Origin of the sequence: Nonomuraea phyllanthi (assembly GCF_006334985.2) — a bacterium.
Classification (GTDB): Bacteria; Actinomycetota; Actinomycetes; order Streptosporangiales; family Streptosporangiaceae; genus Nonomuraea; species Nonomuraea phyllanthi.
In genome coordinates, this window is sequence record NZ_VDLX02000039.1 from 1 (window position 1) to 46,218 (window position 46,218).

Consider the following 46,218-nt stretch of genomic DNA (forward strand, 5'->3'; position numbering starts at 1 on the left):
CACCACTACGCTGGCCACGAGGTCTCCGGTATTTCGTTCTTCTTGGTCGTTGAACCATCTACCGGAGACCTCTTCGTTCAACGATCACCGACACGCCTCACACGTGATCTTTCGAAACACGGCCTAGCCGACATCGCCGCCCAGGCCGGGGTGAGTGAGGCCACGGTCAGCAGGGTGCTCAACGGCAAGCCCGGCGTCTCGGCCGCCACCCGGCAGGCGGTGATGACCGCGCTCGACCTCATGGGCTACGAGCGCCCGCCCCGGCTGCGGCAGCGCAGCAACGGGCTGGTCGGCCTGGTGACGCCGGAGCTGGACAACCCGATCTTCCCCGCGTTCGCGCAGGCCATCGAGAAGGCGCTGACGCAGCACGGCTACACGCCGGTGCTCTGCACCCAGCTGCCCGGCGGCGCGCCCGAGGACGAGTTCACCGAGCTGCTGGTCGATCGCGGCGTGAGCGGCATCGTGTTCGTCTCGGGGCTGCACGCCGACACGACCGCCCGGATGGACCGCTACACCCGGCTGACCGATCGCGGGCTGCCGATCGTGCTGGTCGACGGCTACAGCGAGCACATCGACGCGCCGTTCATCTCGCCCGACGACCGGCTGGCCGCCCGGCTGGCCGTGCAGCACCTGGTCGACCTCGGCCACGAGCGGATCGGCATCGCGCTGGGGCCGCGCAGGTTCGTCCCGGTGATCAGGAAGATCGAGGGCTACAAGCAGGCCATGGCGCAACTGCTCGGCGCGACCGATGTCGACGAGCTGATCGCCCACTCGCTGTTCTCCGTGGAGGGCGGGCAGGCCGCCGCCGCGCAGCTGCTGGCCCGCGGCTGCACCGGCATCGTGTGCGCGAGCGACCTGATGGCGCTGGGCGCGATCCGCGCGTGCCGGGAGAAGGGCAGGTCGGTGCCGGGCGAGGTGTCGGTGGTCGGGTTCGACGACTCGCCGCTGATCGCGTTCACCGACCCGCCGCTGACCACCGTGCGCAAGCCGATCGGGGCGATGGCCTCGGCGGCCGTGCAGACGCTGCTCGAAGAGGTGAACGGCGCCCCGGCCAAGCACGTCGAGCTGATCTTCCAGCCGGAGCTGGTCGTCCGCGGCTCCACCGGCTCCGGTCCCCTGGTCAACCGGTGACCGCCCACGTTCTCGCGCTCGGGCCGCTGAGGTGAACCTGACGGTGGCGGACTTCTCCGTGCTCGGGCCGCTGAGGTGAACATGACGGTGACGGACTTCTCCGTGCTCGGGCCGCTGAGGTGAACATGACGGTGACGGACTTCTCCGTGCTCGGGGCGCTGAGGTGAACACGACGGTGGCCGACGTCCTCGTGCTCGGGGGCGCCGGGGTGGACACGACGGTGTACGTGCCGGAGCTGCCGCTGCCGTACCGCGACACCTATCACGTGCCGCCGGTCGCCGACCGGATCGGCAACACCGGCGCGGGCGTGGCGCTCGGCTGCCACGCGCTCGGGCTGCGCGTCGCCTTCGCCGACCTGATCGGCGACGACCCTCAGGGCGCGCTCGTCCGCCGGGCGCTGCGCGGCATCGCCTGCTCCTTCGGCCGGGCGGCGGCGGGCACCCGCCGCAGCGTGCTGCTCGTGGGGCCAGACGGCCGGCGCACGTCGCTGCACGACCCGAGGGCCACGCCCGGCGAGCGCCTGCCGCGCGAGCTCTACGCGGACGTGCGCGCCCGGCACGTCCACGTGTCGATCATGGACTTCTGCCGCCACGCCTACCCCGGCCTCGGCGGCGTGCCCGTCTCGACCGACCTGCACGACTGGAACGGCGCCGACGACTATCACAAGGACTTCGCCTACCGCTCCGACCTGGTGTTCCTGTCGGCCGCGGCCCTCCAGGACCCGGAGGCGACGATGCGCGACGTCCTCGACCGCGGGCGCGCCCACACGGTCGTGTGCACGCGCGGCGCCGGCGGCTGCCTGGTGCTGACGCGCGGCTCCGGCGTGCGGGCCTTCCCGGCCGCGCCGCTGCCCGGCCCGGTGGCCGACAGCAACGGCGCTGGCGACGCGTTCGTCTCAGGCTTCCTGTACGGATCGGTGCGGGGCAGGCCGCTGGAGGAGTGCGTACGCCTGGCGTCGGCGGCGGGGGCGCACGCCTGCACGGTCGCCGGCACCCACGAGTCCCCGATCACCGAGGCCGACCTGCTGGCCAGGTGCTGACCGCGCGGTCTCAGAAGCCCGCCAGGCCGTTGATGATCAGGTGGACGGCCGTGTCGTAGTTGCGTTCGATCTCCTCGGGGTCGTCCGGCATGTGCCCGTTGATCTCGGCCAGGATGAAGCCCGACACGAACGCGTGCAGGATGTCGCCGGTGCGCCGCACCTCCGGCTCCGGCACCCCCGCCAGGCGCAGGATGCGATACAGCGCGCTCCAGAGCGGCAGCCCCCGGTGGGAGATCACCTCGGGATGGGTGTGGAGATATCCCCACAGGGCCGGGTGCTCCTTCGCGTTCCGGTGGTAGGCCAGCGCCAGCTCCCTGAGCTGCTCCTGCCACGGGGAGCCGTCGTCGGGCGGCACGCGCATGCGCTCGGCCGCGGTGGCACAGATCAGCTTGAGCAGCGCCTCCTTGTTCTCCACGTGGTGGTAGAGCGACATCGGGTTGACGTCCAGCTCGGACGCCAGCTTCCGCATGGACAGCCCCTCCACCCCGGCCTCGTCCATCAGGCGGACCGCCGTCGTCGCGATCTCTTCGAGAGTCAGGGGGGCGCCCCTGCGCGCGCGCTCAGCCATACACCGTATGGTAGCGTCAGCCATACGGTGTATGGCTACTCGAAGGGAGCACCCATGCCGCAGATCCCCGCACCGCAGGGCCTGCCCATCGTGGGCAACACGCTGCAGATCCCCTCTCACGCGCCGATCGAGCACTTCGTCAAGGTCGCCTCCCGCTACGAGGAGGGCATCTTCCGGCTGGAGATCGCCGGCCGCACGCTCGTGCTGGTGTACGACCCCGACCTGGTGGCGGAGGTGTGCGACGAGAGCCGCTTCGTCAAGCGCATCCGCCCGCCGCTGTCGATCGTGCGCGACTTCGCCGGCGACGGCCTGTTCACGGCCGGGCCCGACGAGCCGGTGTGGGGCCACGCGCACCGCATCCTGATGCCGGCCTTCAGCCAGCGCTCGATGAAGGCGTACTACCCGCAGATGCTGGAGGTCGCCGAGCAGCTCGTCGAGTCGTGGGCAGGTCGCCAGGGGGAGGACCTGCCCGTCTCCGACGACATGACCAGGCTGACCCTGGACACGATCTCGCTCACCGGGTTCGGCTACCGCTTCCACTCGTTCGACTCGCCGGAGCTGCACCCGTTCCTGAAGGCCATGGGCGGCGCGCTGACCGAGGCCATGCTCCGCAACCAGCAGCTGCCGTTCGTCACCAGGCTCAAGCGCGGCCACGAGGAGACGTACCGGCGCGACATCGCCACCATGCAGGCGCTCGTCGACGACGTGATCAGGCGGCGCCGCGCCGAGGGCGCCACGGGCTCCAAGGACCTGCTGGGCCTCATGCTGGAGGCGTCCGACCCGCAGAGCGGCGCCCGCCTGTCCGACGAGAACATCCGCAACCAGGTCCTCACCTTCCTCATCGCCGGACACGAGACGACCAGCGGGCTGCTCTCCTTCGCGCTGTACAACCTGCTGCGCGAGCCGCACACCCTGGCCCGCGCCTACGACGAGGTGGACCGGCTGCTGCCGGGCGACGAGCCGCCCTCCTACGAGACGATCATGAAGCTGGACGTCATCCCCCGCATCCTGGAGGAGACGTTGCGCCACTGGTCGCCCATCCCGGCGTTCGCCGTGACCGCGGTCGAGGACACCACGATCGGCGGCTACCCCGTCCCCGCGGACCAGGGCGTCGCCGTGCTGCTGCCGGTGCTGCACCGCAACCCGAAGGCGTGGGAGCGGCCGGACGAGTTCGACATCGACCGCTGGCTGCCCGAGCATAAGCAGGCGCATCACCCCGGCGCCTACAAGCCGTTCGGCAACGGCGAGCGGGCCTGCATCGGGCGGCAGTTCGCGCTCACCGAGGCCAGGCTGGCGCTGGCGATGATCCTGCGGCGGTTCGCGATCTCCGACCCGAACGTCTACCGCATGAAGATCAAGCAGACGCTCACCCTCAAGCCGGAGGGCTTCACGCTGCGGGTGCGCGAGCGGCGGGCGCACGAGCGGGCCGCCGTCGCGGCCGAGACCGCCGAGGAGAGCCGGCCGCAGGAGATCACCGTCACCGGCGTGCCCCTCACCGTCGCGTACGGCTCCAACCTCGGTACCAGCTCCGACATCGCCGAGCGCCTGGCCGAGCGGGCCGGCCGCGCGGGCTTCGCCACCACGCTGACCGCGCTCGACGACATGACGCCCCCGGTCGAGGGCCTGCTGGTCGTGGTCGCCTCCTCCTACAACGGCAGGGCGCCCGACAACGCCCAGCGCTTCGACGCGCTGGAGGCGCTGCCCGACCTTTCCGGGGTCCGGCTGGCCGTGCTGGGCTGCGGGAACACGCAGTGGCCCACGTACCAGGAGTTCCCGAGGCGGGCGTACGAGAAGCTGACGGCCGCGGGGGCGGTGCCGCTGATCGAGCGGGGCGAGGCCGACACCGACGGCGACTTCGACGGCGACGTGTCCGCCTGGACGGCGAAGCTGTGGGCGGCGCTGGCCGCCGAGTACAGCGCCGCCGCCGGCAGCGCCGGGCCGCGCTACGAGATGGAGGTGCTGAGCGAGGCCGAGGTCCGCCCGGCCGTCGTCTCCTCGCGGGCCGTCCCGCTGACCGTCGTCTCCAACGAGGAGCTGACCGGCGACCCCACCGGGCTGTGGGACTTCTCCGTCGAGGCGCCGCGTCCCGGCGTGCGCTCCATCGTGGCCAGGCTGCCCGAGGGCGTCACGTACGCGGCGGGCGACCACGTGGCCGTCTTCGCCAAGAACGACCCGGAGCTGGTGGAGTGGGCGCTGCGCTGCCTGCGCGTCCCCCGCGAGCAGGTCGTACGGCTGCGCGCCGCCGGCTCCACGCACCTGCCCGTGGACACGCCCGTCACGGCGGGACTGCTGCTGACCGAGTTCGCCGAGCTGCAGGAGGTGGCCACCCGGGCCGACCTGGAGGCGCTGGCCGCCCACACCGAGTGCCCGTGGACGCGCGGGCAGCTCGACGGGCTGACCGCGGCCTACGCCGACGAGATCCTCGCCAAGCGCGTCTCCCCGCTGGCGCTGCTCGAACGCTTCCCGGCGATCTCGCTGCCGCTGCCGGTGTTCCTGGAGATGGCCGGGCCGATCAAGCCGCGCTACTACTCGGTCTCGTCCTCGCCGCTGGCCGACCCGTCGCTCGTGCGCCTCACCGTCGGGCTCGTCGAGGGTCCCGCGTGGTCGGGCGCCGGGACGTACCAGGGCATGTGCTCGGCCTACCTCGCCGGGCTGAAAGAGGGCGAGGTGTTCTACGGCTACGTCCGCGTGCCCGCGCCGCCGTTCCGGCTGCCGGACGACCCGGCCACGCCGGTCGTCATGGTCGGGCCCGGCACCGGGTTCGCGCCGCTGCGCGGCTTCCTGGAGGAGCGGCTGCTGGCCGGGGCCTCCGGGCCCGCCGCGGTCTTCACCGGCTGCCGCCACCCTCAGCACGACCAGCTGTACGCCGACGACCTGGAGCGCTGGGGCGTCCAGGTGCGTGCCGCGTACTCCGCCGTGCCGGGGCACCCGTACCGGTTCGTGCAGGACGCCATCGCGGCGCACGCCGGCGAGGTGTGGGAGCTGCTCTCCCAGGGCGCCCACGTGTACGTCTGCGGCGACGGGCTGCGGATGGCCCCGGCGGTGCGCGAGGCGCTGCTGTCCATCCATCGCGAGCGGACGGGGCGCGACGGGGCCGAGTGGCTCGCGGGGCTGGAGGCGGCGGGGCGCTACCAGCAGGACGTGTTCGCCTGACACCCGCGCGGCCGGCGGGGTGAGGGGCCGGCGGGAGGCGTACCATGACCTGCGGAAACCTGCGCCGGCCCTTTATCGACAATCCGGACTTAACGCTGCATGCTGGGAAATAACCGCAGCATGTGCGACATATCCGTGGAATATTCTTGAAACTTTTCCACGGCACTGTGAGGGCCTCTGGAAAGGGGGCGGCAATGCTGCTGCGACTGAGGGTGTCTCTGCCGGACCGGCCGGGTGGGCTGGGCCAGGTCGCCAAGGCCCTGGGCGCGCTCGGCGCGGACATCCTGCAGGTCACCGTGCTCGAACGCGAGGCCGGACGCGCCGTGGACGACTTCACCGTCTCCTGGCCGGGGCCGGTGACCCCGTCCGAGGCCCGCGAGCGGCTGTCCGCCATGCCGGGCGTGCGGGTCGAGGGTGTCTGGGCGACCAAGGAGGTGCCGGGCTCGGCGCTCGACTACGACCTGCTCATGCACGTCGTGTCCCAGCCCGCCCGGGGCTTCGCCGCTCTGGTGGACGCCCTGCCGGGGCTGTGCGGGGCGGAGTGGTCGGTGGCGCTGGCCGACGGGGCCATCCAGCACGCCTCGCTGGCCGCCCCGGAGAAGTTCGAGCTGGACCTGGCGGAGCCGCCGCCGCGGGCCGCCACGCTGGACGCCGACGAGCTGCGCCTCATGCTGCTGCCCGTGGTGGCCCAGGGGCTGCACCTGGTGGTCGCCAGGGCCGACGGGCCCGTGTTCCACCGCGCCGAGCTGGAACGCGCCACCCGGATCGTGGACGTGGTCGCCAAGCTGGCCACCCGGGTCTGACCTCGCCGGCGGCGTCAATCGTGGCGCGGCAGGCCCGACACCTGGTGGTCGGCGTGGAAGAGCGCCTCGGCGATGATGGCCCGTACGTGGGAGTCGCGTGCCCGGTAGAGCACGCGGCGCCCGTCCCTGCGGGTGTCCACCAGCCCCGCCAGCCTGAGCTTGGCCAGGTGCTGCGACACCGACGGGCGGGCGGCGCCGACGGCCTCGGCAAGGGAGTTCACATCACGCTCCCCCGATGACAGCAGCCACATCAGTCGCAGGCGGGTGCCGTCGCTGAGCATGCGGAAGGCGTCCACGGCGGCGGCCACCTGGGCGGGAGTGGGTTGCTCCTGCGAATGGTCGGCACCTGAGACGTTGTCGCGTGCGCACATGACTACATATCCTGGCAGAACATACGCATTGCGCAAGCGAGGGGACGCCATGGCTGACGAGCGACACCTTCCACCGCACGAGCAGCACGGACATGAGCACGGACATGAGCACCGCCAACGTCACGATCACGGGCACGATCATGGGCACGGGCACGGGCATCGATCGGTGCGGGGCAGGTTCGCCCACGGCCTGTTCAGGACGCACACGCACGACAGCGCCGACAAGACGGACGCCGCGCTGGAGTCCAGCAGCCGGGGCATGCGGGTGGTGGCCGTCTCGTTCGCCGTCCTGATGGTCACGGCGGCCCTGCAAGCGGTGGTCGTCGTCGCCTCCGGCTCGGTGGCGCTGCTCGGCGACACCCTCCACAACGTGGCCGACGCGCTCACCGCCGTGCCGCTGGCGATCGCGTTCTCCCTGGGCCGCCGCGCCGCCACCCGCCGCTTCACCTACGGGTACGGCCGGGCCGAGGACCTGGCGGGCGTCGTCATCGTCCTGCTGATCGCCGCCTCGGCCGCCCTGGCCGGGTACGAGGCCGTCGTGCGGCTCCTGGACCCGCAGGAGGTGCGGGCGGTCGGCTGGGTGGCGGGCGCGGCGCTGATCGGGTTCGCGGGGAACGAGTGGGTGGCCCGCTACCGGATCAGGGCCGGCCGGCAGATCGGCTCGGCCGCGCTGGTGGCCGACGGCCTGCACGCCAGGGCAGACGGCTTCACCTCGCTGGCCGTCCTGCTCGGCGCGGGCGGCGCCGCGCTCGGCTTCCCGCTCGCCGACCCCGTGGTGGGCCTGCTGATCACCTTCGGCATCTGCTTCGTGCTGCGGGACGCGGCCCGCGAGATCTACCACCGGCTCATGGACGCCGTGGACCCCGCGCTCGTGGACGCCGCGGAACGCGTCCTGGGCGCGGTGGACGGGGTGCGGCGGGTCGGGGCCGTACGGCTGCGCTGGATCGGGCACGCGCTGCACGGCGAGGTGGAGATCCTCGTGGACCACGGCATGTCGGTGGCGCGCGCCCACGCGGTGGCGGTGGAGGCCGAGCACCACCTCATCCACGGTGTGCCGCGCCTGCGGTCCGCCACCGTCCACACCGACCCGCACGGCCCGGCGGGCGCCGACCACCACGCCACCCTGTCCCACCACCACGTCCCCGCCCACCGTCCCCACTGACCCACCCGCTAGGGGACGGTGCCGGGTTGAGGACGGCTGCCCGGTGACGCCCCGGCGAGCGTGCCGGGGCCGAACGGTGGCTCGGCGGCCGCCGGACGGGGTCAGCGGGCCTGGGCGAGGTGGGTGAGCAGGGTGGTGACGCGGTCGGCGGCGGCGCGGGGGCCGCCCGAGGTGAGCGCCGAGCCCATGCCGCACGCCACGGCCCCCGCCGCGATCCACTCCGGCGCGTTGTCCAGCGTCACGCCCCCGGTCGGGATCGCGGGCACCTGCGGCAGCGCGGCACGGAGGTCGCGCAGCCAGGAGGGCGACACGGTGGAGGCGGGGAAGATCTTGACGGCGTCCGCGCCCTCCTCCAGCGCCCGGACGATCTCGGTGGGGGTCGACACGCCGGGGAAGACGGGCACGCCGTACCGGTGGCCGGTGCGGATGACGTCGGGGTGCAGGCTCGGCGAGACGAGGAAGCGCGCGCCGGACTCGACAGCGGCGCGGGCGGCGGCGCCGTCCAGCACGGTGCCCGCGCCGATCAGCGCGTCCGGCCGCCGCTCGGTGAGCCGGGCGACGGCGGCGAGCGCCCGGGGCGTGGTGAGCGCGACCTCCACGGCCCGCAGCCCGGCGTCCAGCACCGCGTCGGCGGCGGCCACCGCCTCCTCGGGCCCCGTGGTCCTGACGATCCCGAACACCCGCTGCTCGGTGACCGCCTGGACGATCTCCCACCGGTACATCGCTTCTCTCCTCAACCCGGCTCTCCCGGCCGAGCCACTGCCCCGGCCGAGCCGCCTCTCAGGCGCCGGCGTCCCAGACGCCTTGGAACGCCTCCTGCGTGATCTCCGTCAGCTCCCACACCTCCAGCGGCTGGTCGGTCAGGAAGCCGTGCTCGTCCTGCAGGTGGCGCCAGTCGTAGCGCTGTGCGGCCCGGTCGGCGCCGACGGTCACCTGCCTGATCGCCCACTGCTCCCGGCCGTCGCCCTCGACGCTCTCGAAGAGCCAGGCGCGCCCGTCCTCGTCGGCCAGGTGCCAGTAGCGGCGCGGCACGTCGGACTCGGCGAGCTGCCTCACCAGCGGCCCGCGAAGATCTGGTAGCACCCGTCCACTCTAGAGGGAGGGGGTCGGGCTCAGTGCTGGTAGGCCCCCGCGTCAGGCGTGCGCGTCAGGGGCTTGCCGGTGATGTCCTTGCCGAGCGCCTTGCCGCCGTACCAGGACGGGCTGAGGGTCACGCCGCGCCCGAGCGCCGGGGAGCCGGGGCGCAGCCGCAGGTCGGTGCGGGAGACGAACCTGGGGTCGGCCATGACGGACTTCGGCCCCAGCTTGAAGCGCACCGAGCGCGCCTTGTACACGCTGCCGGCCTCGTCGGCCCCCTTGCCGTCCTCGAAGCCGGCCTGGCCGCCCACCACGATCACGTTGTTGCGCAGCTTCAGGATGGACGGGGAGCAGCCGTCGTGGCAGGACCAGCCGATCGTGTTCCGCGCCGGCAGGTAGACGGAGTTGTGCACGGCGATGGTGCCCTTGACGGGGCCGACGACGTGGTGGGGGCCGCGGGTGATGAGGAACGAGCCGCGGCTGCGGGTGGAGGTGACGACGTTGAAGGCGAACACGTTGCCGGTGGCGGTCTTGCCCTTCTGGGCGCCGAGCTCGGTGAACGTCTCGTTGTTCTTGGCGGTGTTGTGGGTGATCCGGTTGCGGTCGCCGTTGAAGACCTCCACGGCGGACCCGTCGGCGCCGTAGTCCTTGCTCTTGGCGAAGCCGCCGGTGATGGTGTTGCCGGTCACGAGGTTGTCGTCGCCCTGGAGCAGCACGCCGAAGGCGCCGGAGTCGTTGTCGCCGCCCTCGTCGTTGACGCTCATCCGGTTGTTGTCGGTCAGGACGCTGTCGCGCAGGGTGTTGTGCGAGCCGGTCGGCGTGATGTAGACGCCGGCGATGTTGTGGTCGGCCTGCACCTTGACCAGCTCGTTGTGGTCGCCGTCGATCTGGAAGCCGGCCCAGCGGCAGCCGGCGGCGCGCAGGCCGCTGATGTGCCAGTAGCTGCCCTTGACCAGCACGCAGTCGTCGTCGGCGCCGCTGATCTTGGGGAGGGCGCCGCTGCCGTACGCCTGGATGGTGATGGGGCTCGCCGCGGTGCCGCCGGCCTCCAGCGTGAGCGGGCCGGAGAAGGAGCTGCCGCGCTTGATCCGCACGGTGTCACCCGGCTTGAGGCCGGCGGCGTTGACCATGTCGAGGGACTTCCAGGGCGCGCCGGCGCTGGTGCCCGCCGCGCTGTCGTCCCCCGCCCGTGAGTCCACGTAGTACGTGGTGCCGGCCAGGCGCAGGCTCCCCTGGGCGGCGGCGGGCACGGCGGACAGAACGGGCAGGAGCGCGGCCGTCACGGCCACGGGAGTCAACCTCATGGGAGCACACCATCATCGAGTCGGCAGTCGGTGGGGGAGAGAGCCAACCGTAGCGTGATCAACGTGTGAGGCGCCACATCCTCAGCGAAGGTCCGTCTCCCGGCAGCACGTCGCCGTCCTCGGCGCCGTGCAGGCCACTGGCTCGCGCGCCGAGCCGCAGCGGCGCGCCGGGGGCCCGCCGCACGCACACCACGATCGTCTCCTCGTACGTCTCCCGCGCGAAGACCAGGCAGTCGGCGTCGGCGTGCAGCCAGCGCAGGCCGCCGTGGCGCAGCGCGGGCTCGGCCCTGCGCAGCCCGAGCAGCTCCCGGTAGGCGGCGAGGGTGGCGAGGTCCTGGTCGGCGGGCCGGTTCCAGGGCATCGGGGTACGCGAGTGCTCGCCGTTCACGCCGGTCAGGCCGTACTCGCTGCCCGCGAACACCATCGGCGTGCCGGGCAGCGTGGCCTGCAGCCCGAGCGCGAGCAGGTGGCGCTCGCGCGAGCCGGTGACGGTGCGGATGCGGGGCGAGTCGTGCGAGTCGAGCAGCTGCCAGGAGTGCACGAGCGTGCGCCACGACATGCGGGAGGCGAACGTCCTGAACGTGGCCAGCGTGGCGGTCCCGTCGCGCTCGGGCACGCCGCCCGGCACGCCCATGAAGCGCTCCAGGTCCAGCTCGGGGCCGCGCAGCCAGGCCCAGACCGGGCGGGTGAAGCCGCCGTAGTTCATGGTGCCGTGCCAGGTGTCGCGGTCGAGGTCGGGCGAGGCGTCGTGGTTGTGCTCGGCGATGAACGCGTCCTCGGGGCCGAGCGCGGCGCGCAGCAGGGCGGCCGCCTCGTGGTTGTGGTCGTCGGCGGCGAGCCGGCCGGTCATGTTGGCCACGTCGACCCGCCAGCCGTCGAGCGGCCCCAGCCACCTCTTCAGCACCGCGGGCACTCTGGTGCGGACCAGCTCGCTGCCCCAGTTGAGCTTGGGCAGCGACTTGAAGCCCCACCAGGACTCGTAGTCGCCGGTGTCGGGGTCGAAGTAGAACATCTCGCGTTCGGGCGCGTTCACGTCGGAGACGGCCGCGGTGAACCATTCGTGCGTGTCGCCGCAGTGGTTGGGGGTGATGTCGCCGATGAGCCGCATGCCGCGCTCGTGCAGCGCGCCGGACAGCCGGTGCAGCGCCTCGTCGCCGCCGAGCAGCGGGTCGACGTGCTCGAACGTGGAGGCGTTGTAGCGGTGGTTGGAGCGGCCCGGGAAGATCGGCGTCAGGTAGACGGTGTCGGCGCCCAGGCTCCGGACGTGGTCGAGCCGCCGGACGATGCCGTCGAGGTCGCCGCCGTAGAACTGGCGGGAGGTGCCGGGACCGCTCGGGATGACCGGGTCGCGGTCCCAGTCGCGCGGCAGCGCCCAGCCGGGCAGCTCGGACGCGCGCTCTTCAAGGGGACGTGAGCGCTCGAAGCGGTCGGGGAAGATCTGGTAGACGATGGCGTCCCGCATCCACGAGGGCGGCGGGCGGTGGCAGACGAGCCGGAAGTCGCCCGCGTCGGTCACGTCGTGGGCCGCGATCCCTTCGGCGGTCAGCCAGCTCTGCCCGCCCGGGGTGAGGAGCAGGAAGCGGTACGGCGTGACGGGGTTGACCGCGGTGATCTCGGCCCGCCACCAGACGTCGGTGCCGCCGTAGCCGCCCGCGCCCCGCCGCGAGGGGTCCGGCGACGCCTCGGCGTAGCGCGGCTCGCCGTCGTGCACCGCGCGCACGTGGACACCGGTGATCCCGGCGGCCAGCGGCGCGCGCAGCCACAGCGTGACCCGCGAGCCGACGCCGGGCCGCTGGTCGGAGACGTACAGAGCCGAGCCGTCGTGATGCGGCCGCCCGATGAAGCGCACTGGCACCTACCCTTTGACGGCCCCGCTGGTGAGGCCGGAGACGATGTACTTCTGCAGCCAGAGGAACACGCTCACCGTCGGGATCGCGGTGAGCAGGGTGGCCGCGGCGAACATGCCGAAGTTCGCGTTGCGGTGGTCACCGGCGATCATCCCGTACATGCCGACGGCGAGGGTCTTGCTCTCGGGGTCGCGCAGGAACACGTTGGCCATGAGGAACTCGCTCATCGTGCCGATGAACGCCAGCAGCGCCGTGACCGCGAGGATCGGCGTGACCAGCGGCATGATGACGCGCCAGAAGATCTGGGCGTGCGTGGCGCCGTCGACGGTGGCGGCCTCGTCCAGCTCCTTCGGCACGGTGTCGAGGAAGCCCTTCATCAGCCAGGTGTTCACGCCGAGCGCGCCGCCGAGGTAGAGCAGCAGCAGGCCCCACACGGTGTTGAAGCCGAAGGCCGGATACAGCTCGGTCACCCTGGTGAAGATCATGAAGATCGTCACGATGGCGAGGAACTGCGGGAACATCTGGATGAGCAGCAGCGCCAGCAGCCCGACCCGGCGCCCGGCGAAGCGCATGCGGCTGAAGGCGTAGGCGGCGAACATCGACAGCAGCAGGCTCGCGAACGACGAGACCAGCGCGATGAACACCGAGTTGAAGAACCACCGGCCGAACGGGTAGCTGTCGGAGGTCAGCAGGTGCGCGAAGTTGGCCAGGCTCGCCCCGCTCGGCAGCAGGTCGGTGGAGGCCAGCGTGCCCAGGGGGTTGATCGCCGCCGAGACCACGAAGAGGATCGGGAAGACCGCGAACGCGCACACGGCCAGCACGAGCACGTGCCTGAGGGCGAGTTTCACGCGTAGATCTCCTCCTGCCTGCGGGTACGCCGGAACGCCACGGCCGAGATGACCGCCACGATCGTGAAGATGAACACCGAGATCGCCGCCGCGAAGCCGAACTGCGCGCCGCCCGCGCCGAACGCCAGCCGGAACGTGTAGGTGATCAGCAGGTCGGTGCCGCCCACCTGCGGGCTGTCGGCCGGGAACGGGCCGCCGTCGGTGGTGAGCGCGATCGCGTTGAAGTTGTTGAAGTTGTAGGCGAACGACGAGATCAGCAGCGGCGTGAGCGCGACCAGCAGCAGCGGCAGCGTGACCCGGCGGAACGCCTTCCACGGCGTGGCCCCGTCGATGGCGGCGGCCTCGGTCAGCTCGCGCGGGATGGCCTGCAGCGCGCCGGTGGTGACCAGGAACATGTACGGGAAGCCCAGCCACAGGTTGACCAGGATCACGCCGAGCCGGGCGGTGCCCACCTGGCCGAGCCAGTCGATGTCGGCCCCGAGAAGCTGGTTGATCAGGCCGAAGTCGCGGTTGAACATGTCGCGCCAGACCAGCAGCATGGCGAAGGCGGGCATCGCGTACGGCAGGATCAGCACGATCCGGTAGACGCGGGTGCCGCGCATGCGCGGGTGGTGCAGTGCCAGCGCCACCGCCATGCCGAGCGCGAAGGTGCCGAGCACGGAGGCCAGCGCGAAGACCAGGTTCCAGCCCAGCACCCCGGCGAAGTACCCCGAAATTGTCGGATTTGTCAGGACTCGTGCGAAGTTGTCCAGGCCGACGTTGACCTGCCAGCCCTGCGCCAGGTGCTCTCCCCCGGCGTTGACGAAGTAGCCCTGGCTCTCGTCGGCCGTCCAGGGGCCGCCGTCGCCGCGCACGCAGTCGCAGCCGGCGTCGTACAGGAGCGCCGCCTTGCCCTCGACGGCCCGGCTGAGCCCGTTCGCCTTGATCACGCCGTCGCCGGTCGGCACGGCCAGCGCGGTGATCTCCTGGCCCCGGGCGGCGGCCTCCGGAGCCTTGAGCACCCTCAGCCCGGGCGCGCTCAGCACCTTGCCGGTGATCCCGACCCGGGCGCCCGCCAGCGGCGCCAGCCCGCTCGAATCCCCCACCCGCACCTGCTTGGTCGCCGGGTCGACCAGCAGGAACACCAGCCGGTCGCCGCGCAGCGCGGCGGTCAGGGCGTACTCGGGCGAGCCGGGGGTCTGCCGCACGGAGCCCGTCTCGATGGCCGTGATGGCGGCGGCCTTGTCGCCGCGGTGCCCGTCGCCGAAGTTCGTGAACGCGGTGGTGACCGTGTAGAGGACGGGGAACACCTGGAAGGCGATGAGAAAGACGGTGCCCGGGACGAGATACTTCGCCGGGACGAAGCGCCGGGTCAGGTAGAGGTAGGCGATGGCCGCGCTCGCCGCGCCGAGCAGCCCGAGCGAGACCCACGACCCGGCGGCGACCAGCGGCGGCACGGCGTAGAGCAGGATCGCGGCGGCCACCGCGAGCACCGCGATCCTGCTCACCACGAAGGCCGTGGTGATCTGCCGGCGGGGCCGCGGTGACCTGGCGGTCTCCGCGGCTTCGCGACGCACGTCGAGCGCCATGTCAGTGCTTGAGCGAGCCGTCGATGGCCTTCTGCGCCGCGGCGGCGGCCTTGGCCGCGTCGCCGCCCTTGACGACGGCGTTCTCGGCGATGCCGAACGGCTCCCAGATCGCCGCCATCTCGGGGATGGCCGGCATCGGCATGCCGTCCTTGCCCGCCTCCATGAACTTGACGGCGTCCGGGTCGCTCGCCTGCACCTCCTGGAGCGCGGCGGTCAGCGCCGGGGGCCGCGGGTCGGCCTCGTACAGAGCCTTGGCGACGTCCTTGTTGGTCACGTAGTTGGCGACGAACTCCTGGGCCAGGGCCTTGTTCTTGCCCTTGGAGGCCACGAAGAAGCTCTGCACGCCGACGAACGGGGTGGCGGGCTTGCCACCCTCGAACGGCGGGACGGCGGTGATGTCGTACGCGATGCCGCCCTTCTTGACCTCGCTCATCGCCCACGGCCCGGAGATCAGGTACGCGCACTTGCCGCCGGCGAAGTTGACGATGTAGTTCTCGTTCGTGATCGACGTGCGCAGCGCGCCGTCGCCCTTCTCGCCGAGCTCCCGCAGCTTGCCGAACGCCTTGACCGAGCCTGGCGAGCCGACCAGCACCTGCTTGGGGTCGGGGTCGCCGCCGGCGGTGGCGCCGAACAGCGCGCCGCCGGCGGAGGCGAAGATCGGGTAGACGTGGAAGGCGTCGCCCTTCTGCCCGACGGGGATGCAGAGCACCTCCTTGACCTTGCCGTCCGCCTTGAGCTGCTTGCCCTTGGCGACCATGTCCTCGATGGTGGCGGGCGCGTCGGGGGCGAGCTCGGTGTTGCGGATCAGCGCGATGTTCTCCACTGCGTAGGGGGCGCCGTAGATCTGCCCGTTGAACGTCACGGCCTGGATCGCCTTGGGCGAGAAAGCGGCCTTCTGGGCGTCGGTCAGCGTGACGGGGTCGATGGCGCCGTTCTGCACGAGGTTGCCGATCCAGTCGTGCGCGCCGATCATGATGTCGGGGCCGCTGCCCTGCTGGGAGGCGGTCAGGAAGGTCTGCTGGTTGTCCTTGCTGATCTCCTTCACCTCGACGGTCACGCCGTTCTCGGCGCCGAACTGGTCGGCGAACGGCTTGAGCGGCTTGACCCGGCTGGGGTCGGCCCAGATCACGAGCGTGCCGCCCCCGGCCGCCGGGGCGGAGGCGGACGCGCCGGTCTCCGCCGGCGCGGCAGAAGGGGAAGCCTGCTGGGAATCGCCGCACGCCGTGGCGGCGAACGCGAGTGTCGCGAGGGCGGCCACACCCAGAGCCCGCATGCGCATGGGACCTCCTGAGGTCACGGAGGAACGGCCGCGCCGCGCGAGCGCCGCCGCCAGTAGAAGCCAAACTTTTCCGGGACGTTAGCCGCTCTTTGCAAGAATTGGAAGAACTTGCGCAAGGGCGTTACGCGATCCTCACCGCCCGATTCCCGTCAGGGCAGGTCAGCCGAATACGGAAGACCGAAAGGGGGCATCCGCCTTCAGAGGCACGGCTCCAGAGGTGCGAGATCGTGATCTTTGCAACTTTCCGCAACTTGCACTTGACCGTGGACGAGCGAACGCGACATCCTGCACCAGACCATCACTAACATCTCAGGCAAAGGGACAGCCATGCTCGGCAACGACGACTGGTGGCGTGACGCCGTCGTTTACCAGGTCTACCCGCGCAGCTTCGCCGACGCCGACGGCGACGGCATGGGCGATCTGGCAGGCGTACGGGACCGCCTCGGCTACCTCGCCGACCTGGGCGTGGACGCCATCTGGCTGAGCCCCTTCTACACCTCCCCCATGGCCGACGGCGGCTACGACGTGGCCGACTACCGGGACGTGGACCCCATGTTCGGCACGCTCTCCGACTTCGACGCGCTGGTCGCCGACGCGCACGGCAAGGGCATCAGGGTCATCGTCGACCTCGTGCCCAACCACTCCTCCGACCAGCACCCCTGGTTCAAGCAGGGGCTGCGCGAGCGCTACATCTTCCGCGACCGGCCCAACGACTGGGAGTCGATCTTCGGCGGCCCGGCCTGGACGCAGGTCGAGGACGGCCAGTGGTACCTCCACCTGTTCGCCCCCGAGCAGCCGGACCTCAACTGGAACAACCCGGACGTGCGCGCCGAGTTCCGCGACATCCTGCGCTTCTGGCTCGACCGGGGCGTGGACGGCTTCAGGATCGACGTGGCGCACGGCATGATCAAGGCCGAGGGGCTGCCCGACGTGGGGCCCAAGGAGGGCCGCCAGGCCGAGATGCTGGGCGACGAGCAGGTGCCCTACTTCGACCAGGACGGCGTGCACGACATCTACCGCGAGTGGCGGCCCATCCTCGACTCCTACCCCGGCGGCCGGATGGCGGTGGCCGAGGCCTGGGTGTCCTCCCCCGAGCGGCTGGCCCGCTACGTCGGCCCGGACGAGTTGCACCAGGCCTTCAACTTCGAGTTCATGATGGCCGACTTCCACGCCAAGTCGTTCCGTACGGTCATCGAGAAGTCGCTGAAGGAGGCCGAACTGGTCGGCGCGCCCACCACCTGGGTGCTGTCCAACCACGACAAGCCCCGCCACGTCACCCGGCACGGCGGCCTGGCCCGCGCCCGGGCGGCCACGCTGCTCATGCTGGCGCTGCCCGGCTCGGCCTACCTCTACAACGGCGAGGAACTGGGCCTGCCCGAGGTGCTCGACCTGCCGGACGAGCTGCGCCAGGACCCGGCCTTCCTGCGGCGCGGCGACAGCCGCGACGGCTGCCGGGTGCCGATCCCGTGGACGGCCTCCGGCGACTTCGGCTGGCGGAACCCCTGGCTGCCGATCCCGGCCTCCTGGGGGCCGCTGTCGGCCGAGGCCCAGCGGGACGACCCCGGCTCCACCCTGAACCTGTACCGGGCCGCGCTGAGGCTGCGCAGGCAGCACCCGGCGCTCGGCGGCGGCACGCTGACCTGGCTCGACTCCCCCAAGGACGTGCTGGCCATCGAGCGCGACCCGGGCCTGGTCGTGGTGCTCAACACCGGCGAGGAGCCGGTGCGGCCCGGCGTGGACGGCGAGGTGCTGCTGTCCAGCGGCCCGTTGCCAGACGACGGGACGCTTCCGCCGGACACCACGATCTGGCTCCAGCGCTGACGGTTGGCGCAAACTTTCCCTTTACGCGCCCTATTACGGGTAATCACGCTCGGTAACCTGCCAGGGTGGCACCCTGGTGGGCCCGTTCCCTGCGCGGACGCGTCACCCTCATCGCGACGGCCGTAGCCGCCCTCGTGCTGATCCCCGTGGCCATAGCAGGGGTGATCGCGACCAGGTCGCTGATGTCGGCCAGCGTCTTCCGCGACACCAGGGACACGGCCGAGCGCATCGCGTACGAGATGCGCGGCGGCGCGCTGCCCATGGGCGCCGCCATCCCGGTGCCCAACCCGTCGGTGGACCTCATCCAGGTCGTAAGTCCCAACGGCCAGATCCTCGCCAGCAGCGACGCGGCCAGGAACCTGCCGCCGCTCAGCGACATCCAGCCGACGGCCGAGAACCGCGTCATCAACATGACGAACTGCCTGCCGACCGAGTGCGTGCACCTCACGGCCGTCCGGGTCAGCATGTTCGCCGACTCCCCCATCGTCTACGCGGGGCGCAGCACGCCCGACCTGCTCGCCAGCCGCACCCTGGAGGTGGTGGTGTTCGCCCAGGTCGGGGTGCTGATCGCGCTGGCGTCCTGGGCCACGTGGCTGGTCACGGGGCGAGCGCTGCGGCCCGTGGCGACGCTGCGGGCCGAGCTGGACGCCGTACAGGTGGGCGACCTGAGCCGCCGGGTCTCGCAGCCGCCGGGCCAGGACGAGGTGGCCCAGCTCGCCAGGTCCGTCAACGGCACGCTGGCCCGCCTGGAACGCTCCGCCCAGCAGCAGCGCCAGTTCGCCTCCGACGCCTCCCACGAGCTGCGCACCCCGATCGCCGGGCTGCGCGCCCAGCTGGAGAGCGCCCAGCTCTACCCCGACGACACCGACGTCGAGGCGCTGGTGGAGAGCGCGCTGCGCGACACCGACCGCCTGGAGGCCATCATCACCGACCTGCTGCTGCTGGCCAGGATCGGTTCCCGGGTCGACGTGGTCAGGGAGCGGGTCGACCTCGCCGAGCTGGTGCGCCAGGAGCTGGCCGTGCGCTGCGACAAGGTGCCCGTGCAGGGGGAGCTGGAGGGCGGCGTGGTGGTCGAGGGCGTGCGCCTGCAGCTGGCCAGGGTGCTGACGAACCTGCTGGACAACGCCCAGCGGCACGCCGAGCACCGGGTCTGCGTCCAGGTCTACGAGGAGGGGCGGGACACGGCGGTGCTGGCGGTCGAGAACGACGGCGTGGAGATCGCCCCGGAGGACCGCGAGCGCATCTTCGAGCGCTTCACCCGCCTGGACGCCGCCCGCAGCCGCGACGCCGGCGGCACCGGGCTGGGCCTGGCCATCGCGCGGGACGTCGCCGTGGCGCACCGGGGCCGGATCACCGTCGAGGACTGCGCGGGCGGCGCGCGGTTCGTGCTGCGACTTCCGGCCGTCTGACCGTTCCCGTGGATTTCCGGTGCCCCTGTCAGGGATCATGGTGTCATGACCGAGCAGGTGCCGCAGGGCGTCGATCCGCACATCCCTAACGCGGCGCGCATGTACGACTACTTTCTGGGCGGCAAGAACAACTTCCAGGCCGACCGTGACCTGGCCGACCAGGTGCTGCGTTTCCTGCCCGAGACCCGCGAGGGCACCAGGGAGAACCGCGCGCTCGTGGGCCGGTTCGTGCGTTACCTGTGCGAGCAGGGCATCACGCAGTTCCTCGACCTCGGCTCCGGCCTGCCGGCCCAGGAGAACGTGCACGAGATCGCCCACCGGCACGCCCCCGAGGCCCGCGTGGTCTACGTCGACAACGACCCCGTGGTGGCCGCGCACGGCAGGGCGCTGCTCGCCGACCCCCACAGGGTGGCCATGGTGCTGGGCGACGTGCGCCGCCCCCATGACGTCCTGGCCGACCCGGAGGTGCGGGCGCTGCTCGACTTCCGGCGCCCGGTCGCGGTGCTGATGATGTTCGTGCTGCACCTGATCCCCGACGAGGACGACCCGCACGGCTTCGTGGCCGCCTACCGCGAGGCGCTGGCGCCGGGCAGCTATCTGGCGATCTCCCACGTGGGCAGCGACTCCCACTCCGCGCTGACCGACGGGGTGATCCGGTTCTACCGGCAGGCCAACCTGCCGTTCACGCCGCGGCCCGGCGCGGACATCGCCGCCTTCTTCGGCGACTTCGCGTTCATCCCGCCGGGCCGGCTGGCCAACGGGGTGGGGCCGGAGCTGGGGTGGCCGTACCTCGACCCCGACACCCCGATCTTCCTGGACGGCGACCTCGCCCGCATGGGGTACGCGGGCATCGCCCGCAAACCCTAGCAGCGTCGGGCCGCTCAGACCTTCGACAGCGCCTCCGGCCCCGGCCGAGCCGCTCAGGCCTTCGGCGGCGCCTCCGGCCCCGGTCGAGCCGTTCAGACCTTCGACAGCTTTCGATCGGCCGGCCCGTCGGGCGACTCGCCGTCCTCGCCGCCCTCGCCGTCCTGGTCGTCCAGCAGCGTCGACTCGTCGAACGGCACCTGCCCCGACAGCACCTGGACCGCGCGCTCCCGGTCGAAATCGCCCGTCCACGTGCCGACGAGCACGGTGGCCACGGCGTTGCCGGCGAAGTTGGTCAGCGCCCTGGCCTCGGACATGAACCGGTCGATGCCCACGATGAGGCCGACGCCGTCGACCAGCGCGGGACGGTGCGCCTGCAGTCCGCCCGCCAGCGTGGCCAGCCCGGCCCCGGTCACCCCCGCCGCGCCCTTGGAGGCGATCATCATGAACAGCAGCAGCCCGACCTGCTCGCCGAACTGCAGCGGCGCCCCGGTGGCCTCCGCGATGAACAGCGTGGCCATCGTCAGGTAGATCGCGGTGCCGTCGAGGTTGAAGGAGTAGCCGGTCGGCACCGTGATGCCCGCCACCGTACGGCTGACGCCCATGTGCTCCATCTTGGCGATGAGCCTGGGCAGGGCCGTCTCGGAGGACGAGGTCGACAGGATGAGCAGGAACTCGCGGCCCAGGTACTTCAGCAGCGACCACAGGTTGATCCGGGCGACCAGCCACAGGATGGTGCCGAGCACGACGCCGACGAACAGCACGCAGGTCGCGTAGAAGCCGATCATGATGATGGCCAGGCTCTTGAGCGCCTCGACCCCGGTCTCGCCGACCACGGCCGCCATCGCGCCGAACGCGCCGACGGGCGCGGCCCACATGATCATGACGAGGATGCGGAACACGAGCCGCTGCAGGTGCTCGACGGCGCGCAGGATCGGCCGGCCCTTGGCGCCCATGGCCTGGATCGCGAAGCCGGCCAGCAGCGCCACCAGCAGCGCCTGCAGCACCGAGCCGCTGGTGAGCGCGGACAGCAGCGTGTCGGGGATGATGCCGAGCAGGAAGTCCACCGTGCTCGACTCGCCGCCCTTGGCCGCCTGCGCCTCTGCTGCCTGCCTGGCCGCGTCGTCGAGGTGCAGCCCCGAGCCCGGGTCGAGGACGTTGCCGACCAGCAGGCCGATGAGCAGGGCCACGGTCGACATGACGAGGAAGTAGCCGAGCGCGAGACCGCCGACCTTGCCGACCCTGGCCGCCTGGCGTACCGAGCCGACGCCCAGCACGATCGTGCAGAAGATGATCGGCCCGATCACCATCTTGATGAGCGCCACGAACCCGGTGCCGAGCGGTTTGAGCCCGATGCCCACATCCGGCCAGGCGAAGCCGACGAGGATCCCGAGGAGGACCGCACCGATGACGGCCAGGTAGAGATAGTGAGTGCGATCGCGCATGGGGGGCTCCCGCCAGGGTGGAAAATTGCTGGTCGATGGCCGAGTATGCGGCTCACAGTGACGTAGGTCACCATTGAGTAAGTTTCGTTCACGGGAGAGAGGTCGTATGCGGCGCTGGAGCCTGGCGGGGCAGATGCTGGTCCTGCAGCTGCTCGTCGTCGCCGTCACGGTGGCGGGCCTGGCGGTGCTCGCCCTCTGGCAGGCCGGCGAGATGCTCACCGACGAGGCGAGCGGCACGGCCGAGGCCGTCGCGCTGAGCGTGGCGGCCTCGCCCGACCTGCTGGCCGCCCTGGACGAGCCGCACCCGTCGGAGCGGCTGCAGCCGTTCGCCGAGCGGGTGCGCGCGCGCACGCACGTCGACTTCATCACGATCATGAAGCAGGACGGCACCCGCTACACCCACCCCAACCCGGCCCAGATCGGCAAGCGGTTCATCGGCCACACCGAGCCGGCGCTGGCGGGCCGCACGTTCACCGAGACCTACACCGGCACGCTCGGCGCCTCGCGGCGGGCGGTCACCCCGGTCATCTCGGGCGGCAAGGTCCGCGCCCTGGTCAGCGCGGGCATCACGATCGACAGGATCAGCGCCAGGAAGCTCGACGCGCTGCTGTGGGGCGGGCTGGTCGTCGCGCTCGCGCTCTCCCTCGGCGCCGCGGGCACCTGGCTGGTCACCGTACGGCTGCGCCGCCAGACCCACGGACTCGGCCCGGTCGAGCTGGGCCGCATCCACGACCACCACTACGCCGTCCTGCACGCCGTCAGGGAGGGCCTGCTGCTGGTCGGCGCGGACGGCACGCTGACGCTGTGCAACGACGCCGCCCGCCAGCTGCTCGGCCTGCCCGGCGACGCCGAGGGGCGGCACGTGGGCGAGCTCGGGCTGCCGGACGTGCCGGCCGGCGAGGAGCGGATCCATTTGACCGGCGACCGGGTGCTGGCGGTCAACGCCGCCGCCAGCCGGTTCGGCACCGTGGTGACCGTACGCGACCACACCGAGCTGCAGGCGCTGACCGGCCAGCTCGACGCCGAGCGCGGCTTCGCCGAGTCGCTGCGCTCGGCCGCGCACGAGGCCGCCAACCGGCTGCACACGGTGATCACGCTGGTGGAGCTGGGCCGTACCGAGCAGGCGGTGGCGCTCGGCACCGCCGAGCTGCGGGCCGCGCAGGAGCTGACCGACCGGGTGGTCGGCGCGGTGCGCGAGCCGGTGCTCGCCGCGCTGCTGCTCGGCAAGAGCGCCGAGGCGGCCGAGCGCGGCGGCGAGCTGGTGATCAGCCAGGACAGCGAGCTGGACGACCTCGGCCTCGACCCGCGCGACCTGGTCACCATCGTGGGCAACCTGATCGACAACGCCATCGACGCCGCCACCCGGGTGGAGGTGCGGCTGGGCGCGGACGAGCGCGGTGTCGTGATCACGGTGGCCGACGACGGGCCGGGCCTGGCCGACCCGCACGCCTTCGAGAAGGGCTGGACGACCAAGGGCGACGGGCACGGGCTCGGGCTCGCGCTCGTGGGGCAGGCGGTGCGGCGGCTGGGCGGCACCATCGAGGTGGCCGGCTCGCTGTTCACCGTCCGGCTGCCCGTGCCGGAGCGGGCCCGATGACGCTGTCCGTGCTCGTCGTGGAGGACGAGGAGATCACCGCGGAGGCCAACCGCATCTACGTCGAGCGGATGCCCGGCTTCGAGGTGGCCGGGGTGGCGAGGACGGGCGGCGAGGCGCTGCGGTTCCTGCGCGGCCGGCCGGTGGACCTCGTCCTGCTCGACCTGTACCTGCCCGACATGCACGGGCTGGAGGTGTGCCGGGCGATCCGCGCGGGCGGGCTCATGTGCGACGTGATCGCCGTCACCTCCGCCCGCGACCTGGCCATGGTGCGATCGGCGGTGTCGCTCGGCATCTCCCAGTACCTGCTCAAGCCGTTCACCTACGCGACACTCGTCGAGAAGCTCACCCGTTACGCCCGGTTCAAGGAGGAGGCGGGACTGGCCGTCGGGCAGGGCGACGTGGACCGCGTCCTCGGCACCCTCAGGGGCAGCTCCGAACTGCCGAAAGGCCTGGCGCGCGACACGCTCGACACGGTCGCGGCGCAGCTGCGCGACCACCCCGGCGGGATGGCGGCCCAGGCCGTGGCCGACGCGATCGGGGTGTCCAGGGTGACGGCCCGCCGCTACCTGGAACACCTGGTGGACCTGGGCGTGGCCGCCCGCGTCCCCAGGTACGGCGGGGTGGGCCGGCCAGAGCTGCTCTACCGGATCCCCACGGAACGTTAAGGACGGTGACGCCGCCCGTTCAATCCGGGCCTCTAGCTTCTGGGTGCAGTCCGACGCACTGCAGTCCGACGCACTGAGGAGACATGTTGCGAGTCCTGGCCGTAGTTCCCGCCCGCGGAGGTTCGGCGGGCGTACCCCTGAAGAACCTCGCCCTGGTCGGGGGCGTCCCGCTGGTCACCCGCGCGGTGCGCGCCTGCCGGCGGGCCGAGCTGGTCGACCAGGTCGTGGTCAGCACCGACCACGCGGGGATCGCCGAGACCGCCCGGCAGGCGGGCGCGGTCGTCGTGGACCGGCCCGAGGAGCTGAGCGGCGCCACCGCCTCCAGCGAGTCGGCGGTGCTGCACGCGCTCGACGCCCTCGGCGCCGACCCCGAGGTGGTGGTGCTGGTGCAGTGCACGAGCGCGTTCATCGACCCGGAGGACCTGTCGGCGGCGGTGCGCAGGGTGCTCGACGGCGAGGCCGACTCGGTGGTGTCCGGGCTGCCCACGCACGAGTTCCTGTGGACGGCGACCGGGACCGGGATCAACCACGACCCGGCCGTCAGGCCGCGCCGGCAGGACCGCGAGCCCCAGTTCCGCGAGAACGGCGCCTTCTACGTCATGCGCGCCTCCGGCCTGCGCGAGCACGGCCACCGCTTCTTCGGCGAGATCGCCGTCCAGCCGGTGCCGTCGCGGCACGCCATCGAGATCGACGACCCCGACGACCTGGAGCTGGTGCGCGCGCTCGCGCCGTTCATCGACGAGCCCGAGCCGATCGACGTGGACGCCGTCATCACCGACTTCGACGGCGTCCACACCGACGACCGCGCCTACGTCGACTCCGACGGCCGCGAGATGGTGCTGGTCAGCCGCTCCGACGGGATGGGCGTGTCGCTGCTGCGCCGCTCCGGCGTGAAGGTCCTCGTCATGTCCACCGAGCACAACCCGGTGGTGGCCGCCCGCGCCCGCAAGCTCGGTGTGCCCGTGCTGCAGGGCCTGGCCGACAAGCGGACCGTGCTGCGCGACTGGCTGGCCATCGAGGGGCTCGACCCGGCCCGCGTCGCCTACGTCGGCAACGACGTCAACGACCTGGGCCCGATGGCCGAGGTCGGCTGGCCCGTCGCCACCCCCGACGCCCACCCGCGCGTGCGCGCCGCCGCCAGGACCGTCCTCACCCGGCCCGGCGGGTCCGGAGCCGTGCGCGAGCTGTGCGACCGCGTCGTGGCCGCCCGGCCCGAGCCGCCCGCGGCCGCGGCCCGCACCCGGCCCAGGTTCGGCCCCGTCGCCATCGGGGACGCGCTGGTCGGCGACGGCGAGCCGGTGTACGTGATCGGCGAGATCGGCATCAACCACAACGGCGACCTCGACCTGGCTCGCCGGCTCATCGACGTGGCGGCCGACGCCGGGTGCCAGGCCGTCAAGTTCCAGAAGCGCACCCCCGCGATCTGCGTGCCCGAGGACCAGAAGGGCCGGATCAGGCAGACGCCGTGGGGCGAGATGACGTACCTGGAGTACAAGGAGCGCACCGAGTTCGGCGCCGACGAGTACCGGCAGATCGCGAAATACTGCGACGAGCGTGGCCTGCACTGGTTCGCCTCGCCGTGGGACGTCCCGTCCGTGGAGTTCCTGGAGGAGATGGACGTCCTGGTGCACAAGGTGGCCTCGGCCGGCGTCGCCGACCACGAGCTGCTGCGCGCCCTGGCCGCCACCGGCAAGCCGATCATCATGTCGACCGGCATGTCGACGCTGCCCGAGATCGACGCGGCCGTCGAGATCCTCGGCACCGACCGGCTGATCATGATGCACGCCACGTCCACGTACCCGCTGCCGCCCGAAGAGGCGAACCTGCGCACGATCACCACGCTCAAGGAGCGCTACGGCGTGCCCGTCGGCTACTCCGGCCACGAGCGCGGCCTGCAGATCTCGCTGGCCGCCGTCACGCTCGGCGCGGTCTGCGTGGAGCGGCACATCACGCTCGACCGCACCATGTGGGGCTCCGACCACGCCGCCTCGCTGGAGCCGGCCGGCCTGGAGCACCTCGTACGCGACATCCGCATCATCGAGCAGGCCATGGGCGACGGCGTCAAGCGGGTCTTCCCCGGCGAGGAGGCCCCCAAGGCCCGCCTGCGCCGGGTGACCGTCTGACCCTCCCGGAGAGACCCCCCTTGATCACACTCTCGGTCGTCGTGCCGGTGCGCGACGGCGAGCGCTTCATCGCCGACGCGCTCACCTCGCTGTGCCGCAACGCCCGGCACGACTTCGAGTTCATCGTCGTGGACGACGGGTCCGTGGACGCCACCGGCGCCATCGCCGAGGACTTCGCCCCCGACCTGCCCGGACTCGCCGTCCTGCGCAACCCGGCGCCCCTGGGGCTGGCCGACGCCCGCAACGCCGGCCTGTCGGCCGCCTCGGGGCGGTACGTGACGTTCATGGACGGCGACGACTGGCTCGCCCCCGGCTACCTGGCACGGCTCGTCGAGGCCATCGACGGGCTCGGCTGCGACTTCGTCCGCGCCGACCACGTGCAGGCCGAGGGCCGCAAGCGGGTCGTGCACCGTGCCCCGTCGGCGCGGCGCGGCACGGTGCACGATCCACGCGAGGCGATCCTGCCCGCCGGTGTGCGGACCATGGTCGACTACCCGTACGCGTGGGCCGGGATCTACCGGCGCTCCCTGGGCGACCTGCTGCGCTTCCCCGGCTCCCTGCACACCGCCGAGGACCGGCCGTGGATCTGGCGCCTGCACAGGGAGGCGGCCACGTTCGCGGTGGTGTCGCTGGCCGGCGTCTTCTACCGGCGCCTGGTGGCCGGCTCGCTGACGCAGGTGGGCGACGAGCGCCAGTTGCACTTCTTCGACGCGTTCGGCCTGGTCTTCAAGGATCTGGAGCCGGAGTTCCTGCCCAAGGCGGTGCGCAACTTCTGCGCGCTGCTCGGCCACCACCTGGAGATCGCCGGCCGGTTCACGCCGGAGCTGCGGGCCCGCTTCGCCGGGCGCGGCGCGGCGATGGTGCGCGACCTGCCCGTCGAGCTGGTGCGCGAGGCCGCGGCCCAGATGTCCGCCGAGCGCGCGGCCGCCCTGCGAGCCCTGGTTCCCGACCTCCTGCCGGAGCCGCCGCCCGGACGGGACTTCGTGCCGGAACCGCCGGCGGGCCGGGCGCCCGGCCCGCACGTCCGCTTACGCCGCGCCCAGGAGGAGTCGCCGTGAAGGTCTTCTACGCCTCGACGCTGTTCGGCGCGATGTCGCTGGCCGCCGCCATCGACGACGGCCGGTTCGGCGATGGCCCGCGCCTGCTCGTCGTGTCCAGCAACGCCGCCGTCCCCGAGGTCGCCACCCCGCTCGACGAGACGCCCGGCTTCGCCGCCCTGCGCTCCCGCTTCGACCAGGTGCGCTCCTGGAACGAGCTCATCGCCCCGCTCCACCCCTCCGACTGGCGGGCCCGCGTCATCGAGGTGCCCATGATGGAGCGCCTCATCCGCTCCCACTGGGGGCTGGACGAGGTGGAGGAGCTGGTGCTGGAGTCGATCGCGGTCGCGCCCGCCAGGACGATCGCCGGGCTCGTCCGCGACTGCCCGATCACCGTCTACTCCGACGGCCTCATGAGCTACGGCCCCACCCGCGACCCGCTCCCCGCCGAGATCTTCCGCCGCGTCCAACGCCTGCTCCACCTGGACCTGGTGCCGGGATTGACGCCGCTGCTGCTCAGCGAGTACGGCGTCGAGGCGGCGGTCCTGCCGGACGAGCGCTTCCTGCGGATCGTCGACGAGGTCGCCGCCACCGCGCCCGCCCTGCCGTCCGGCCAGGCGATGATCCTCGGCCAGTACCTGTCGGCGCTCGACATCGTCACGCCCGAGGAGGAGGCGGCGCTGCACGAGACGATGCTCGCCGCGCTCGCCGCCCGCGGCCACACCGATGTCGTCTTCAAGCCGCACCCGGCCGCCGGGCGGCGGCACGCCCGGCTCCTGCGCTCGGCCGCCGCACCCCTGGGCGTGCGGCTGTCGGTGGCGCCCGACGACGTGCCGGCCGAGGTGTGCTTCGCGGCGCTGCGGCCCGAGCTGGTCGTGGGCTGCTTCTCGACGGGGCTGGTCACGGCGCGGCGCCACTTCGGGCTGCAGGTGGCCTCGTACGGGACGTCTCTGGTGCTCGAACGGCTGACCCCCTACGAGAACAGCAACCGGATCCCGGCCACCATCGTGGACGCGCTGCTGCCCCGGCTTTCGGCGCCCGGCCCGATCGACCCGCCTCCCCCGGTGGACCTGCCCGCCCTGGTGCGCGCCGTCGGCTACTGCATGCAGGCCGACGCCTACCCGGGGTTGCGTCCCGAGGGCTTCGACTTCGACCCGCGCTACTTCAAGCGCAGGCGCCTGGAGGCCCTCGGCCTGGAGCAGCCGCCGGCGTCCCGCCCGACGGCCCTCACCCGCCTCCGCCGTAAGCTCCGCTCCTCCCGCTGACCCCCGCGCCGCCGGGGCGGCGGAGGGCCCGGCGGGAGGTCAGCGGAGGGGTTCGGAACTGCTAACGGTTGAGTGAATTCAAGTGTGCATTGCAGCCTTTGAGTTGGTGTTATGGTCACTGCATGAACCTCAAGGAATGGGCGATAGCGAACGGTGTGCACCCGCATACCGCGTATCGCTGGTTCCGTGAGGGCACTCTTCCGGTCCCGGCTGAGCGGGTCGGGCCGCGCACGATCCTGGTGAACATCGAGGCGAACTCCTCGCCGTCGGTGACGGGCGGTGTGGGTTTGTATGCCCGCGTGTCGTCGCATGACCAGGAGTCTGATCTTGAGCGTCAGGTCGCCCGCCTGTCGGAGTGGGCGGCCAAGGCCGGGCACCGGGTGGTGCGGATCGAGTCCGAGATCGCCTCTGGGATGAACGGCGGCCGGGTGAAGGCGAAGCGGCTGCTTGCCGATCCGGACGTGACCGCTGTCGTGGTGGAGCGCAAGGACCGCCTCGGCCGCATGAACGTGGAACTGGTCGAAGCCGCACTGTCCGCGACCGGCCGCCGTCTGGTCGTCCTGGAGGACGGCGAAGTCGAAGACGATCTCGTACGCGACATGATCGAGATACTGACCTCGTTCTGCGCCCGCCTGTACGGCCGCCGGTCGGCGAAGAACCGGGCGAAGAAGGCACTGCAAGCGGCGGCCGGCGATGGCTGAGCCGGCGAAGAAGCCGACGAAGAAGCTCCGTACCATCGACCCCGCTTTCGTCGCCCTCGGGCCGTCCGGTGTGTCGATACGCGACCGCCTCAAGGGTTTGACACCCGAGGATGAGAAGGTGCTGGCCCGGGTCGGCGCGCACCTCGGCTCGCTCGCCTCGAAGGATCTCAAGGCGCGGTGCGCCGATGGCCTGGAGCATTCCACCGAGTCGTGGGCGGCCCGCAAGCGGGAGTTGACCGCCGACTCCTCGTCGCGGTGGGCCGGTTCGATCACGAAGGCCACGCATGATCAGTGGGCGCTGGCCCGGCGCGGGCAGGCCGCACACCTGCAGTCCCTGGAAGCCGGGATCAAGACCATCGCGCACCGCCTTTCCCTTCCGGTCGGGGACAAGGGCATCAAGCGCGCCCCGGGCGGCTACCGCTCGGCACACGAGTGGTTCTGCAAGATGCGCCGCCTGCATGTCCTGCGAGACCGGCTCGCCGCCGTGCGGGCCGACCGTGACAACGGTGTCGTGCACGTAGCACGGGGCGGTAAGCGCCTGCTGGGCACCCGCCACAACCTCGACGCCGCACAGCTGTCCGAGCCCGAGTGGCGCAAGCGCTGGGAAACGGCGCGCTGGTTCCTCGCCGCTGACGGCGAGTCCGGAAAGCGGTACGGCAACGAGACGATCAGGATCACGCCTGACGGCGAGATCAGCATCAAGCTGCCTGCACCTCTGGCCGGGCTGGCCAACGCCAAGCACGGCCGGTACAGGCTGGCGGCGAAGGTCTCCTTCGCGCACCGGGGGCAGGAGTGGGCCGACCGGGTGGAAGCCAACCGGGCTGTCGCCTACCGCATCCACCTGGACGTGACCCGCGGGCGCTGGTACGTGGACGCCTGCTGGACATTCCCGATCACCCAGACCATCTCGATGGAGACGGCTCTGGCGCACGGCGTGATCGGCGTGGACACCAACGCCGACCACCTCGCCGCCTGGCGACTCGATACTCACGGAAACCCGGTCGGGCAGCCCCGCCGCTTCTCCTATGACCTGTCCGGGTCGGCCGATCATCGTGACGCCCAGGTCCGCCATGCCCTGTCCCAGCTGCTGAACTGGGCCAAAACCTGCGGCGTGCGCGCCGTCGCGGTTGAGGACCTGGACTTCACCGCCGAGAAGACCCGCGAGAAACACGGCCGCAAGCGCCGTTTCCGGCAGCTCGTCTCCGGCATGCCCACCGGCGTACTTCGTGCCCGGCTCACCTCGATGGCCGACGCCACCGGCATCGCGATCATCGCCGTCGATCCGGCCTACACCAGCACGTGGGGGGCCCAGCACTGGCAAAAGCCCCTCACCTCAAAGACTCGCAAGACCACCCGTCACGATGCCGCGAGCATCGCGATCGGCAGGCGCGCCCAAGGGCACCCGATCCGGCGACGGACGACACCGCCCCCGCACCACCAGAGCGATGGTGCGGGGCATCGGACCGTCCAGGCCGGCTCGGTTGCCCTGGGGCGTGAGGGAACCCGCCGCCCCGTCACGGACCGTGGTCAAGAGCCACCGGCCCGGTCAGGGACACAACAAGGAACGCGGGCGACCAGCGCATCCAAAACCGTTCGGGATGCGCGCGGTGTCGGGCAGTGAGTCCAAGACTCACTCCTACTCACTGATGAGGAACGGTTTGAGGTAGCGGCGCACCCGGCGCTTGGCGCGGTAGCCGGCGCGCAGCATGGACGGGTGGATCTCCACCCGCAGCCGGGCCCGCCGCCGGGCCGCCGCGTGCTCGGGGCCGTCCAGCAGCGAGACGGCGGGCACCCGGGCGCCCGACACCAGCTCCGCCAGCAGCCGCGTCCAGTCGTTGCGCTCCGGAGGCTGGAAGTAGTTGGCGGCGCACCACGGCGCCGAGGCCGCCCGGAAGTCCGCCTTGGCCAGGTCGTCGAGCGTGCCCAGCAGCCCGCTCCCCTCGAACACCAGGTTGATCATCTCGGCGCTCACCCCGAAGTCGGACAGCACCAGCGACGGCACGCCCAGCGCGATCGCCTCCAGCGCCGCCGTCGAGCTCACCGTGACGAAACCGGCGGCCCGCGAAAGCTGGTCGTGCATGGAGCCCGCCTCGAAGGACAGCCGCCCCGGCTCGCCCAGCTCCCGCCACAGCCGCTGGTAGTGGTGGCGCTCCCGGTGCGTCTGCCGTTCGTCCTCCAGCGCGCGCAGCTTGACGACCACGTCCAGCTCGGGACGGAGCCGGGCCAGCTCGGCCAGCGCCAGCAGGATCCGCTCGCGCTCCTCCCGGTGGCGCGGCACCTTGGCCTGGGTGGCGAACACGACCCGGTTCCCGCCCGCGGCGGCCGCGCCGGAGCGCAGGAACGGCAGCCTGGCCAGGCCCACCGCTCCTCCCCCGCCGAGCCCGGCGGCGATCCGCGAGAACTCGGCCACCTCCCGCTCGCTGTGCACCACGAACAGGTCGCACCCGCTGCGGAACACCCACGCCTTCTCCGTCGCCGGCACCGAGATGCCCGGCAGCCCGCTGACGAACACCGGGCGCGGCCGCAGCTCCGCGAGCACGTCGGCCACCAGCACGTCCACGACCGGCCCCGTGCAGGCCACCAGCACCACGTCAGGCCGGGTGCGCTCGGCCAGCCGCCGCACGGAACGCGCCGACAGCACCGGCGGCGGGGCCGCGATCCCGTCCCGGACGGCGGCGGCGATCTGCGCGGGTGACGGCGCGATCGGGGTGCGGACCACCACCAGCTCGGCCGCGCTGCCGGCGGGCAGGTCGGCGAGCAGGCAGGCCGCCCACTTCAGGTACGAGTCGGAGTCGGCGACCGCCAACACTTTCAACCGGACACTCCTGTGAGATGCGAGCGAAGGGCGGGCGCCGCCCTGCTGGTCCACCAGTCGTCGGGCACCTCCACGGGCTCGACGGCGACGCCGCGCGGGCCGAGCAGCACCCGCAGCGAGGTGATCGCGGTCGAGGGCAGGCTGAGCACGCGCTGGCCAGGGTCCAGGCCGCGCAGGGTCAGCTCGGCGGGCGCGCCGGCGTCGTGCACGGTGATCCCCGGGCGTTCCCTGATCAGCGCCACGTCGACGGGGTCCTCGCGGCGGTGCGGGTAGTACGCCAGGGGCTCCCGCGCCGCCAGGTCCATCAGCCAGCGCAGGTAGCGGTCGCGGTGCACCAGGCCGTTCCTGACGAGCGAGGTGCCGAGAACGACCGTGCGCTCGGCGGGGCCCTCCGCGCTGGGCGGCTGGGACCGCAGCCAGGCGAAGTCGTGGCGTACCAGGCCGATCCCCGCCCGCCGTACCGCGTCCTCCAAGGACTGGCCGACGGGCAGGGCGGTGAAGACCGACACGTCGCTCAGCCGCAGCCGCAGCGCGGCGGCCAGGCCGAGCACGGCGCGCAGCCTGCCCGGGTGTGCCCTGGCCCGCAGCAGCGGCCGGTACGGCCCGGCGGCCAGCAGCTCCAGCAGCCGCAGCGTGGCCAGCCCGTCGTCCACGATCACGATGCGGCCGGGGCGGGAGGTGAGCCAGCGCAGCTGCACCCGGCCGGAGAAGGCGTCACCGACGGCCTCCACGCGCCTGGGCATCCGCTCGCGCGGCTCGGCCAGCTCCAGGCCGCCGGGCAGCCCGAGCGAGCGCAGCTCCCGCCGCGTGGCCCTCAGCGGCCGCAGCCCGGCACGCGGCACGACGGCCGTCCTGGGACCGAGCAGGCCCGCGTGGTGTGCCTCGACGGCGCACAGCATCTGGAGCGGAGACTCCACCCAGGCCGACGCCTGTACGACCACGCAAGTCCTCCCAGCCGGGTGATGGCCCGTTCATGACCGCTTCAAGCTAGCCCGGCCGCCTTAAGCCGCCAGAAACGCGACGTGAACAATGGACCGCATGAACTCGCTCATGCTCAACACCGACGGCGTGCAGATCCCGCAGCTCGGCTTCGGCGTCTGGCAGGTGCCCGCCGACGCCGCCGCGCAGGCCGTCTCGACCGCGCTGAAGGCCGGTTACCGGCACATCGACACGGCCGCCGCGTACGGCAACGAGGAGGGCGTGGGCCAGGCCGTGCGCGACTCGGAGCTGCCGCGCCGGAAGGTGTTCGTCACCACCAAGCTGTGGAACGCCGACCACGACCGCGCCGAGGCCGCCTTCGACGAGTGCCTGGCCCGGCTCGGGCTCGACTACGTAGATCTTTTCCTCATCCACTGGCCGGTGCCGCAGCAGGACAGGTACGTCCGGGCGTGGAAGGCGATGGAGAAGATCTACCGTGACGGGCGGGCCAAGGCCATCGGCACCTCCAACTTCACGATCGACAATCTGACCCGGCTGATGGACGAGACCGACCTGGTGCCGTCGATCAACCAGATCGAGCTCCACCCCTACCTGCAGCAGCACGAGATGCGCGCCTTCCACGAGGCCAACGGCATCCTCACGGAGGCCTGGAGCCCGCTCGGCCAGGGCAAGGGCCTGCTCTCCGACCCGGCGCTGGCCGTCCTGTCCGGCAAGTACGGCAAGACGCCGGCCCAGATCGTGCTCCGCTGGCACCTGCAGCTCCGCAACGTCGTGATCCCCAAGTCGGTCACGCCGTCGCGGATCGCCGAGAACATCGACGTGTTCGACTTCATCCTCGACGCCGAGGACATGGCCGCCATCGGCGCGCTCAACAGGGGGCTGCGGATCGGGCCCGACCCCGCCACGTTCAACTTGGTGTGACCCGACCGCCAACTCGGTGCGACCCGACCCCGCCACATCCAACTTGGTGTGATTCGTCTACGATCTCCCGCGTGCGGGATTTTGCGTGGGGGATCGCGGCGACAGGCGGCATCGCGCGGACGGTGGGGGCGGCCATCGCGGCCGAGCCCGGGATGCGGGTGGCCGCCGTCGGGTCCAGGGACTTAGGCCGGGCTCGGGCGCTGGCCGCCACGCTGGGCGCGGAGTCGGCGTACGGCTCGTACGAGCAACTGTGCGCCGACCCGGCCGTGGACGCCGTCTATGTCGCCACGCCGCACGCCCAGCACCTGCAGGTGGCCGAGGCCGCCATCGCGGCCGGCAAGGCCGTGCTGTGCGAGAAGCCGCTGGCCGCCACCGTGGACGACGCCGAGAAGATGGTACGGCTGGCGCGCGAGGCGGGCGTGTTCCTCATGGAGGCCATGTGGATGCGGTTCAACCCCCTCATCCGGAAGATCGCGGCCGACGAGCGCTTCGGCGACGTCCGCTCCGTGCACGCCTCCTTCGGCTTCGCCCACCCCTACGACCCGGCGCACCGGCTGTGGGCTCCCGAGCTGGGCGGCGGAGCCCTGCTCGACCTCGGGATCTACCCGTTCGGGCTGGCTCAGCTGATCCTGGGCATGCCGGATGACCTGCGCATTACCGGCTCCCTGGCGCCCAGCGGCGTGGACGCGGAGGCGGCCGGGGTGTTGCTCTACCGTGGCGGCAGGCGGGCTCTCGTGGAGACCTCGTTGCTGGGGAATTACCCGAACGATGCCCGTGTTGTAGGTACCCGGATGCGGGCGGACATCCCGGCGCCGTTCTGGGCTCCGCAGCGGATCCTCCTGTCCGGGCCCTCCATGGAGCCGGAGGAGCACGTGCTCGATCCGGCCGACAACGGATACGCCGGGGAGATCCGCGAAGTCCGCGCCGCGACGGCCGAAGGCAGGACCGAGAGCTCGGTCATGCCGCTCGACGAGTCCCTCGGCATGATGGGGCTTCTGGCCGAGGCTCGCGGGCAACTCGCCTAGCTGGGCCGTTACCGATTTGTGGCCTCTTGCCATATGCATTACGTTTGAGGCATTCTTGAGACATTCGTCCGGTTTGTCGGGCGATGTCCGACCATCGCGTGTCACATCACAGGACCGTCCTGTGACCGCTGAATCCGCCTCCGGGCGGAACCGGGGACCCATGTCCTTTGGGGTGAATCGGCACTCCGGTGCCGTAGGGCAGCTTCCACGCCCGAACCCGTCAGCTAACCCGGTAAGCGGCATGGAAGCAAGGAGTAACCCCCTCGATGGCCAAGTTCAGCTTTACCGGTGCTACCAAGACCAACATCGCCCGCGCCGTGCTCGGCGCCACCGTCCTCGCCTCCGGCCTCGGCGCCCACATGGGTACGGCCTCCGCAGCGGAGAAGCCCCCGGCGGCAGCCGCCGACGCCCCCGTCAACCACGCCAAGACAGCGCAGCAGACCAAGATCGCCGTCACCGCCAACCAGGTCCTGGCCCTCGCCAAGTCCCAGGTCGGCGTCTCCGAGGACGCCAACGGCGGCGGCACCCCGTACCAGAAGTGGTACGCCGCCTCCCAGCGGGCCGCCGAGACCATCGCCCGCGACGGCGGCAACCGCGCCGCCTACCTGAACGCGGCCTGGTGCTCGATGTTCGTGTCCTGGGTCGGTGAGCAGTCCGGCGCCCGCCCGCAGATCGGCTGGGACGCCTACACCGTCGCCCACGCCAAGTGGTTCGCCGCCAACCACCGCTTCGGCTCCGTCGCCAAGCCCGGCGCCGTCGTGTTCTTCTCCTGGAGCGGCAGCAAGAACCTCAACGACATCAACCACGTCGGGTTCGTCGAGAAGGACAACCACGACGGCACGATCTCGACCATCGAGGGCAACACCGGCAACGGCGAGGTCGAGGAGCGCGTCCGTCCGAAGTCCCAGGTCGTCGGCTACGGCTACCCGGACTACGCAGGCTGACCCCTCCGCCCCCGCGAGCGCGCGTCCCCATCGGGGGCGCGCGCTCTTCGCGTCCCAGGTCCGGTCGAGGCGGGCCGGATGACGATGGCCGCACGAGGACGGCCGCACGAGGAGAGCCGCACGAGGAGGCCCGGATGAGTGGGCCTCGCGAGGGAAGACCCCCGGGAGGAGCCGCCCGCCGCCTCGCACCAAGGAGCCGCCATGACAGCCGGCACCCGGCCCCACCGGAGCACCCGCCTCCCGGGGCACGCCCCGTGAAGCCCGGGCTGCGGTGGGTCGCCGACGAACTGTTCCCCCGCGGCAACCCGCACGGCGTCCTGCCCGTCCTGCTGATCCTGCTGGCCATGGTCACCGGGTTCGTGGACGCGGTCAGCTTCCTCGGCCTGGGCCACGTCTTCGTCGCCAACATGACCGGCAACATCGTCTTCCTCGGCTTCGCCCTGGCCGGCAGCCAGGAGATCATGATCTGGGCCCCGGCGCTGGCGCTGGCCTGCTTCGCGGCCGGGGCGTGGAGCGCGGGCCTGCTGGCCAGGCGGATGGGGAACGCCCGGCTGGCCTTCGCCGTCACCGCCGCGGCCCACACGCTCCTCGTCGTGGCCGCCGTGGCCGTCGCCCTGGCCGCCGGCCACGACGCGACCGGCCCCAGGGCGTCCCTCATCGGCGTGCTCGCCTACGGCATGGGCCTGCAGAACGCGTCCGTACGCGCGCTGGGCGTGCCCGACCTCGTCACCAACGTCCTCACCACCACCCTGACCGGCCTCGCCGCCGACGCCCCCGGCCGGGCCGCCTTCCGCCGGGCCGTCTCGGTCGTGGCGATGCTGCTCGGCGGGCTGGCCGGCGCCGCGCTCTTCCTCACCGTCGGCCCCGCTCCCCCACTGGGGGCCGCCGCGGCGCTGCTCGCGATCGTCGCCGTCATCGCCTTTCGGCGCTGCCGCCGCGGCTGAGCACCACGACGAGCCCTCACGCCAGGAAGAACTCCGCCAGCGCCCTGGTGACGGCGGCCGGGTCGTTCTCCATCGGGATGTGCCCGGCCCCGGGGACGCGCACCAGCGTCGTACGCGGCACCTCCGCCGCGAACCGCTCGGCGTGGCGCACCTCCTGGAACGGGTCGTCCTCCCCCCACACCAGCAGCTTCGGCCGCTCGTCCGCCTTCAGCGCCGGCATCAGGTCCATCGTGTAGCGGCTGTCGGCCGCCCCCGCCAGCGCCATCCACGACCGGCACACCCTCGGGTCGCGCCACGGATCCAGGTAGCCGGCCAGTTCCTCCTCCGACGCCGGCCGGGCCAGCGCCGCCGTCACCGCCGTACGGCGGGCCGCCAGCAGTTCGTCCACCGTCGTGGCGGCCACCACCGCGGGGTCCCGGTAGCGGGCCACCGCCGGCACCGGCCACGAGTCGTACGTGACCGAGTTCACCAGCGCCAGCCGCCCCACCTCCGGCTCCCCCGCCACCATCAGGTGCTGCGCGACCGCGCCGCCGATGTCGTGCCCCGCCACCGACAGCGGCGCCCGCGCGCCCACCGCCGCCGCGAAGCGCCCGGCCCACGCCGCCAGCGCCGGAACCGCCGCCGTCGCGGCCGTGAGCTCCCCCTCCGAACGGCCCAGCCCCGGCAAATCCACCGCCACCGGCCGCAGCCCCGCCTGCGCCAGCCCGTCGATCACCGGCTCCCAGACCCGGCTCCAGTACGTGCCGTGCAGCAGCAACACCACCGGGCCGCGCTCGCCCGCCGTCAGATAGCTGGTCGCCCGCCCGTCGACCTCGATCGTCTTCCGCATGACATAACCATGAAGTTCTGACGGCCTCATGGTCAAATACCATCTAGGGTATGTCGGTATGACATTGGCGCAGCTCAGAGTACTGGTCGCGGTCGCCGAGCACGGCGGCTTCACCGCCGCCGCCGACCACACCGGCATGTCCCAGCCGGCCGTCAGCCGCGCCGTCGCCGCCCTCGAACGCGAGCTCGGCGCCGCCCTGTTCGTCCGCCACCGCGACGGCATCGCCCTCACCGAGGCCGGCCGGGCGGCGCTCGCCCGGGCCCGCGAGACGCTGCGCCACTTCGACCTCATCCGCGCCGACGTGGCCGCCGCCGCCGGCCAGATCACCGGCGAACTACGCCTGGCCAGCCTCCCCAGCGCCACCGGCACCCTCGTCGCCCGCCTCCTGCGCGCCTTCACCGACCGCTACCCGCAGGTACGGGTACGCCTGTTCGAAGGCGTGGACGACGACATCCGCGAATGGCTGCTGCGCGGCGCCGCCGAGATCGGGGTGGTCACCCTCCCCGCGCCCGGCCTGCACACCGTCCACCTCAGCACCCACGACATGGTGGCCGTGCTGCCCGAAGGGCACCCGCTGGCCGCCCGCCCCGCCATCACGCTCGCCGACCTGGCCGGCCGGCCCTTCATCCTGACCACCGCCGGCTGCCGCCCGCTGATCGTCGGGGCGGCGCTGGCCGCCCGGGTCCGGCTCGACATCGCCTTCGAGGCGAGCGGCCCCGCAGCCATCCTGGAGATGGTGGCCGCTGGGCTCGGCCTCAGCATCGTCCCCGCGCTCGGCCTGCCCGCCGACCCGGGCGCCGTCGTCACACGCCCCCTGGAGCCGGTGCTCACCCGTTCCCTGGCCCTGGCCGTCCCCTCACTGGACGACTGCGGTCCAGCGGCCCGAGCGTTTCTCGACCAGCTCACCGCCTTTACATCGTAGATTTCGTACGGGGCATCGTGACGACGACCGCCCGCGGACCCCGAGCCCTTCTCAGAAACCCGCACCGACTGCCAGAACGGTGCATCGGACCCGTCGGTCGGCGAGGCATAGGGCACGCCGATCGAGATCATGATGAGGCAGCACAAGCGCAGTCGCGAGGGCGCCCGCCAAGGTGGTGGTCTTACCGCTTCCTGGCCCGCCGACCACCAGGACTCGCTGTACCGTGACACCGTTATTGTTGTCTGGCTCATGCAGCAAACCGGCACCCTACCGGCGGAACCGATCTCCACGATCTCAGGCGAGCGATCTCACGACGCTCAACCATCAGCCAAGGCGACTACCACGCCTGAATCGGATATTGATTTTGAGATGATCAGTGGTGCGTCGGGGGTTGCCCGCGCGAACCTTGCGGCCTTCGGACCTGGCTTGCAAAAGAATCAAGTGACGGGCCTGACCAGCGACGGCCGCGAAGGGAGGCCGGTAGTCGTGAGCGATGCCGGGCGCATCGATGGCGAGTTGATCCAGCGCCTTCTGTCCCAACGCGTGACGGGATATGAGCCGCTGTCAGGGTTTGCGGCCAACACGGTCGCCGCAGTGACACTGGAGTCCGGTGCACGCGCTGTCTTCAAGGCCGCCGGCAAGCGCGAGGTCGAGGTGGAGCTCTGGGCCCTGCGGTCCATGTCGGAAAGGGGTATCCCGGTCCCCGACGTGATCGCCGGGGATCCGGACGCGGAAGTCCCGTACCTGGTGACGCGACTCGTCTCAGGTGAGCCGGGGGTCGCGACGCTCCAGGCGGCATCCGAGGTAGGACGGCTGCTGTGTGCTGTGCACGCCATGCCCGTCAAGGGGGCCGGCTTCTTCAAGGAGTCGTCCGGCGCGCCACCGTACGCCCATGAGGGAACATGGGCAGATCAGGTCGCGGCCCTGACGGACCGGCTGGCCCCTGTCGCCGATGCCGGAATCCTGACCCCGACGCTCCATGCCCGATGTCGGGATCTCCTCCTGGACGGCACCCGATGGGATCAGCCCTGCGTGTACGTGCACGGTGATTTCCATCCGCGGCATGTCCTGTCGGCCGGGTCCCGGATCGAGGGGATCATCGACTGGGCGGACTGCGGTGCGGCCAGCCCATGGCTGGACCTGGCCAGAGTGGATTTCCGCGAGCCCGGCCTGCAACGTGCGATGCTCGACGCGTACTTTCCCGCGGGCGATCCGACCGACGCGCGCTCGCACCTGGCAAACCACCGGCTGCTCTACATGCTGCTGGCGTTGGTGTTCGAGTTCGAGTGCGGCGGGGACTGGCTGGACGAGCGCGTGCCCGGCATCGAATCGGCACTCACCACACTTTGAATGCACTGAGGCTTTTCCAACCTGATCGGGCTGCTCAGCAGGAGAGAACCGGGACGGGTTGGCATGAGAAGAGGCTCTCGGCAGCTCGTACGCCCGGGTCTGACCCCTTGAAGACCGATAGGCTCCTGGTTGCCAGATGTGCCGGTTGAGCTGTCTTTTGACGGCTCGGATCATGTGTGGAGGCATCTCGGTGATGATGATCAGCCAGCTCGTGATCGCCGGGCTGTTGTCCCCGAACCTGTCCGTACAGGCACAGCCCCCTCTCCTCCACGTGATGACGTGGAACGTCTGTGCGGGCACCAACGCCGGGTGCGCGCTCTTTCGCCGCTCGAACGCCGAGCTGGCCTGGCACGTGGCAGTGCTGGCGACCGAGGCGGACGTGGTCTTCCTTCAGGAGTTCTGCACGGACGCCGACGCCGACCTGGAACACCAGCTCGAACGCCGTACCGGCCGGAATTGGAGCGTCCGGTCGGCTGGGCTGATGTACTCGGACGGTTCCCCGTACCAGTGCCTGCCCGACAGAAACGGCAGGCCGCGTGGGGTGCTGAGCGTCACCCTGGCCGTGGCCGGAGCGGACACCGGCCTCGTCGTGCACGCGCTGACCTCGCCGCCGTGGGGAGCCCGCAGGTACGCCGTCTGCACGGCCGACCGGGCGTTCTGCACCGCGCACTTCTCGTCGGGATCGAGCTACGACGACAGGCAGAAGGGCAGGCCCTACCGGCACATCCAGTTGCGCGAGCTGTTCAAGCTCGGCCGAGGTGTGATCGGCGGCGACCTCAACCTTGTGCCGCGCGACGCCGCCGCGGCCTACAAGGGCCGCGACGAATGCGACCCGCGCCGGCGCTGGACCTACGTGACCCGCAAGCGGAAGATTGATTACGTGTTCGCCGGCGAGGGCCGCGTACGGAAATGCTTCGTCGATTACGCCCGGAGCACGTGGTCTGATCACGTCCCACTGCACGCCTGGGTGAGAGCAGGCTCAACGCCGCCTGCACCACGTTGAGCTGGCCCAGCACCAGCGAAACGCGGATTTTGCGCATCTACCCTACCGGCCAGGGACGAATTGGGATGCGCCCTCACTGAGGGTTTTCATCCCGCTTCGCGGAGTTGAAGAACGAGGATTGCTTTGACGAGCTGACCTGCAAGGAGTGGGCAGCTGCGGAGTTTTCGGAGGATGCGCCAGGATTGCAGCTGGGCGTTGGCGCGTTCGCCGGGCCCGCGGAGCTTGGCGTGGGCGGCGTGGGCGGCCTTTTGTGAGGCGGGCTTGTCGCGGCCCTTGTAGGGCACGCGTACGTGCTCACCTGCGCCGACGTAGCCCTTGTCGGCGAGGGTGACCAGGTCGGCAGCTTGCAGGCGGCGCAGGATGCCCCAGATGCGAGCGGCCTTGAGGTCGTGCACCGAGCCGGGCAGGGAACCGGAGGTCCACAAGGGAGTGCCGTCGGGCGTTGCCAGGACCTGGATGTTCATGCCGTGCTTCTTGTGCTTGCCCGAGTAGTACGGCCGGTCGGCGGCCACCCCCTCGATGGGAATCAGCGTGCCGTCCAGCACCAGATAGGGGTAGCCGGCGCGCTTGGCCGCGCGTAGCGCCTGGTCCAGGCGGGGCGAGCGGCGGGCGAGCAGGGTGACGGCTTCGCGGATGTAGCGCCAGGTGGTCGCGATGCCGATGCCGAAGCCAGCCGCGACCTCCGTCAGGGTCTCGCCCTTGCGCAGGTGGACGAGCACGAGCAGGGCCTGCTGGCCGGGGTTGAGGCGGCGCCAGGGCGTGCCGATCGTCTTGCGGTGTCGGCGCAGGATGCCGGACAGATAGGACAGCGTCCGAGATGACAAGGGCAGCGCGGCGCGGTAGAACAACAACACAGAGCCTCTGGTGGTGAAGGTTGATCTTGGTTGACAACCCTTGTACCAGGGGCTCTTCTACTTGTCGATCAAGCCCCACCCACGCGGCGTTGCCTCGACCTGCGGCTTCAGGTTGGAAAGCCCTCACTGGCGAGCGGCCGTCGGGCGAGTTCCAGCCCCTTCCGGCTCTCCGATCTCAATGAATTGCGACAGGCAGGGCACCCCTGGTCAGCGAACCGACATCTTTCTTGAGAAGAATCGGGATGACGGCCGGGCGAGCAAGCGAGGTTGAATGAGACGCGGTCCGAAACTGTCCCATCGAAGGTGGCAGTTCCTTGAGGTCAGATCCGGTTTCCCGCTCCCCAGTAGAACGGCCCAGAGGTCGAGTGAACCTTGATGCGCCATCCGATCTGCTCGAGCTGTCGTTCGAGGTCCAGCGGGCGGTGCGAGACTTTGACGATCCGGTACGCGGTCCCGTCCATGAGCCGGCGTTGTATGGTCGCGGACTGCTCGCCCTCGATGAGTTCGTCGGCGGTGCGGTAGCCGTCGTCGACGAAGAACACCCGCCCCTCCGGTTTCAGGCAGTCGGCCACCAGCGACCAGAAGGACGCGAAGCATTCGGGCGGAACGTGCGACAGCCAGAACCCGAAGAAGACAACGTCGTAACGACGGTCCGGCTGCCAGCGGAACAGGTCGGCCGACACGAAGCGCACCCGCTCGTCCTCGCCCACCTGCGTCGAGGCCATGGCGAGCATTTCCGGAGACGCGTCCACGGCCGTTACATCGGTGGCGTGCTGGAGCAGTTGGACGGTCCATCTGCCTGGGCCGCAGGCGAGTTCGAGCACGCTGCCGGCCGGCCGGAACGCATCGAGCGCCGCCGACAACTCAGAGGCTCCGGGAAAGGGCAGAGCGTGGCGCTCATATTCTTCGGCAATCGCCCGGTAGTAGACGACCTGTTCGTCGAGTAGTTCTTGCAGGTTCCCACCATCAGCCGATTTCATGGATCGACTATCACAAAATCTTTCGGCGGGTTGCAACGCCGACGAGGCCGGCCTTGCTGACCGTGTCGACGATCTCTGCTGCGAAGTCCAGCGCCACCAGTACCCGGCACGCGGCGCCGTCGAACCTGCCCGCTGGGGCAGGCCTGGTGCTGGGCGGGCGGGAAAGGACGGTCGAGCGCCTTCACCTGTTGGTGGCCGAGGAGCGGAACGACGAGCGCGAATTGTGGTCCCACGGATGCACGTGGGAGGGCTTTGTTCGTACCGGTCCTCAGGCAAGACCGGCAGGCAAGGTCTGAGGCTGGAGGGGGACTCGCCTCGGCGATGGACCGTGACCGTGACGGGTCGGCATCGATGAGGGCTCAGGTTCGGTGCGGGACCTGAGCCAGACGCCAGATGTGAACACCAATTCGATTCGCGGGTTCGCTTGGCGGCGGGATCAGAGGCATCGGCCGGGACTCGCTCACATGGTCAGCACCGGACGGCATCACGGCACGAAGAGCGCGGAGAGCACGATGATTTCCCGTCCGTACGTGTCGATCCCGGACGCCGCCGTTCGACGCGTTGAATGAGGAACATCCCATACGGAAGGCACGGGACCATGAAATTCATGATCGTCGGCAAGGCCAACGCCGAGACCGAGGCCGGGGCGCTGCCCAGCCAGGAGCTCGTGGACAACATGAACGCCTACAACGAGTCGCTGGCCAAGGCGGGCGTGCTGCTCGCGGCCGAAGGGCTCTACCCCAGCTCGCAGGGCGCCCAGATCGCCTACAGCGGTGGCAAGGCGAAGGTCATCGACGGGCCGTTCGCCGAGGCCAAGGAGCTCATCGCCGGCTTCTGGCTGATCCAGGTCAAGTCGCGCGAGGAGGCTCTCGAGTGGGCCCTGCGGGTTCCGGTCCCGCCGGGGCACGACGGCATCGGGCTCGACGTGTGGCGGGTGTTCGACGCCTCGGACGCGCCGGACGACTCGCTGCCGGCGGAGGAGCAGGAGCGCGAGAAGGCACTGCGCGAGCGCCTCGGCGTCGACGACGCCTGACCGCTCCCGCGCGGTCGGGTTTGCCATCGGAGGCTCCGCGCTGTTCTCATGGGCCGATGACGGCTTCCGACCCCCATGCCGAGACGCAGGCCAGCCATCGGGCGATCGAGGCCGTGTGGCGCATCGAAGCGGCCCGGCTCATCGCCGGGCTCGCCCGGTACGTGCGCGACGTCGGCCTGGCCGAGGAACTGGCGCAGGACGCCCTGGTCGCCGCACTGGAGCAGTGGCCGCACGACGGCGTGCCGCGCAACCCGGGCGCCTGGCTGATGACCGTGGCCAAGCGCCGCGCCGTCGACCTGATCCGCAGGAACGAGCGCCTCGAGCGCAACCTCGTCGAGCTCGGCCACCGCCTCGGCACCGAGGAGGAGCTCCCCGAGGTGGACGAGATCGAGGACGACCTGCTGCGGCTGGTGTTCACGGCCTGCCACCCGGCGCTGTCCATGGAGGCGCGGGTGGCCCTGACGCTGCGTGTGCTCGGCGGCCTGACCACGGACGAGATCGCGCGGGCGTTCCTCGTCCCGGAGCCGACGGTCGCGCAGCGGATCGTCCGCGCCAAGCGCACCCTGGCCGACAAGGGCATCCCCTTCGAGGTCCCCCAGGCCCCGGAGCTCCCGGCCCGCCTCGCAGCCGTCCTGGAGGTCATCTACCTGGTCTTCAACGAGGGCTACTCGGCGACCGCCGGCGACGACTGGATGCGGCCCGGCCTGTGCGAGGACGCCCTGCGGCTGGGCCGCGTCCTGGCCGGGCTGATGCCCGGAGAACCCGAGGTCCACGGCCTGGTCGCCCTCATGGAGCTGCACGCCTCCCGCTCCGCCGCCCGCGTCGGCCCGTCCGGCGAGCCCATCCTCCTCCTGGAGCAGAACCGCGCCCGCTGGGACCGCCTCCTCATCCGCCGCGGCCTCGCCGCCCTCGACCAGGCCGAGACCCTGAGCACCACGCCGGGCCCGTACACCCTCCAGGCCGCCATCGCCGCCTGCCACGCCCGGGCCGTCACCCCGGAGGACACCGACTGGCCGCGCATCGCCGCCCTCTACGAATCCCTGGCCCGGCTGTCCGGCTCCCCCGTCGTCGAGCTCAACCGCGCGGTGGCCCTGTCCATGGCGTACGGCCCCGCGGCGGGCCTGCAGCTCCTGGACCAGATCCTGGACGAGCCCTCGCTCCAGCACTACCACCTGCTGCCGAGCGTGCGAGGAGACCTGCTCCTCAAGCTCGGCCGGCGGGAGGAGGCCCGCGCCGACTTCGAACGGGCGGCGGCGATGACCCGCAACCTCCGTGAACGCCGGCTCCTGGAGGAACGCGCCGCCTCCTGCTGACGCCCCGTTGGATCTGCCGGCTTCGGCCTCGGCGAGGGATCACGCGCGCTCCGCAGACCCCTCAGCAGATTCGGTGATTCCAGGCCACTCTCCGTGTTCTCCATGTGACAATGAGCATCATGCCGTCCCCCCGACATGACACCCTCATCAAGCTGTTCAACGACCGTCCCTCACTCGTGGTGGAGATCCTGCGCGATCTCATGGACGTGAACCTGCCCGACACCCCCCTGGTCCGGATAGAGAAGACCACCTTCAACACCCGCCCCTCCGACGACATCGAAGCCGACCTGGTCATGACCCTGGGGCCACCGCAAAACCCCGCACATGGCGTCATCGTCGAGATCCAGCAGGACAAATCCAAGGACCACCAGCAACTGGCCCGATACGCCGCCTCACTGTGGCTGATGCTGAAGTGCGACGTCACCGTGCTGGTCATCTGCCCCGAACAGGGAGTCGCCGACCACTACGCACGGCCGATCGACTCCGGACTGACCGGTTACCGCTTCCAGGCCCGCGCCCTGGGACCGGACGGCATACCCGTACTGACCGACCCCCGGCAGGCCGCCGCCCAGCTGGAACTCGCGGCCATGTCGGTCATGATGCACGGCCGCAGCCGCAAAGTCGTCGAAACGTTCACGACAGCGCTGGCCGACACCGACAACGACCACGCTCCGAAGTACTATGAATACGCTTACAGCATGGCCGCGCCCGAGATCCGGCGCCTCATGGAGGAGATCATGACGTCCACCGACTGGCCCGTCTACAGCCCCTTCGCCCGCGAACACTACGGCCGCGGCCTCGAAGAAGGCCAGATTAAGGGCAAAGCGCAAGGCCGAGCAGAAGGCAAAGCTGAGGGTAAGGCCGAGGGGAGGATCGAGGGCAAGGCGGAAGAGGGGGCCAAGTCGATCCTGCTCGTGCTGACCGCCCGCGGCTTCCATGTGCCAGAGGATGCCCGCGTCCGGATCACCTCCTGCACCGACCTCGCCCAACTGGAAACCTGGCTCACCCGCGCCGCCACCGCCCACACCCTCGACGATCTGTTCACCTGAGCCCACCCGGCCCTGGCCCTTCTCCAGTCACCACGTCACCGCAACTCACCCTGCCGAACGTGATACGAGGCGGCACGCGGGATGACCGCCCCCCGCCTCATGGAGGAGATCATGACGTCCACCGACTGGCCCGTCTACAGCCCCTTCGCCCGCGAACACTACGGCCGCGGCCTCGAAGAAGGCCAGATCAAGGGCAAAGCGCAAGGCCGAGCAGAAGGCA

40 protein-coding genes and 1 riboswitch are annotated in these 46,218 nt (G+C 71.3%); of the genes, 25 read left to right on the top strand and 15 right to left on the bottom strand.

Going from position 1 to position 46,218, the window contains the following annotated elements; translation table 11 throughout:
- The first annotated feature begins 132 nt into the window (after positions 1 to 132).
- Complete coding sequence (locus FH608_RS49705) at positions 133 to 1,131, top strand: LacI family DNA-binding transcriptional regulator (protein ID WP_139638249.1); 999 nt, start codon at positions 133 to 135, stop codon at positions 1,129 to 1,131.
- A 163-nt stretch (positions 1,132 to 1,294) separates the two neighbouring features.
- The gene (locus FH608_RS49710; protein ID WP_139638216.1) at positions 1,295 to 2,170 is read left to right on the top strand and encodes a carbohydrate kinase family protein; all 876 of its coding nucleotides are present in this window, start codon (positions 1,295 to 1,297) and stop codon (positions 2,168 to 2,170) included.
- Positions 2,171 to 2,180: 10 nt separating this feature from the next.
- Here FH608_RS49710 and FH608_RS49715 read toward each other — a convergent pair whose 3' ends face one another.
- On the bottom strand, positions 2,181 to 2,738 hold the full coding sequence (locus tag FH608_RS49715; protein WP_193319083.1) for a TetR/AcrR family transcriptional regulator: 558 nt from the start codon (positions 2,736 to 2,738) through the stop codon (positions 2,181 to 2,183).
- Between the two features lie 54 nt (positions 2,739 to 2,792).
- On the opposite strand from FH608_RS49715, the gene FH608_RS49720 reads away from it, so the two are divergent.
- Together FH608_RS49720 and FH608_RS49725 are read left to right on the top strand one after the other, a co-directional pair.
- Positions 2,793 to 5,891 carry a bifunctional cytochrome P450/NADPH--P450 reductase gene (locus tag FH608_RS49720; RefSeq protein WP_139638218.1) on the top strand — a complete coding sequence of 1,033 codons (3,099 nt, stop codon included), beginning with the start codon at positions 2,793 to 2,795 and terminating at the stop codon, positions 5,889 to 5,891.
- Positions 5,892 to 6,085: 194 nt separating this feature from the next.
- Positions 6,086 to 6,694 (top strand): ACT domain-containing protein, encoded by a 609-nt coding sequence (locus FH608_RS49725; protein WP_139638219.1) that lies wholly within the window; start codon positions 6,086 to 6,088, stop codon positions 6,692 to 6,694.
- Between the two features lie 14 nt (positions 6,695 to 6,708).
- Here FH608_RS49725 and FH608_RS49730 read toward each other — a convergent pair whose 3' ends face one another.
- Positions 6,709 to 7,065, bottom strand: a complete 357-nt coding sequence (locus FH608_RS49730; RefSeq protein ID WP_139638220.1) for an ArsR/SmtB family transcription factor — start codon at positions 7,063 to 7,065, stop codon at positions 6,709 to 6,711.
- Between the two features lie 166 nt (positions 7,066 to 7,231).
- On the opposite strand from FH608_RS49730, the gene FH608_RS49735 reads away from it, so the two are divergent.
- Positions 7,232 to 8,227 carry a cation diffusion facilitator family transporter gene (locus FH608_RS49735; protein ID WP_226900635.1) on the top strand — a complete coding sequence of 332 codons (996 nt, stop codon included), beginning with the start codon at positions 7,232 to 7,234 and terminating at the stop codon, positions 8,225 to 8,227.
- Positions 8,228 to 8,328: 101 nt separating this feature from the next.
- Here FH608_RS49735 and FH608_RS49740 read toward each other — a convergent pair whose 3' ends face one another.
- From FH608_RS49740 to FH608_RS49770, 7 genes are read right to left on the bottom strand one after another with little or no spacing between them, the layout of a single operon-like run.
- Complete coding sequence (locus FH608_RS49740; protein WP_139638222.1) at positions 8,329 to 8,949, bottom strand: bifunctional 4-hydroxy-2-oxoglutarate aldolase/2-dehydro-3-deoxy-phosphogluconate aldolase; 621 nt, start codon at positions 8,947 to 8,949, stop codon at positions 8,329 to 8,331.
- 58 nt (positions 8,950 to 9,007) lie between these two features.
- On the bottom strand, positions 9,008 to 9,310 hold the full coding sequence (locus FH608_RS49745; RefSeq protein ID WP_139638223.1) for a hypothetical protein: 303 nt from the start codon (positions 9,308 to 9,310) through the stop codon (positions 9,008 to 9,010).
- A gap of 29 nt (positions 9,311 to 9,339) precedes the next feature.
- Positions 9,340 to 10,608, bottom strand: coding sequence for a right-handed parallel beta-helix repeat-containing protein (locus FH608_RS49750; RefSeq protein ID WP_226900637.1), 1,269 nt, complete (start codon positions 10,606 to 10,608; stop codon positions 9,340 to 9,342).
- A 58-nt stretch (positions 10,609 to 10,666) separates the two neighbouring features.
- Positions 10,667 to 12,463 carry a glycoside hydrolase family 13 protein gene (locus FH608_RS49755; protein ID WP_226900640.1) on the bottom strand — a complete coding sequence of 599 codons (1,797 nt, stop codon included), beginning with the start codon at positions 12,461 to 12,463 and terminating at the stop codon, positions 10,667 to 10,669.
- The gene (locus FH608_RS49760) at positions 12,464 to 13,303 is read right to left on the bottom strand and encodes a sugar ABC transporter permease (protein ID WP_139638224.1); all 840 of its coding nucleotides are present in this window, start codon (positions 13,301 to 13,303) and stop codon (positions 12,464 to 12,466) included.
- A complete protein-coding gene (locus tag FH608_RS49765; protein WP_226900642.1) occupies positions 13,300 to 14,859 on the bottom strand; it encodes an ABC transporter permease subunit in 1,560 nt (519 codons plus the stop codon). The genes FH608_RS49760 and FH608_RS49765 overlap by 4 nt, the downstream gene beginning before the upstream one ends.
- A gap of 13 nt (positions 14,860 to 14,872) precedes the next feature.
- Positions 14,873 to 16,150, bottom strand: coding sequence for a sugar ABC transporter substrate-binding protein (locus FH608_RS49770; RefSeq protein WP_139638226.1), 1,278 nt, complete (start codon positions 16,148 to 16,150; stop codon positions 14,873 to 14,875).
- A 327-nt stretch (positions 16,151 to 16,477) separates the two neighbouring features.
- Here FH608_RS49770 and FH608_RS49775 point away from each other — a divergent pair, with 327 nt between their 5' ends.
- The 3 genes from FH608_RS49775 to FH608_RS49785 all read left to right on the top strand — a co-directional run bounded on the left by FH608_RS49775 (position 16,478) and on the right by FH608_RS49785 (position 20,247).
- Positions 16,478 to 17,971, top strand: a complete 1,494-nt coding sequence (locus FH608_RS49775) for a glycoside hydrolase family 13 protein (RefSeq protein WP_139638227.1) — start codon at positions 16,478 to 16,480, stop codon at positions 17,969 to 17,971.
- Between the two features lie 65 nt (positions 17,972 to 18,036).
- Complete coding sequence (locus FH608_RS49780) at positions 18,037 to 19,380, top strand: sensor histidine kinase (protein ID WP_193319084.1); 1,344 nt, start codon at positions 18,037 to 18,039, stop codon at positions 19,378 to 19,380.
- 45 nt (positions 19,381 to 19,425) lie between these two features.
- A complete protein-coding gene (locus FH608_RS49785) occupies positions 19,426 to 20,247 on the top strand; it encodes an SAM-dependent methyltransferase (protein WP_139638228.1) in 822 nt (273 codons plus the stop codon).
- A 92-nt stretch (positions 20,248 to 20,339) separates the two neighbouring features.
- Here the strand turns inward: FH608_RS49785 and FH608_RS49790 are convergent, their stop codons facing one another.
- Positions 20,340 to 21,689 (bottom strand): cation:dicarboxylate symporter family transporter, encoded by a 1,350-nt coding sequence (locus tag FH608_RS49790; RefSeq protein ID WP_139638229.1) that lies wholly within the window; start codon positions 21,687 to 21,689, stop codon positions 20,340 to 20,342.
- A 106-nt stretch (positions 21,690 to 21,795) separates the two neighbouring features.
- On the opposite strand from FH608_RS49790, the gene FH608_RS49795 reads away from it, so the two are divergent.
- The 7 genes from FH608_RS49795 (at position 21,796) to FH608_RS49825 (ending at position 30,698) form a co-directional block, all read left to right on the top strand.
- Complete coding sequence (locus tag FH608_RS49795) at positions 21,796 to 23,286, top strand: ATP-binding protein (RefSeq protein WP_139638230.1); 1,491 nt, start codon at positions 21,796 to 21,798, stop codon at positions 23,284 to 23,286.
- Positions 23,283 to 23,951, top strand: a complete 669-nt coding sequence (locus FH608_RS49800; RefSeq protein WP_139638231.1) for a response regulator — start codon at positions 23,283 to 23,285, stop codon at positions 23,949 to 23,951. Before FH608_RS49795 ends, FH608_RS49800 begins: the two co-directional genes overlap by 4 nt.
- Before the next feature lie 83 nt (positions 23,952 to 24,034).
- A complete protein-coding gene (locus tag FH608_RS49805; RefSeq protein ID WP_139638232.1) occupies positions 24,035 to 26,074 on the top strand; it encodes an N-acetylneuraminate synthase family protein in 2,040 nt (679 codons plus the stop codon).
- 20 nt (positions 26,075 to 26,094) lie between these two features.
- The gene (locus FH608_RS49810; RefSeq protein ID WP_139638233.1) at positions 26,095 to 27,132 is read left to right on the top strand and encodes a glycosyltransferase family 2 protein; all 1,038 of its coding nucleotides are present in this window, start codon (positions 26,095 to 26,097) and stop codon (positions 27,130 to 27,132) included.
- Positions 27,129 to 28,376, top strand: a complete 1,248-nt coding sequence (locus FH608_RS49815) for a polysialyltransferase family glycosyltransferase (protein WP_139638234.1) — start codon at positions 27,129 to 27,131, stop codon at positions 28,374 to 28,376. Before FH608_RS49810 ends, FH608_RS49815 begins: the two co-directional genes overlap by 4 nt.
- 122 nt (positions 28,377 to 28,498) lie before the next feature.
- On the top strand, positions 28,499 to 29,077 hold the full coding sequence (locus FH608_RS49820; RefSeq protein ID WP_139638235.1) for an IS607 family transposase: 579 nt from the start codon (positions 28,499 to 28,501) through the stop codon (positions 29,075 to 29,077).
- On the top strand, positions 29,070 to 30,698 hold the full coding sequence (locus FH608_RS49825; protein ID WP_139638236.1) for a transposase: 1,629 nt from the start codon (positions 29,070 to 29,072) through the stop codon (positions 30,696 to 30,698). Before FH608_RS49820 ends, FH608_RS49825 begins: the two co-directional genes overlap by 8 nt.
- Before the next feature lie 15 nt (positions 30,699 to 30,713).
- On the opposite strand, the gene FH608_RS49830 is transcribed toward FH608_RS49825, so the two are convergent.
- Positions 30,714 to 31,886, bottom strand: a complete 1,173-nt coding sequence (locus FH608_RS49830; RefSeq protein WP_226900654.1) for a DUF6716 putative glycosyltransferase — start codon at positions 31,884 to 31,886, stop codon at positions 30,714 to 30,716.
- A 2-nt stretch (positions 31,887 to 31,888) separates the two neighbouring features.
- Positions 31,889 to 32,833, bottom strand: coding sequence for a hypothetical protein (locus tag FH608_RS49835; RefSeq protein WP_139638238.1), 945 nt, complete (start codon positions 32,831 to 32,833; stop codon positions 31,889 to 31,891).
- A gap of 97 nt (positions 32,834 to 32,930) precedes the next feature.
- Between FH608_RS49835 and FH608_RS49840 the strand changes: the two genes are divergently transcribed.
- The 4 genes from FH608_RS49840 (at position 32,931) to FH608_RS49855 (ending at position 36,665) form a co-directional block, all read left to right on the top strand.
- Entirely contained in the window at positions 32,931 to 33,752 is an 822-nt protein-coding gene (locus FH608_RS49840; protein ID WP_226900644.1) for an aldo/keto reductase, read from the top strand.
- Between the two features lie 71 nt (positions 33,753 to 33,823).
- Positions 33,824 to 34,777, top strand: coding sequence for a Gfo/Idh/MocA family protein (locus FH608_RS49845; protein WP_226900646.1), 954 nt, complete (start codon positions 33,824 to 33,826; stop codon positions 34,775 to 34,777).
- A gap of 116 nt (positions 34,778 to 34,893) precedes the next feature.
- Positions 34,894 to 35,031: riboswitch (cyclic di-AMP (ydaO/yuaA leader) on the top strand.
- 12 nt (positions 35,032 to 35,043) lie between these two features.
- Complete coding sequence (locus FH608_RS49850) at positions 35,044 to 35,721, top strand: CHAP domain-containing protein (RefSeq protein WP_139638240.1); 678 nt, start codon at positions 35,044 to 35,046, stop codon at positions 35,719 to 35,721.
- A gap of 254 nt (positions 35,722 to 35,975) precedes the next feature.
- Positions 35,976 to 36,665 carry a YoaK family protein gene (locus FH608_RS49855; RefSeq protein ID WP_226900648.1) on the top strand — a complete coding sequence of 230 codons (690 nt, stop codon included), beginning with the start codon at positions 35,976 to 35,978 and terminating at the stop codon, positions 36,663 to 36,665.
- 16 nt (positions 36,666 to 36,681) lie between these two features.
- On the opposite strand, the gene FH608_RS49860 is transcribed toward FH608_RS49855, so the two are convergent.
- The gene (locus tag FH608_RS49860; protein WP_139638242.1) at positions 36,682 to 37,494 is read right to left on the bottom strand and encodes an alpha/beta fold hydrolase; all 813 of its coding nucleotides are present in this window, start codon (positions 37,492 to 37,494) and stop codon (positions 36,682 to 36,684) included.
- A gap of 58 nt (positions 37,495 to 37,552) precedes the next feature.
- Here FH608_RS49860 and FH608_RS49865 point away from each other — a divergent pair, with 58 nt between their 5' ends.
- From FH608_RS49865 to FH608_RS49875, 3 genes are all read left to right on the top strand, one after another.
- Positions 37,553 to 38,416, top strand: a complete 864-nt coding sequence (locus FH608_RS49865; protein ID WP_139638243.1) for a LysR family transcriptional regulator — start codon at positions 37,553 to 37,555, stop codon at positions 38,414 to 38,416.
- Positions 38,417 to 38,545: 129 nt separating this feature from the next.
- Positions 38,546 to 39,766: a phosphotransferase family protein gene (locus FH608_RS49870; RefSeq protein WP_139638244.1), complete on the top strand. Its 1,221-nt coding sequence runs from the start codon at positions 38,546 to 38,548 to the stop codon at positions 39,764 to 39,766.
- A 193-nt stretch (positions 39,767 to 39,959) separates the two neighbouring features.
- On the top strand, positions 39,960 to 40,769 hold the full coding sequence (locus FH608_RS49875; protein WP_226900657.1) for an endonuclease/exonuclease/phosphatase family protein: 810 nt from the start codon (positions 39,960 to 39,962) through the stop codon (positions 40,767 to 40,769).
- 86 nt (positions 40,770 to 40,855) lie between these two features.
- Here the strand turns inward: FH608_RS49875 and FH608_RS49880 are convergent, their stop codons facing one another.
- Together FH608_RS49880 and FH608_RS49885 are read right to left on the bottom strand one after the other, a co-directional pair.
- On the bottom strand, positions 40,856 to 41,620 hold the full coding sequence (locus FH608_RS49880; RefSeq protein ID WP_139638253.1) for a transposase family protein: 765 nt from the start codon (positions 41,618 to 41,620) through the stop codon (positions 40,856 to 40,858).
- A gap of 323 nt (positions 41,621 to 41,943) precedes the next feature.
- Entirely contained in the window at positions 41,944 to 42,603 is a 660-nt protein-coding gene (locus FH608_RS49885; RefSeq protein WP_139638246.1) for a class I SAM-dependent methyltransferase, read from the bottom strand.
- Positions 42,604 to 43,210: 607 nt separating this feature from the next.
- Between FH608_RS49885 and FH608_RS49890 the strand changes: the two genes are divergently transcribed.
- From FH608_RS49890 to FH608_RS49900, 3 genes are all read left to right on the top strand, one after another.
- Positions 43,211 to 43,636 (top strand): YciI family protein, encoded by a 426-nt coding sequence (locus tag FH608_RS49890; protein ID WP_226900650.1) that lies wholly within the window; start codon positions 43,211 to 43,213, stop codon positions 43,634 to 43,636.
- A gap of 56 nt (positions 43,637 to 43,692) precedes the next feature.
- Positions 43,693 to 44,949 (top strand): RNA polymerase sigma factor, encoded by a 1,257-nt coding sequence (locus tag FH608_RS49895; protein WP_139638248.1) that lies wholly within the window; start codon positions 43,693 to 43,695, stop codon positions 44,947 to 44,949.
- Positions 44,950 to 45,059: 110 nt separating this feature from the next.
- A complete protein-coding gene (locus FH608_RS49900) occupies positions 45,060 to 45,998 on the top strand; it encodes an RpnC/YadD family protein (protein WP_226900652.1) in 939 nt (312 codons plus the stop codon).
- Positions 45,999 to 46,218 lie beyond the last annotated feature (220 nt).

Bases quoted from the DNA above. Each gene is read 5' to 3' on its own strand.
- FH608_RS49715 (WP_193319083.1), bottom strand. From the start codon at position 2,738: ATGGCTGAGCGCGCGCGCAGGGGCGCCCCCCTGACTCTCGAAGAGATC.
- FH608_RS49720 (WP_139638218.1), top strand. From the start codon at position 2,793: ATGCCGCAGATCCCCGCACCGCAGGGCCTGCCCATCGTGGGCAACACG.
- FH608_RS49725 (WP_139638219.1), top strand. From the start codon at position 6,086: ATGCTGCTGCGACTGAGGGTGTCTCTGCCGGACCGGCCGGGTGGGCTG.
- FH608_RS49730 (WP_139638220.1), bottom strand. From the start codon at position 7,065: ATGTGCGCACGCGACAACGTCTCAGGTGCCGACCATTCGCAGGAGCAA.
- FH608_RS49740 (WP_139638222.1), bottom strand. From the start codon at position 8,949: ATGTACCGGTGGGAGATCGTCCAGGCGGTCACCGAGCAGCGGGTGTTC.
- FH608_RS49750 (WP_226900637.1), bottom strand. From the start codon at position 10,608: ATGAGGTTGACTCCCGTGGCCGTGACGGCCGCGCTCCTGCCCGTTCTG.
- FH608_RS49770 (WP_139638226.1), bottom strand. From the start codon at position 16,150: ATGCGCATGCGGGCTCTGGGTGTGGCCGCCCTCGCGACACTCGCGTTC.
- FH608_RS49775 (WP_139638227.1), top strand. From the start codon at position 16,478: ATGCTCGGCAACGACGACTGGTGGCGTGACGCCGTCGTTTACCAGGTC.
- FH608_RS49785 (WP_139638228.1), top strand. From the start codon at position 19,426: ATGACCGAGCAGGTGCCGCAGGGCGTCGATCCGCACATCCCTAACGCG.
- FH608_RS49790 (WP_139638229.1), bottom strand. From the start codon at position 21,689: ATGCGCGATCGCACTCACTATCTCTACCTGGCCGTCATCGGTGCGGTC.
- FH608_RS49795 (WP_139638230.1), top strand. From the start codon at position 21,796: ATGCGGCGCTGGAGCCTGGCGGGGCAGATGCTGGTCCTGCAGCTGCTC.
- FH608_RS49800 (WP_139638231.1), top strand. From the start codon at position 23,283: ATGACGCTGTCCGTGCTCGTCGTGGAGGACGAGGAGATCACCGCGGAG.
- FH608_RS49805 (WP_139638232.1), top strand. From the start codon at position 24,035: ATGTTGCGAGTCCTGGCCGTAGTTCCCGCCCGCGGAGGTTCGGCGGGC.
- FH608_RS49820 (WP_139638235.1), top strand. From the start codon at position 28,499: ATGAACCTCAAGGAATGGGCGATAGCGAACGGTGTGCACCCGCATACC.
- FH608_RS49825 (WP_139638236.1), top strand. From the start codon at position 29,070: ATGGCTGAGCCGGCGAAGAAGCCGACGAAGAAGCTCCGTACCATCGAC.
- FH608_RS49840 (WP_226900644.1), top strand. From the start codon at position 32,931: ATGAACTCGCTCATGCTCAACACCGACGGCGTGCAGATCCCGCAGCTC.
- FH608_RS49850 (WP_139638240.1), top strand. From the start codon at position 35,044: ATGGCCAAGTTCAGCTTTACCGGTGCTACCAAGACCAACATCGCCCGC.
- FH608_RS49860 (WP_139638242.1), bottom strand. From the start codon at position 37,494: ATGCGGAAGACGATCGAGGTCGACGGGCGGGCGACCAGCTATCTGACG.
- FH608_RS49865 (WP_139638243.1), top strand. From the start codon at position 37,553: ATGACATTGGCGCAGCTCAGAGTACTGGTCGCGGTCGCCGAGCACGGC.
- FH608_RS49870 (WP_139638244.1), top strand. From the start codon at position 38,546: ATGATGAGGCAGCACAAGCGCAGTCGCGAGGGCGCCCGCCAAGGTGGT.
- FH608_RS49875 (WP_226900657.1), top strand. From the start codon at position 39,960: ATGATGATCAGCCAGCTCGTGATCGCCGGGCTGTTGTCCCCGAACCTG.
- FH608_RS49885 (WP_139638246.1), bottom strand. From the start codon at position 42,603: ATGAAATCGGCTGATGGTGGGAACCTGCAAGAACTACTCGACGAACAG.
- FH608_RS49890 (WP_226900650.1), top strand. From the start codon at position 43,211: ATGATCGTCGGCAAGGCCAACGCCGAGACCGAGGCCGGGGCGCTGCCC.
- FH608_RS49895 (WP_139638248.1), top strand. From the start codon at position 43,693: ATGACGGCTTCCGACCCCCATGCCGAGACGCAGGCCAGCCATCGGGCG.
- FH608_RS49900 (WP_226900652.1), top strand. From the start codon at position 45,060: ATGAGCATCATGCCGTCCCCCCGACATGACACCCTCATCAAGCTGTTC.